The 57671-nt window shown below is 36.2% G+C and carries 48 protein-coding genes and 1 tRNA gene (1 of these 49 running past the window's edge); 26 read left to right on the top strand and 23 right to left on the bottom strand.

Translation table 11 applies throughout. The features are described from left to right. Positions 1 to 580 carry the 5' portion of a LysE family transporter gene (locus tag AC6CH7_RS25805; protein WP_498265440.1) on the bottom strand. 2 nt of this gene lie to the left of the window's left edge, so the window shows 580 of its 582 coding nt (coding positions 1-580); its start codon is at positions 578 to 580; only part of the stop codon is in view: it crosses the left edge, with 1 base visible at position 1. Between the two features lie 53 nt (positions 581 to 633). Further along, the gene (gene uvrA / locus AC6CH7_RS25800) at positions 634 to 3435 is read right to left on the bottom strand and encodes an excinuclease ABC subunit UvrA (protein ID WP_498265439.1); all 2802 of its coding nucleotides are present in this window, start codon (positions 3433 to 3435) and stop codon (positions 634 to 636) included. Between the two features lie 269 nt (positions 3436 to 3704). Between uvrA and AC6CH7_RS25795 the strand changes: the two genes are divergently transcribed. From AC6CH7_RS25795 to recA, 4 genes are all read left to right on the top strand, one after another. Beyond that, positions 3705 to 4280, top strand: coding sequence for an RNA polymerase sigma factor (locus AC6CH7_RS25795; RefSeq protein WP_048906404.1), 576 nt, complete (start codon positions 3705 to 3707; stop codon positions 4278 to 4280). A 98-nt stretch (positions 4281 to 4378) separates the two neighbouring features. After that, positions 4379 to 4570 (top strand): hypothetical protein, encoded by a 192-nt coding sequence (locus tag AC6CH7_RS25790; protein ID WP_152542359.1) that lies wholly within the window; start codon positions 4379 to 4381, stop codon positions 4568 to 4570. 209 nt (positions 4571 to 4779) lie between these two features. Beyond that, the gene (nth, locus tag AC6CH7_RS25785) at positions 4780 to 5460 is read left to right on the top strand and encodes an endonuclease III (RefSeq protein WP_498265438.1); all 681 of its coding nucleotides are present in this window, start codon (positions 4780 to 4782) and stop codon (positions 5458 to 5460) included. Between the two features lie 118 nt (positions 5461 to 5578). Beyond that, positions 5579 to 6592 (top strand): recombinase RecA, encoded by a 1014-nt coding sequence (gene recA / locus AC6CH7_RS25780; RefSeq protein WP_498265437.1) that lies wholly within the window; start codon positions 5579 to 5581, stop codon positions 6590 to 6592. Positions 6593 to 6661: 69 nt separating this feature from the next. Here recA and AC6CH7_RS25775 read toward each other — a convergent pair whose 3' ends face one another. Then, entirely contained in the window at positions 6662 to 6886 is a 225-nt protein-coding gene (locus AC6CH7_RS25775) for a hypothetical protein (protein WP_498265436.1), read from the bottom strand. Positions 6887 to 6904: 18 nt separating this feature from the next. After that, positions 6905 to 7906, bottom strand: coding sequence for a tRNA (adenosine(37)-N6)-threonylcarbamoyltransferase complex transferase subunit TsaD (gene tsaD, locus AC6CH7_RS25770; protein WP_498265435.1), 1002 nt, complete (start codon positions 7904 to 7906; stop codon positions 6905 to 6907). 239 nt (positions 7907 to 8145) lie between these two features. Here tsaD and AC6CH7_RS25765 point away from each other — a divergent pair, with 239 nt between their 5' ends. Beyond that, a complete protein-coding gene (locus AC6CH7_RS25765; protein WP_498265434.1) occupies positions 8146 to 12405 on the top strand; it encodes a translocation/assembly module TamB domain-containing protein in 4260 nt (1419 codons plus the stop codon). 23 nt (positions 12406 to 12428) lie between these two features. Here the strand turns inward: AC6CH7_RS25765 and AC6CH7_RS25760 are convergent, their stop codons facing one another. The 3 genes from AC6CH7_RS25760 to AC6CH7_RS25750 form a co-directional block, all read right to left on the bottom strand. Then, positions 12429 to 13640, bottom strand: coding sequence for a bifunctional 3,4-dihydroxy-2-butanone-4-phosphate synthase/GTP cyclohydrolase II (locus tag AC6CH7_RS25760; protein ID WP_498265433.1), 1212 nt, complete (start codon positions 13638 to 13640; stop codon positions 12429 to 12431). Between the two features lie 160 nt (positions 13641 to 13800). Beyond that, complete coding sequence (locus AC6CH7_RS25755) at positions 13801 to 15237, bottom strand: LptF/LptG family permease (RefSeq protein WP_498265432.1); 1437 nt, start codon at positions 15235 to 15237, stop codon at positions 13801 to 13803. A gap of 30 nt (positions 15238 to 15267) precedes the next feature. Next, a complete protein-coding gene (locus tag AC6CH7_RS25750) occupies positions 15268 to 15648 on the bottom strand; it encodes an START-like domain-containing protein (RefSeq protein ID WP_048906413.1) in 381 nt (126 codons plus the stop codon). A gap of 104 nt (positions 15649 to 15752) precedes the next feature. On the opposite strand from AC6CH7_RS25750, the gene AC6CH7_RS25745 reads away from it, so the two are divergent. The 3 genes from AC6CH7_RS25745 (at position 15753) to AC6CH7_RS25735 (ending at position 17502) form a co-directional block, all read left to right on the top strand. Next, positions 15753 to 15826, top strand: a tRNA-Met gene (locus AC6CH7_RS25745). Between the two features lie 346 nt (positions 15827 to 16172). Continuing rightward, complete coding sequence (locus AC6CH7_RS25740) at positions 16173 to 16526, top strand: ISAon1 family transposase N-terminal region protein (RefSeq protein WP_498265431.1); 354 nt, start codon at positions 16173 to 16175, stop codon at positions 16524 to 16526. Then, complete coding sequence (locus AC6CH7_RS25735; protein WP_498265430.1) at positions 16519 to 17502, top strand: ISAon1 family transposase; 984 nt, start codon at positions 16519 to 16521, stop codon at positions 17500 to 17502. Before AC6CH7_RS25740 ends, AC6CH7_RS25735 begins: the two co-directional genes overlap by 8 nt. On the opposite strand, the gene AC6CH7_RS25730 is transcribed toward AC6CH7_RS25735, so the two are convergent. Both AC6CH7_RS25730 and AC6CH7_RS25725 read right to left on the bottom strand, forming a co-directional pair. Further along, positions 17486 to 18796 carry a recombinase family protein gene (locus tag AC6CH7_RS25730; RefSeq protein ID WP_498265429.1) on the bottom strand — a complete coding sequence of 437 codons (1311 nt, stop codon included), beginning with the start codon at positions 18794 to 18796 and terminating at the stop codon, positions 17486 to 17488. The two genes, AC6CH7_RS25735 and AC6CH7_RS25730, sit on opposite strands and share 17 nt — an antisense overlap. A gap of 22 nt (positions 18797 to 18818) precedes the next feature. Continuing rightward, complete coding sequence (locus AC6CH7_RS25725; RefSeq protein ID WP_498265428.1) at positions 18819 to 18995, bottom strand: hypothetical protein; 177 nt, start codon at positions 18993 to 18995, stop codon at positions 18819 to 18821. A 133-nt stretch (positions 18996 to 19128) separates the two neighbouring features. Between AC6CH7_RS25725 and AC6CH7_RS25720 the strand changes: the two genes are divergently transcribed. Both AC6CH7_RS25720 and AC6CH7_RS25715 read left to right on the top strand, forming a co-directional pair. Next, the gene (locus tag AC6CH7_RS25720; RefSeq protein ID WP_498265427.1) at positions 19129 to 20154 is read left to right on the top strand and encodes an AlbA family DNA-binding domain-containing protein; all 1026 of its coding nucleotides are present in this window, start codon (positions 19129 to 19131) and stop codon (positions 20152 to 20154) included. A gap of 2 nt (positions 20155 to 20156) precedes the next feature. Continuing rightward, entirely contained in the window at positions 20157 to 20894 is a 738-nt protein-coding gene (locus AC6CH7_RS25715) for a hypothetical protein (RefSeq protein ID WP_498265426.1), read from the top strand. 42 nt (positions 20895 to 20936) lie between these two features. Here AC6CH7_RS25715 and AC6CH7_RS25710 read toward each other — a convergent pair whose 3' ends face one another. Beyond that, positions 20937 to 21716, bottom strand: a complete 780-nt coding sequence (locus AC6CH7_RS25710) for a phospholipase D-like domain-containing protein (protein WP_498265425.1) — start codon at positions 21714 to 21716, stop codon at positions 20937 to 20939. A 131-nt stretch (positions 21717 to 21847) separates the two neighbouring features. On the opposite strand from AC6CH7_RS25710, the gene AC6CH7_RS25705 reads away from it, so the two are divergent. The 4 genes from AC6CH7_RS25705 (at position 21848) to mobC (ending at position 26066) form a co-directional block, all read left to right on the top strand. Further along, positions 21848 to 22054: a hypothetical protein gene (locus AC6CH7_RS25705; RefSeq protein WP_498265424.1), complete on the top strand. Its 207-nt coding sequence runs from the start codon at positions 21848 to 21850 to the stop codon at positions 22052 to 22054. A gap of 207 nt (positions 22055 to 22261) precedes the next feature. After that, positions 22262 to 22699, top strand: a complete 438-nt coding sequence (locus AC6CH7_RS25700; protein ID WP_498265423.1) for a plasmid mobilization protein — start codon at positions 22262 to 22264, stop codon at positions 22697 to 22699. Then, entirely contained in the window at positions 22654 to 23946 is a 1293-nt protein-coding gene (locus AC6CH7_RS25695) for a relaxase/mobilization nuclease domain-containing protein (protein WP_498265422.1), read from the top strand. Before AC6CH7_RS25700 ends, AC6CH7_RS25695 begins: the two co-directional genes overlap by 46 nt. An 8-nt stretch (positions 23947 to 23954) precedes the next feature. Then, positions 23955 to 26066, top strand: a complete 2112-nt coding sequence (gene mobC / locus AC6CH7_RS25690; protein ID WP_498265421.1) for a conjugal transfer protein MobC — start codon at positions 23955 to 23957, stop codon at positions 26064 to 26066. Here mobC and AC6CH7_RS25685 read toward each other — a convergent pair. Continuing rightward, positions 26002 to 26553, bottom strand: coding sequence for a restriction endonuclease (locus tag AC6CH7_RS25685; protein ID WP_498265420.1), 552 nt, complete (start codon positions 26551 to 26553; stop codon positions 26002 to 26004). The genes mobC and AC6CH7_RS25685 overlap by 65 nt on opposite strands. 107 nt (positions 26554 to 26660) lie before the next feature. On the opposite strand from AC6CH7_RS25685, the gene AC6CH7_RS25680 reads away from it, so the two are divergent. From AC6CH7_RS25680 to AC6CH7_RS25670, 3 genes are all read left to right on the top strand, one after another. Beyond that, entirely contained in the window at positions 26661 to 26849 is a 189-nt protein-coding gene (locus AC6CH7_RS25680) for a hypothetical protein (RefSeq protein WP_498265419.1), read from the top strand. A gap of 397 nt (positions 26850 to 27246) precedes the next feature. Then, positions 27247 to 29487: a S41 family peptidase gene (locus tag AC6CH7_RS25675; RefSeq protein WP_498265418.1), complete on the top strand. Its 2241-nt coding sequence runs from the start codon at positions 27247 to 27249 to the stop codon at positions 29485 to 29487. Between the two features lie 316 nt (positions 29488 to 29803). Beyond that, positions 29804 to 30241 (top strand): adenylyltransferase/cytidyltransferase family protein, encoded by a 438-nt coding sequence (locus tag AC6CH7_RS25670; RefSeq protein WP_498265417.1) that lies wholly within the window; start codon positions 29804 to 29806, stop codon positions 30239 to 30241. A 37-nt stretch (positions 30242 to 30278) separates the two neighbouring features. Here AC6CH7_RS25670 and AC6CH7_RS25665 read toward each other — a convergent pair whose 3' ends face one another. Further along, positions 30279 to 30974 carry a LicD family protein gene (locus tag AC6CH7_RS25665; RefSeq protein ID WP_498265416.1) on the bottom strand — a complete coding sequence of 232 codons (696 nt, stop codon included), beginning with the start codon at positions 30972 to 30974 and terminating at the stop codon, positions 30279 to 30281. Between the two features lie 316 nt (positions 30975 to 31290). On the opposite strand from AC6CH7_RS25665, the gene AC6CH7_RS25660 reads away from it, so the two are divergent. Together AC6CH7_RS25660 and AC6CH7_RS25655 are read left to right on the top strand one after the other, a co-directional pair. Further along, a complete protein-coding gene (locus AC6CH7_RS25660) occupies positions 31291 to 33498 on the top strand; it encodes a peptidase domain-containing ABC transporter (protein ID WP_498265415.1) in 2208 nt (735 codons plus the stop codon). Next, positions 33499 to 34812 carry a beta-barrel domain-containing protein gene (locus AC6CH7_RS25655; protein WP_498265414.1) on the top strand — a complete coding sequence of 438 codons (1314 nt, stop codon included), beginning with the start codon at positions 33499 to 33501 and terminating at the stop codon, positions 34810 to 34812. It begins immediately after the preceding gene. A 228-nt stretch (positions 34813 to 35040) separates the two neighbouring features. Here AC6CH7_RS25655 and AC6CH7_RS25650 read toward each other — a convergent pair whose 3' ends face one another. Next, on the bottom strand, positions 35041 to 37350 hold the full coding sequence (locus tag AC6CH7_RS25650) for a S41 family peptidase (RefSeq protein ID WP_498265413.1): 2310 nt from the start codon (positions 37348 to 37350) through the stop codon (positions 35041 to 35043). A gap of 311 nt (positions 37351 to 37661) precedes the next feature. Between AC6CH7_RS25650 and AC6CH7_RS25645 the strand changes: the two genes are divergently transcribed. Further along, a complete protein-coding gene (locus AC6CH7_RS25645; RefSeq protein ID WP_498265412.1) occupies positions 37662 to 37952 on the top strand; it encodes a class I lanthipeptide in 291 nt (96 codons plus the stop codon). A 377-nt stretch (positions 37953 to 38329) separates the two neighbouring features. Continuing rightward, positions 38330 to 38608, top strand: coding sequence for a class I lanthipeptide (locus AC6CH7_RS25640; RefSeq protein ID WP_498265411.1), 279 nt, complete (start codon positions 38330 to 38332; stop codon positions 38606 to 38608). 119 nt (positions 38609 to 38727) lie between these two features. Here the strand turns inward: AC6CH7_RS25640 and AC6CH7_RS25635 are convergent, their stop codons facing one another. The 4 genes from AC6CH7_RS25635 to AC6CH7_RS25620 all read right to left on the bottom strand — a co-directional run bounded on the left by AC6CH7_RS25635 (position 38728) and on the right by AC6CH7_RS25620 (position 44385). Continuing rightward, positions 38728 to 39729: an MsnO8 family LLM class oxidoreductase gene (locus AC6CH7_RS25635; protein ID WP_498265410.1), complete on the bottom strand. Its 1002-nt coding sequence runs from the start codon at positions 39727 to 39729 to the stop codon at positions 38728 to 38730. 67 nt (positions 39730 to 39796) lie between these two features. Then, the gene (locus AC6CH7_RS25630) at positions 39797 to 42901 is read right to left on the bottom strand and encodes a lantibiotic dehydratase (protein ID WP_498265409.1); all 3105 of its coding nucleotides are present in this window, start codon (positions 42899 to 42901) and stop codon (positions 39797 to 39799) included. A 5-nt stretch (positions 42902 to 42906) separates the two neighbouring features. Continuing rightward, positions 42907 to 44076, bottom strand: a complete 1170-nt coding sequence (locus AC6CH7_RS25625; protein WP_498265408.1) for a lanthionine synthetase C family protein — start codon at positions 44074 to 44076, stop codon at positions 42907 to 42909. Positions 44077 to 44196: 120 nt separating this feature from the next. Further along, entirely contained in the window at positions 44197 to 44385 is a 189-nt protein-coding gene (locus AC6CH7_RS25620) for a hypothetical protein (RefSeq protein WP_498265407.1), read from the bottom strand. Positions 44386 to 44678: 293 nt separating this feature from the next. On the opposite strand from AC6CH7_RS25620, the gene AC6CH7_RS25615 reads away from it, so the two are divergent. Together AC6CH7_RS25615 and AC6CH7_RS25610 are read left to right on the top strand one after the other, a co-directional pair. Continuing rightward, the gene (locus AC6CH7_RS25615) at positions 44679 to 46034 is read left to right on the top strand and encodes a hypothetical protein (RefSeq protein ID WP_498265406.1); all 1356 of its coding nucleotides are present in this window, start codon (positions 44679 to 44681) and stop codon (positions 46032 to 46034) included. A 313-nt stretch (positions 46035 to 46347) separates the two neighbouring features. Then, positions 46348 to 47058: a YozE family protein gene (locus AC6CH7_RS25610; protein WP_498265405.1), complete on the top strand. Its 711-nt coding sequence runs from the start codon at positions 46348 to 46350 to the stop codon at positions 47056 to 47058. A 130-nt stretch (positions 47059 to 47188) separates the two neighbouring features. On the opposite strand, the gene AC6CH7_RS25605 is transcribed toward AC6CH7_RS25610, so the two are convergent. From AC6CH7_RS25605 to AC6CH7_RS25590, 4 genes are all read right to left on the bottom strand, one after another. Next, positions 47189 to 48313 carry a leucine-rich repeat domain-containing protein gene (locus AC6CH7_RS25605; protein ID WP_498265404.1) on the bottom strand — a complete coding sequence of 375 codons (1125 nt, stop codon included), beginning with the start codon at positions 48311 to 48313 and terminating at the stop codon, positions 47189 to 47191. A gap of 421 nt (positions 48314 to 48734) precedes the next feature. Further along, positions 48735 to 49298: a hypothetical protein gene (locus AC6CH7_RS25600; RefSeq protein ID WP_498265403.1), complete on the bottom strand. Its 564-nt coding sequence runs from the start codon at positions 49296 to 49298 to the stop codon at positions 48735 to 48737. A gap of 287 nt (positions 49299 to 49585) precedes the next feature. Beyond that, entirely contained in the window at positions 49586 to 50335 is a 750-nt protein-coding gene (locus tag AC6CH7_RS25595) for a hypothetical protein (RefSeq protein ID WP_498265402.1), read from the bottom strand. Next, on the bottom strand, positions 50335 to 50817 hold the full coding sequence (locus tag AC6CH7_RS25590) for a Panacea domain-containing protein (RefSeq protein ID WP_498265401.1): 483 nt from the start codon (positions 50815 to 50817) through the stop codon (positions 50335 to 50337). The genes AC6CH7_RS25595 and AC6CH7_RS25590 overlap by 1 nt, the downstream gene beginning before the upstream one ends. Before the next feature lie 525 nt (positions 50818 to 51342). Between AC6CH7_RS25590 and AC6CH7_RS25585 the strand changes: the two genes are divergently transcribed. Next, the gene (locus AC6CH7_RS25585) at positions 51343 to 52287 is read left to right on the top strand and encodes a hypothetical protein (protein WP_498265400.1); all 945 of its coding nucleotides are present in this window, start codon (positions 51343 to 51345) and stop codon (positions 52285 to 52287) included. Between the two features lie 358 nt (positions 52288 to 52645). Here AC6CH7_RS25585 and AC6CH7_RS25580 read toward each other — a convergent pair whose 3' ends face one another. After that, positions 52646 to 53680: a Fic family protein gene (locus AC6CH7_RS25580; protein WP_498265399.1), complete on the bottom strand. Its 1035-nt coding sequence runs from the start codon at positions 53678 to 53680 to the stop codon at positions 52646 to 52648. A 424-nt stretch (positions 53681 to 54104) separates the two neighbouring features. Between AC6CH7_RS25580 and AC6CH7_RS25575 the strand changes: the two genes are divergently transcribed. Both AC6CH7_RS25575 and AC6CH7_RS25570 read left to right on the top strand, forming a co-directional pair. Next, positions 54105 to 54947 (top strand): Fic family protein, encoded by an 843-nt coding sequence (locus AC6CH7_RS25575; protein ID WP_498265398.1) that lies wholly within the window; start codon positions 54105 to 54107, stop codon positions 54945 to 54947. Positions 54948 to 55194: 247 nt separating this feature from the next. Further along, the gene (locus AC6CH7_RS25570) at positions 55195 to 55815 is read left to right on the top strand and encodes a methylated-DNA--[protein]-cysteine S-methyltransferase (protein WP_498265397.1); all 621 of its coding nucleotides are present in this window, start codon (positions 55195 to 55197) and stop codon (positions 55813 to 55815) included. Here the strand turns inward: AC6CH7_RS25570 and AC6CH7_RS25565 are convergent. After that, complete coding sequence (locus AC6CH7_RS25565) at positions 55807 to 57570, bottom strand: S8 family peptidase (RefSeq protein WP_498265396.1); 1764 nt, start codon at positions 57568 to 57570, stop codon at positions 55807 to 55809. The two genes, AC6CH7_RS25570 and AC6CH7_RS25565, sit on opposite strands and share 9 nt — an antisense overlap. Positions 57571 to 57671: the final 101 nt, after the last annotated feature.

Here is a 57671-nt window from a genome sequence, read left to right as displayed (position 1 = left end):
ATTTTATAAAGTGTATGTATACTATTTTACATATATGATACGCTGACAATGCAAAGAAAAGCAGTGCAATTCCTTTGTTTACGATATAGCTACTCAACGCAAATTTCTCTTGAATATATTGAGCAAAACGGGCAAAGCCATACAATGCCAAGCCTGCACCAATACCCGACCCAATACTAAAAACAGATAAAGAAAGATAACCGATATCTATCCACTCATGTGATATTAAGTACGTACCCAAAAACAACCAATAGGGTATTTGCATTGGGTTAACAACACCCAAAAGCAAACCATATTTTATACTGTCCTTTTTTGAGTAATCGGCTTTAGGCATCTCCTTACGAGACTTCCAGGTAATTACACCTAATATCCCAAACATGAAAACCATAATTACGTCAATAATGTTATCCAACTGAATTTCGCTGGATAGCCATTGCACAAAACGCATCACCCCAAAAGTGAAAAGTATTTCGACAGTTGAAAACGCCATAATAAAGTACAATGCCTGGCGAAGTCCCCTTGTTATCGTTATCTGAACTACAGTAAGATTAATATTCCCCGGTGGTATGTATCCAACCATATTCAAAATTATCCCGAGAAAGAGTGTTAAAAAAAGCATGCGCGAAGATACAATTATTTCAAATGTGCTTTTAAATACTTAGCAGTGTAAGATGATTTTACTGGTAAAAGATCTTCAGGAGTACCTTCAAAAACAATGTTACCACCTTTATCTCCTCCCTCAGGACCAATGTCTATTACCCAGTCAGCAGATTTTATCATGTCCATATTATGTTCTATTACCAAAATTGTATTCCCCTGCTCTATTAAGGTATTAAGGGCAATTAAAAGTTTTTTAATATCATGAAAATGCAATCCTGTGGTCGGTTCATCAAAAATAAATAACGTTTTATTGGCATTATTCCCTTTGATTAAGAATGAAGCAAGCTTGATACGCTGTGCCTCTCCACCAGAAAGTGTATTAGAAGATTGGCCCAAATGCACATAACCTAAGCCTACATCTACCAGAGGCTGTAGTTTGTTTAAAATTTTGGGTTCGTTTTTAAAGAAATCCACTGCTTCTTCGATTGTTAAATCCAGAATGTCTGCAACGTTTTTATCCAGATAGGTTATATCAAGTACTTGTTGCTTAAATCTTCGGCCTCCGCAAGTTTCGCATGGCAGGTAAATATCAGCCATAAACTGCATCTCTATTTTCACCTCTCCCTCTCCCTGACAAACATCGCAACGACCACCCTCAACATTAAATGAGAAAGCTGCAGGCTTTAATCCGGAGGCTTTAGCTGCGGGCAATGCCGAAAATAAAGCCCTTACATCGTCCCAGGCTTTCACATAGGTTACCGGATTTGATCTTGATGATCGGCCAATTGGATTCTGGTCCACCATTTCAACCTGACTAACCAGCTCGTAATTCCCGTAGATACCGTCATAGGCTCCGGTTTGCTCTCCTGCATAATTCCCTATTGCTTTTTGCAGCGCAGGGTACAGTATTTTCTTGATCAGGCTTGTTTTTCCAGATCCGGAAACACCACTCACGACGGTGAATACCCCTAAAGGAAACTTTACATCTATATTTTTAAGGTTATTCTCTCTGGCTCCTTTAATTAGAATATGATCTTTCCAGCCTCTTCTTTTTTTAGGAACGGAGATTTGTTCTTCGCCGGAAAGGTATTTACCCGTTAAACTTTTTTTATCCTTTATGATCTGTTCGTAGGTACCACTAAAAACCAGGTTACCGCCATGCGTTCCGGCTTCCGGACCGATATCAATAATATGGTCGGCGGCTTTCATCATTTCTTCTTCGTGCTCTACTACAAGAACGGTATTCCCTACATTCCTAAGCGACACCAATACCTCTATAAGCTTATTCGTGTCTCTTGGATGTAATCCTATACTTGGTTCATCAAGCACATAAATAGAACCTACCAAACTACTCCCTAAAGAGGTAGCCAGGTTAATACGTTGAGATTCGCCACCAGAAAGGGTATTAGACAACCTGTTGAGCGTTAAATAGCCCAGGCCAACATTATTAAGGTATAGCACACGACTGCTAACCTCGGCCAGTAAACGCTTGGCTATTTTCTCGTCATTTGACGAAAGGTTTAAATTATCAAAGAAATCAAGTATGGTGGATAAAGGCATCAAAACAATGTCAATAATCGACTTGTCATTGATCTTTACATAAGACGCATCTTTGCGTAATCGAGAGCCTTTGCAATCAGGACATGATGTTTTCCCTCTGTAGCGAGATAACATTACGCGATATTGAATTTTAAAGGTCTGCTCTTCCAACTCTTTAAAAAAGGCATCTAGACCTTCAAAATACTTATTACCAGTCCACAATAATTTCTGTTCCTTTTCGGTTAATTCATTAAATGGTCTATGAATCGGGAAATCAAATTTGGAAGAGGTTTTAACAAGTTTGTTTAGCCATTCCTTCATTTTTTCGCCACGCCATGGTGCAATTGCATTATCAAAAACGCTTTTGCTTTTATCAGGAATAACTAAATCTTCATCTATTCCAATTACGTTTCCATACCCTTCACACCTTTTGCAGGCGCCGTATGGGTTATTGAAGCTAAAGAAATTTGGTGTAGGCTCATCAAAGCGAATACCATCAAGTTCAAAACGGTCGCAGAAGTTTGTTAATTTACCCTCATGCTCTACATAACAATCTCCCTTTCCTTCAAAGAAGGCTGTTTGTACGGAGTCAGCAATACGGCTTAATGTCTCCTCATCGGAGTTGACAACAATACGATCAATCAGGATCCTGATCGTATTTTCGTCTTTTAATTCGAAATCTTTAAAGGTCTCATCCTCAAGGATCGTTTCAATCTTATGAACTTTGTCCTGATATGAAATCCTAAGAAATCCCTTTTGTAAGAGTACGGCAAGTTCTTCTTTTACTGATCTGTTATTGTGCGGAAATAAGGGACAAAATATTGTGACTGTACTTTCATCCTCCAAACTAGATATAAAATCAACAACTGTGGTAACTGTATCTTTTTTTACCACCTTACCGGAAACCGGAGAATATGTTTTACCTATTCTGGAAAACAGAAGCTTAAGATAATCGTAAATTTCTGTTGAGGTCCCTACAGTTGACCTGGGATTTGAGGTGATTACTTTTTGTTCAATAGCAATAGCCGGAGCAATTCCTTTTATATAATCGACATCAGGCTTATTCATTCTTCCCATAAACTGACGAGCATAAGAAGATAAGCTTTCTACGTATCTCCTCTGACCTTCAGCATAGAGTGTATCGAATGCCAAAGATGACTTGCCCGACCCCGACATTCCGGTTATTACAACCAGCTTATTTTTGGGGATGGCTACATCTATATTCTTTAGGTTGTGAACTCTGGCACCTTTTATGATAATATTTTTGTGTGGATCTTTGTCGATTTCGTTGCTCATTGATTTCGTGATAGAATATTGCTAATATACCCCAAAAAACGAATATTTGGTTTTTTGGGAGAATGCAAAAATAAGGCTCTGAGACCACTTTTATTTTTTTTTAACACTTTTTCTATTGAATTCTAATAAAAAAATGCTTCTTTTGAAATATATTAACTGAACAAAACACACCACCATCTTAAAAAACAATAGGAGAAATTATATCGAAACAAACATCTACTAAGTATTTTTTAGCATTTAAAGCAAGGGAATTTAGTTAGGATACTCCTATGAAATTACAACAATATAGTGATCAAGATTTGGTGAAGTTGTACCTTACCGGTGATGAAGCCGTTTTGGAAGAACTTTTAAGAAGACACAAATCAAAAATTTATACCTCAATCTATTTATTGGTTAAAGACCAGTATTTGGCTGAAGACATATTTCAGGATGCCTTTATTAAGGTAATTAACACGTTACGATCTGGACGTTATAACGAAGAAGGTAAATTCTTACCATGGGTAATGCGTATTGCGCATAACCTGGTGATAGATTACTTTAGACGCGAAAAACGGGGGCCTGTAATTACAAGCGCTGATGGTACTGACGTATTTAACATGCTTCAGTTTCATGAAGAAAGCGCCGAAGACAGAATTTTGAGAGAACAAACTCATTTTGATCTAAGAGCCATGATTCATTTGTTGCCCGATGATCAGAAAGAAGTGTTGATCATGCGTCACTATGCCGATCTAAGTTTTAAGGAAATAGCCGATTTAACTGACGTAAGTATTAATACCGCTTTAGGGCGTATGAGGTATGCTTTGAGCAATCTTCGGAAGATGATGAAGGTCAAAGAAATATCCTGATATAGCCAAAAAAAGAAAATATAAAAAATTGTTGTTAGGGTTAAAATAAATTAATAATAATAGCGTTATTTAGTAAAACTAATATACGCTTATTGCTTATGATGGAAACCTCTACTTCAGTTAACAAATTAAATTACGGACAGAAAAAACAGGAAACAGTTCCTGCAGATGATGTTGAACCACAGGATTTATCGTTCTATGAGAACATTAAACCACAGCTGGACAGCTTAGCTAAAAACCCTTCTGAGACAACGATTTCGAAGATTTTAGCCTACTCAAGAGCCAAGTAATTTACGAACGAATTAAAGCTGCCAAAGATTTGGCAGCTTTTTTTTATGCCTCTAATCGAAATTCATTTCATTTAAGAAAATAAAAAAAAACCTTTTGCCCGTTTTAAAAGACAAGAATATCGTTAAAATGAAATTTAGGTTAAGTGCTTTGACAGGGATTCAATTTGTGCAAAATTGAAAATTAAAGGCAAAATTATATAAGTTTGCAAATGCTCAAAAAAGAAAGATATAAACTTTTTGTGTCTCATTTTTCTGCCAGGCAGCCAGATGCCGAAACAGAATTACACTACAACAATCCGTTCCAATTACTTGTGGCAGTAATATTATCTGCTCAATGCACTGACAAAAGAATAAATCAGGTAACTCCTGCATTATTTCAACGTTTTCCTGATGCTAAAGCATTGGCTGATGTTACACCCGACATCGTATTTGATTACATTAGAAGTGTTAGCTACCCAAATAATAAAGCGAAGCACTTAGTTGGTATGGCCCAGATGTTGCTTAACGATTTTAACAACGAGGTCCCATCTGATATAAATGATTTGCAAAAAATGCCTGGCGTTGGAAGAAAAACGGCGAACGTAATTGCGTCAGTTATCTATAATGCACCTGCCATGGCTGTAGATACGCATGTTTTTAGAGTTGCGAACCGAATTGGATTAACTATCGGAAAAACTCCTTTAGCTGTTGAAAAGGATTTAGTAAAGAATTTGCCGGAAGAAACAATACATGTTGCACATCATTGGCTGATATTACACGGCAGGTATGTTTGCTTAGCCAGATCTCCAAAATGCAGTATTTGCGAAATCACAAGTTTCTGTAAATATTATCAAAACAATAATAAAATAACTAAAATACTTAGTGATTCAGCAACGACGATAAAAAAATAATAATTTTATTTGTTATTTTAAATTAAATAATAGTTATATTTGCTAATATAATTAGTAAAAAGAAAATCATTTTACGTTAAGAAATGTAAGTAGTTACTTTCTTACAGAATTTAATAATATGAGCACAAACGCAGACAAATTAAAAGCATTACAACTTACTTTGGATAAGTTGGAAAAATCATATGGTAAAGGTACCGTTATGAAATTGGGTGACAATGCTGTAGAACCGATAGAATCTATTTCGACAGGATCTATTAGTTTAGATATTGCCTTAGGGATTGGCGGAGTACCTAAAGGAAGGGTTATTGAAATATATGGCCCTGAATCTTCAGGTAAAACAACTTTAGCGACTCATATTATTGCTGAAGCACAAAAAAAAGGTGGCTTAGCTGCTATTATTGATGCCGAACATGCTTTTGATAAAGGCTATGCAAAAAAATTAGGTGTAGACGTAGATAATTTATTGATATCACAACCAGATAATGGTGAACAAGCTTTAGAAATTGCTGATAATCTAATCCGATCAGGTGCAATTGATGTGATCGTTATTGACTCTGTTGCTGCTTTGGTTCCTAAAGCTGAAATTGAAGGAGAAATGGGTGACTCTAGAATGGGGCTTCAAGCTCGTTTAATGTCACAAGCGCTACGTAAATTAACAGGAACAATCTCTAAAACCGGATGTTGCTGTATATTCATTAACCAATTACGCGAAAAAATTGGTGTAATGTTTGGAAACCCGGAGACAACTACTGGTGGAAATGCATTAAAATTCTATGCATCTGTTCGTTTAGATATCAGAAGAACTTCTCAAATTAAAGACTCTGATGAAGTTGCAGGTAACAGGGTTAAAGTAAAAATTGTTAAAAATAAAGTTGCCCCACCTTTCCGCATTGCGGAGTTTGACATTATGTTTGGAGAAGGTATATCTAAGACCGGTGAAATTATCGACTTAGGTGTGGATTTTAATATCATCAAAAAAGCAGGTTCTTGGTTTTCTTACGGAGATACAAAACTTGGTCAAGGTAGAGATGCAGTTAAACAGTTATTACTTGACAATCCAGAACTATCTGAAGAGATTGAAGCTAAAATTAGAGCTGAAGTAACCGGCGATAAACTAGAAGATAAAGCTTAGATCATATTTAAAATATACAAGAAGGGGTATTTTCAATAAAGAAATACCCCTTCTTTATTCAAGACTTTTTTACTTATAGCTAGGGGCTTGACTATCTGGTGCCATACCCGGAGTGTTCTTCTCCATAAAATGCTCGTCAAACCTGACAATTGCAATAATCGCGATAATAGCCATTGCCACCAAAACCACAAGCCCTAAATAGTTTCTGTTTTTATCCTTTTTAATTAACCAGATTAAAAAGATGATTAATGGCAATAGCATTAACCCAAAGAAAACAAAACTCATTGTACCCATAATTATACTTTTTATATATTAAAATTCCATTCTGGACAAAGGTGCAACATCTTGTTCCACAAAATCCTTATTTAAATATTTATAATAACCTGCAATAGCAATCATAGCCGCATTATCGGTACAATATTCAAATGCCGGTATGTATACGTTCCAATTTAGCTCCTCTGCCAAAGTCGTTAAGCCTGCTCTTAACCCACTATTTGCAGATACTCCTCCTGCTATCGCGATCTCCTTAATTCCATACTGCTTAGCGGCTTTCTTTAGTTTATTAAGCAATATATGCACTATACTATGCTGAACCGAGGCACAAATATCGCTTAAATGCTCAGAAACAAAGTTAGGATTTTCCTTTTCCTGATTTCTGATAAAATACAAAATAGAGGTTTTAAATCCGCTAAAGCTGTAATTCAAATCTTTGATCTGAGGCTCCCCGAATTTATACGCCAATGGGTTTCCCTCTTTAGCATACTTATCTATAAGTGGCCCACCAGGATAAGGTAAATTTAGAATTTTCGCGGTTTTATCAAAAGCCTCACCTGCTGCGTCATCTAAAGTTTCACCCACTATCTCCATATCGAAATGACTTTTTATCACCACAATTTGAGTGTGTCCGCCAGATACGGTTAAGCAAATGAAGGGGAAATTAGGCTTTGGATCATCAATAAAATGCGCCAGAATATGAGCGTGCATATGATTTACCGAAATTAAAGGTAAATCTAAAGCAAGTGCAAATGATTTTGCAAAGGAAACACCTACTAACAATGAGCCTAATAATCCAGGCCCCTGTGTAAAAGCGACTGCATTTAGTTCCTTTTTATTAACTTTAGCATCACTTAATGCCTGTTGTATTACTGGCACGATATTTTGTTGATGTACCCTTGAAGCTAGCTCAGGAATTACACCTCCATAATTTTGATGAATTGTTTGGTTTGCAATAACATTGGCAGTAATTTTGCCGTTGTTACATATAGCAACGGAGGTTTCATCGCAGGAAGATTCTATAGCAAGTATTACAGACACGTTTATTATTATTAAGCTACAAAATTATTAAAAAACTATTAAAAATACTTCTTTGGGTCGTTGCATCAGTATTATTACTTGCTGGTGTCATTCTATTTGCAATCCAATTTAAGCCTATTCAGACTTTCGTAGCTAAAAAAGCGGCAGCATACCTATCCAAAGAGCTTAATACAACCATTTCTTTAACCGGTATATATATAAAACCTTTTAAGTATGTAGTAATAGAAAACCTGCTTGTATTGGATCGGCAGAAAGATACCATACTTAATACACCTAAATTTTTAGTGGACATCAATCAGATTTCGCTTAAAAAACGAATAGTTGATATTAACACTGTGCAAATTAATAACGGTTCTTTTTATTTAAAATCATATAAAGACAGATCTACGAACCTTGATTTTATTATCGATTACTTTGACTCCGGCACCCCCACAGTTAAAACTAAAAAGAAACCGTACGAAATATCATTTGACAGGATTATTCTGAACAACATCAGCTTTAAATACAAAAACCAAAGAGTGGATACTGTTATGAAGGGGGTGAACTTTGATGATATATACCTGACCAGCTTTAACGGAATTTTTGAAAAATTAAATACTACTGATCATATTCTCCAGGCTGACATTAAAAATTTGACATTTAAGGAAAAGAGTGGGTTTTATTTAAAAAACCTGACTGCTTTTACTACTGTGGACACCAATAGCATAGAATTGAAAAACTTGATGCTGGTTACCAATAAAAGCAGGTTGTCTGATTACTTTCAAATGCGGTTTGATAAATACCGCGACTTTAGAGATTATGTGAATAAAGTAAGAATGAAAGCCAATTTCAAGAACAGCTATTTAGCATCGCGCGATGTTGCCTATTTTGCTCCGGAATTGGATCAAATGAACCTTGAAATTGAAGTTGATGGAAGGGTTACGGGTTTGGTTAATAATCTTAAAGCAAAAAAGTTGTCAGTTAAAGCCGGAAAAGCAACTTATATAAAAGGAGACTTTATTGTAAAAGGACTGCCAAATCTCAAAGAGACTTTTATGGATCTTAAAATAGAGATGGCAGGAACAAATAAAGCGGATCTGGAGGAGATATTAACAAGCACAACCGGAAAAAAGACCAAAGTGATCCCTGTAGTTGTCGGCAAATTTGGCAACATCAATTTTAATGGCTCATTTACCGGATTCCAAAACGATTTTATTGCCTATGGAGAGTTTAAGACTAAACTAGGCAGATTGGTTTCTGATGTTAATATGAAAATAGATAAGAAGGGCGTTCCCTCTTATTCAGGTAATGTTAAAGCCTACGATTTTAATTTGGGAAATCTTTTAGATGAGAATGACCTTGGTCGAATATCTGCTTCCTTAAATGTGGAAGGCAGGGGCACAGAAATAAAAAATCTCTCCGAAAAGCTAAATGGAGATATAGATTACATCGACTTTAATCAGTATAGGTATAGAAACGTTAAAATTGACGGAACCTTTGATAAAAAATATTTCGACGGACGCCTGCAAATTAATGACAAAAATGTTCAGCTTGTTTTTGATGGCGGGGTAAATCTAAACCCTAAGTTGCCAGTATTTAATTTTAAAGCTCAAATAAACAATGCAAAGCTAAAGGCCTTAAAATTATATAAGGACTCTTTAAAAATTGATGCTACTTTTAGCACCAATTTTTCGGGCACTAACCTAAATAATATACAGGGTAAACTTCTAATTCAACAAATTAGGTTAGACAATGTGAAAGGTATTTACAATATTGATTCTGTAGAACTAAAGGCTGCAGGTATAGGAAAAGACAGGGACCTTACCATTCATTCAGATATTCTGGATGCCAGCTTAAAAGGGCAATACAACTTAAACACCATCCCATCGTACTATAAGGCATTGGCGAAGAAGTACATACCATCCCTAAAAACTACCATTCTTCCATATGGAGACCAGATCTTTCAGTTCAATCTAAAAATAAAAAGGTTTGAGCCCATTGCAGAACTTCTTGCTCCGGGTTTAGAAATCGATGATCAAGCGGTTTTTATTGGTAATTTTGATTCTCCAAACAACATAGCCACATTAAATGGTTTTGTAAAAAAACTAAAATACAAAGGCATTATAGCAAACAATATTATTATTGATGAGAATACTTCGGCAGATCAACTACAAGCCATTATAACATCTGATAGAGTTGACTTAAATGACAGTTTGTACATTAAGAATGTCAACATATCAAACGTATTGAGAAACGATAGTCTGTCTCTCAACTTAAAACTCGCCAACTCAGATGATGCAAACCAACTGGATTTAAATGGATTGGTGGAATTTTCAAACGACACAACCGCCAGAGTAAGCATACTCCCGTCTGAGCTTAAGGTAAATAATGAGGACTGGAAGATTCAGGAAAAAGTGAGAATTAATTTTCACGAAGGGAAAACGGAGATTACGAATTTTGACTTAAGCAATGGAAATCAGCTCCTAACTATTGATGGTATTCTGTCCGACGATCCAAAAGATTTACTTCTAGTCGGATTTAAAGAATTTAGCTTAAAAACAATAAATCCATTTGTTAAGGCATTCGGTGTACAGCTAGCAGGTAACGTTAATGGAGAAACCAAACTATATAATATTCTAAAATCTCCTAAGATATCCGATAATCTAAAAATAGATTCTTTAACCTTTAATAATACTCATATTGGTAATTTGACCGATACTTCCTCTTATGATCGTGAAAATAATGTGGCTAACATTTTCACTAACATTGTTTCTTCCGACAGAGAAACACTTCGGGCTTTGGGCGTCCTTGATCTGGAAAAGAAAGAAATGGATATAAGCGTAAAACTTGATAAAAGTGAATTGGCTGTTTTGGAACCGTTTGTTAATGAGCTTGTATCAGATCTTAAAGGTCATATTTCATCATCTTTGACGGTTACAGGTCCATTTGAAAAACCGGCAATTAACGGGCAGGTATCTTTTGACAAAGCGGAAGTGACTGTTAATTACCTCAAAACAAGATATACGCTAAACGACCAGGTAGATGTTGAGAACAGCATTATTAAAATCAATGACTTGAAGTTGCTTGATGTTGATGATAACCAGGCCATCGCAAATGGTACGGTTGACCTCAATAACATCAATATACCCACGCTAGATATTGATATTAATGCTAAAGATTTCATGGCTTTAAATACTACGGAAAAAGACAACCCGATATATTTTGGAAAAGCTTATGGAACAGGTACCTTCAGATTTAAAGGACCAACAAATAAATTATTTATAGACATTAATGCCAAGACAGAAAAAGGTACAATTTTTAACCTTCCACTAAACAGCTCTGAGACCGTATCAAATAAAGATTTTATAACATTTGTAAATAAGGACACCACTAAGGTTGTAAAAAAACAAACCAGTTTTGACGGACTTACAATGAACCTGAAACTTGAGGTTGATGCAAATAGCACTGCAAATATCTATACCACTCTAGGAAATCTGAGTGGTAAAGGCTACTCTAAAAATTTAGCGCTTAACATTAATAGTCTTGGTGATTTTGAGATGTCAGGTGATTATATCATTGAATCAGGAAGTTTTGATTTTACTGCTCAGGAAATTATAAATAAGAAATTCAACATCAGACAGGGTGGTACTATCCGGTGGACGGGGAACCCCACAACTGCACAAATAAATTTAAAGGCAATTTACTCTCTTCGTGCAGGGCTGAGCGACCTCTATACTGCCGCGAATAGAGATGGCGGCAATAATGCCAACGAGCGCGTACTTACTGAAGTAGAAATGGGTTTAACCGGTTCATTATTAAAGCCGGATATTAAACTTGATATATTCTTTCCGTCAAATCCTGCCATTAAAGAAGAGATGCAATCTTATTTTAATGACGACAACAACAGGAACCTTCAGGCGCTTAGTTTGATTATAAGACGTAGTTTTGCTCCTGGAACAGGAAAAGAGGCTCTCGGCAAGCAATTAACATCAGGAGTAGCAAGTACAGCTACAGAACTTTTGTTTAATCAGTTTAATAATGTCTTATCTTCACTCAACCTTGATTTTGTGGATATTAATATCCGCTCTTTGAGTGAAGCAAATGCTTCTTTTAGATTTTTTAATGATCGCGTAGTTTTAAATGCTGGAATTGTAGATAAACGTAGTACAAACGATTTGTCGCCAATTGGCTTTACAAGAAATAACGTAGGTGGAGAAGTTGAAGTTTTAGCCTTAATTAAAAAGGATGGAACTTTAGTAGGCAAGCTTGCCAATAAACCTCCTACACAACAAAACACTTTCTTTAACACAGGTATAAGCCAAAATAACAATGTAACATCTTTAGGCCTAATCTATACGCAGCAATTTGATAGCTTTAGAGAGTTTGTTCAAAGAATATCAGGCAAATACAACCGAAACTTGAAAAAGAAGGCTGAGGAGGAGAAAAAGACACCTCCTGTTAATAAACAGCCAGTCAACAAAGAAGCTGTTCCTCCAGAAAAAAAGAACAAAAAAAAGTAGGTTATTTTATAACCTACTTTTTTTTAGCCTTTCATTATTTGATGCCCCATCTTATCACGTTTTGTTTTAAGATATTGCTCATTATGAATATTACTTTCTATTTCAATTGGAATATTTTCTACAATCTCTAAACCATAGCCAATTAAACCGGCGCGTTTAGTAGGATTATTAGACATCAGTCTCATTTTAGTAATGCCTTGCGCTCTTAGTATCTGAGCTCCGACTCCGTAATCTCTTTCATCTCCTTTGAAACCCAATTTTATATTCGCTTCAACAGTATCCAGGCCGGCATCTTGTAGGTTATATGAACGTAATTTATTAACAAGTCCTATACCCCTGCCCTCTTGATTCATATAAACGATTACTCCTTTACCTTCTTTATCAATCATCTCCATTGCTTTGTGCAATTGAGGGCCACAATCGCATCTGCACGATCCAAAAATATCACCCGTAACACAAGAACTATGTACTCTTGTTAGCACAGGTTCATCTATAGTCCACTCACCTTTACTAATTGCCAGATGTGTGGCTCCTGTATCTATCTGGGTATATGCTGTCATCTTAAAATCGCCCCATTGAGTCGGTAGATTTACCGTAACTTCCTGCTCTATTAGACTCTCCTTGCTTAATCTATATGCAATAAGATCTTTTATACTAATTATTTTAAGTTGATGTTGTGCCGCAATTTTAATTAGGTCAGGCAATCTGGCCATCTCTCCATCATCCTTCATAATCTCAACCAATACACCAGCAGGTTCCATGCCTGCAAGTTTGGCTAAATCCACAGATGCTTCGGTATGTCCCGAACGTCTTAGTACCCCACCGTCTTTCGATCTTAATGGGAAAATGTGACCTGGCCTACCCAATTCTGTCGGATCGATATTTGGATCGATTAAAGCCTTAATGGTTTTTGATCTGTCGGATGCAGAAATACCGGTTGTACAACCATGACCTCTTAAATCAACAGAAACAGTAAAGTTAGTTTCATAGGCAGCGGTATTTTTCCCCACCATTAGATCTAAACCTAACTCGTCACATCTTTCTTCTGTTAAAGGGGCGCAGATTAAGCCTCGGCCATAGGTAGCCATAAAATTTATCATTTCAGGAGTAGCGTTGGCGGCGGCAGTAATAAAATCACCTTCATTCTCCCTATCTTCGTCATCTACAACAATAATAGCTTTACCCGCTTTTATTTCTGCAATAGCTTCTTCTATTGTATCTAGTTTGATTTCCATTTTTCTGAATATATCAATAATCAAGTAACTAATAAGTGGCCTGATTAATTAGTAAGATTTACGGTGCAAAGTTACAATCTTCAAAACCAATATTACGCTATAAACTATCATAAATAAGTAATGAATATTAGGCATTTACCCCCGTTAAAGGATATAAATATTATTGATTGTTAATATTTGGCTTTTTCTTTTTAAAGAGATTTGTAAATATTTGTTTAAAATATCCTACATCAAATAAAGCAGAATCCACTGTTGCCTTATAAGTTAAGAATGCGCCCAGGGGCGATAAAATAAATATTGCAAGCCACATTCCAAAGAAAGGCCTTAAAGATCCTGTTGTTGCAGATTTTTCAGAAACGGTAGCGATGATATGGTACAAAAGAAAAAACACAATAGCCATTACCACGGGCAAACCAAGTCCACCTTTCCTTATAATAGCCCCCAGTGGTGCTCCAATAAAGAACAATAAGAGACAGGACACGGCAAGTGTAAACTTTCTCTGATATTCCAATTGTACTTTTATTATACTTCTTGTTCTATCCTCATAGTCCGTAACCCGTCCAGAGGTTGTTTGTTTTACTGAAGTTGCCAGGTCCAAAGCACTCTGAATAATTGCCAATCTCTGTTTCTCAGGAAGCATTTTCAAAATGTCTCCCTTTATTACTTTTGCTGGGGTTTTAACAGCGGTATATCCCTTAGAGTAGTTATTTTGTCTGTAATAGCTATTTATAGTGGTTGAGGAGAACTTATTTACACTATCCAGCTCATTGGTTAAGGAGTCTCTTTTCCTTGTCAGGCCCTTTAAATTTAACATCTGAGTGTTATTTCTAAAATCCTGCTCATCAGTTCGACTCATTTTAAAACTCGAAATGTCAAACTTCTGATCAGTCTCAGTAAATCTCATCCGTGTTAACTCCTGTCTCGGATTATTATAGGTATTACGGCCACTCGATTCTTCATACCTAACGCCATTTTTTAGCTTTAGAAAAAGGAACTTATCATTGCTATACATTTTACCTTCTTTAGCAATGATGATCTTAGCCATTCCATTTGTATTTGTATGATCATAAATCATTACATCATACAATGAAACACCATCATTCCCTTTTTTATTAACCCTAATGGAATAGCCTGGAATACTATTATTAAAAACCCCTTCTTTAATTAAAAAGGATAACTTTTTGTTTGTTATATCCCATAAAAGCGATCCATACTTCAAATTGGCTTTAGGCAGCATATAATCTGAAAATATGAAGGAGCTTATTGCAATAAATATAATGAGCACAAAAAGAGGTCTCATTGCCTTTTGCAACGACAACCCTGCCGATTTAATAGCCACCAATTCGTAGTTCTCGCCCAGCGTTCCAAAAGTCATTATCGATGATAATAAAATGGACAATGGGAGCGCCATGGACACATTTGCCGCAGAGGCATAATACATTAGCTCAAGTATAATATACCATTCAAATCCTTTTCCTATTAAATCATCAACATATTTAAATAGAAAAAGCATTAGCAAAATAAACATCACAATAAAAAATGTGACGAAGAAGGGCCTTATAAATGCTTTGAGTAGAAGTAAATGAATCTTTTTCAATATACAAATGTAGACAAAGCTATTGAAAAACTAGGCACCAATTACACTGTGCAGGTAGTTAATCTGGTTATCCCAAATAAGTGTACGCTCGGCTAATGTCTCATCAGTGGCAAAATCGGTTATTGAAAGGGCTACATCATTTGTCAATTCATCCTGTACAATTTCCATTTCAAAATAACAGTGTGGCTCATCTTCCACCCATTTAAATTTTACAGATTTATTTTCTTTTATGCTAAGCAGCTTTGCTTTCTGTATTTCATCGTCCCATGTGAAAGTATATACTTGATCTCTGAAAATCACATCATCTGCAAACCATTGAGACAGTCCATTTGGCTCACTAATAAAACTAAATAAAATACGTGGAGACGACCTCAATTCATATTCTAACGTAAATTTTTTCTTTTCCGACATCGTTAAACACTTATATTCTGAATTATTAGACTATTTTTTTAATATTTGTTTCTAAAGAAAAGTAATTTATTCTATATTTGCAACTCTTTAGAAAAAAGACGCCCGGCGGGGTAGCTCAGATGGTTAGAGCGCAGGATTCATAACCCTGAGGTCGGCAGTTCGATCCTGCTCCCCGCTACTTGAGCAGGAAAGTGAAGAAAAACTTCATTTTCCTGCTTTTTTTTCAGACTTAACTCATTGTTTTTCAGATACATCCACTCCATAGCTTCGTTTAGCTGATCAGTTCGATAACTCTTTCCATTATAGTGTATTTTGCCCTTAAATATGGAATTAACGAGCCTTCTTTTGCCTTCAGAATCATAAGATTTCCATAAATACTCCAGTTTTTCGAGGTTATTCAGGGCATCCTTAACTATGCTTTCTATACCCTTTACAACGCCAGAATATAGGATCAAGCGGAATTCTTGGGGGAAAGGGAATAAATTCTTTCTTTTGCATTAGTAAATCAAAGCCCAATTTTCATTTTGAATCAAGCCGAACAAACCTTGATCAGTTTATTATTGCCAGAAGGCATTCTGGATTATTTTGAGTTAACCCAAGTAGATAAAGCAGAAAAGATGCTGAATATTTATCTTGAGGAGAAGAATATCGCCCCTGAAGGCTATGCTAAAAAGGATCTTGAATCTAAAGGATTCTTTCCGGAGGTTGGTATCCAGGATTTTCCGATTCGAGGTCAGAAAGTAGCTTTATGTATTAAGAGACGGCGCTGGACAGTCAAAAACACCGGAGAGATTATCAGCCGGGACTGGGATTTAGTAAGAAAAGGGGCACGAATGACAACGGAATTCGGGCTTTTTTTAAAAGGAATATTTGGATAACCATCCGATCAGCTGCTATCATTTAGGTCACTATTTTCAGGTAGATGGTAAACAATTGCAGGAACAATATAAAGAACACATCAGTGATTACAACTGCTGGGAGCAGAAAGATCATGCAGACCAGTGGATGCTGTTCACAAAGAATCTCAGCCCGCGTCTGAGTATCGACGAAACCGCTTTATCCAATGGGGAATTATATACTATTATAACCAATAAAGAGGCAAAGGGCCGTAAAGGTGCTATTGTAGCAATGATCAGGGGTACGGTTGCTGAAGACATCATCACTGTACTGAAGCGGATTCCCGAGCGTTTACGCAAAAGGGTACAGGAGGTAACCATGGATATGGCTGCCAATATGCAGCTTGCTATAAAGCGATGTTTTGTAAATGCTCATAGGGTAATTGATCGTTTTCATGTACAGAAACTCGCCAGTGATGCTGTCCAGGAGGTTAGGATAAAATATCGTTGGGAGGCAATCGATAAAGAGAATGAAGCAATTGTCAAGGCTAGGGAGAATAAAACGGCTTATCAGCCCGTAGTACTGCCCAATGGAGACACACTAAAACAACTGCTGGCAAGAAGCAGGTATCTTCTGTTTAAAAATCCTATTAAATGGACCAATAGCCAGAAGTTAAGGGCAGATTTATTGTTCGAACGATACCCTAAGCTTAAATTTGCTTACAACCTCTCCCAGAAACTGGGAGATATTTTCAGACTCTGCAAAAGCAAAGAACAGGCATTCAAGAAATTAGCATTGTGGTATAATCAGGTCGATGAATGTGAAATCGAATCCTTCAGAACTGTAGCCAGATCAATTCAATCACATTATCTGTATATCTTAAACTTCTTTATCAGCAGAGCCACCAATGCATCTGCAGAGTCCTTCAATGCTAAAGTCAAAGCATTCCGGGCAACTTCCAGAGGAGTCAGAGATGTTAAATTTTTCCTATTCAGGTTAGCTAAAATCTATGCTTAAATTTCCTGCCCCCAAGAATTCCGCTTGATCCAGAATATACTACCAACTGGGCCTCTAGTTTGCTGATTTCAGCCTCACATTCAGCCTTATAACTTCTATACTCTGAAACATCTGTTTCTTCAGAGTAATATTTTTTTCTTGCTACTCCAAGGCGTACATTGATAGTATTTATCTCTTGTAGTATATCCTTGCGTCCAACCTGCACTCTGTTCTTTTTCTTTTTATCAGCATCAGACTCGCAAATCAATTCGTTCTCAAATATCTCCCGTGCTTCTGGTGTAATTTTGAAGCCTTGGAGCACGAGAAGGAAATCATCATTAGTGATCTCGGCTTTAAATCTCGTCTTACATTTTGCCTGACAATGATAATAGTTATAATAAGCGCTATATCCTTTTGAAGCGCTTCCGGTCATCATACGGCCGCAGGCTGGACACACGATCAATCCACGCAAAGGCAATAAACCGATCGATACCATCTTTGGTCCATAGGCACCTTTTGCCCTACTATTCAAAATATCCTGTACCTTATAATATAAGGCTTCGGAAATAATCCCCTCGTGTTGACCATCTACTAGATAAGCTTCCTCATCTTTGTATTTAGGGACTTCAATCTTGCCTGCATAAACAGGATTTCTTACAATTTTCCAAAAATAGGCACTCCCGCATTTGAGGCCTCTTTTGTTTACCTGTTTCCTAATATGATCCGTCGCGTATTCTCCTTCGGCTAGCTGTTCAAATGCCCACCGGACTAAACTGGCCTCTGTTTCGACTATTGCTATGTATTTTTTGCCATCTTCGGTAGTTTTGTTGACATAGCCTAGTGGAGCCACCCCCATGTACCGGCCCTCTTTTTTCGCTCTTCTCATTCCCTGCGTTGTATTCAAGGCGCGCCGATCATTTTCTACCTCTGGTGCTGCAAGGTAAAAAGCAAGCATAATCTTATTTTCGGGAACTGTAAGATCTAATGGCTGTTCTATAGCCTGAGGCTCCACTCCCAATAAGCGAAGTTTGTTAATCATCATGTAGGCATCCCCTGCATTACGGCTAAACCGATCCCATTTGGTAAAATAGACGTAGTCTATCCTACCCTTTTTCTTTTTGAGATCTTTAAGCAAGTCAGTCCATGCCGGGCGCTTGAATGTCTTAGCAGAATGGTCTTCGTAAACTATTCCTCCTATCTGGACATTATTGATTTCACAGTACCTTTTTAATCTTTCGTGTTGGTCACGCTGCGAATACCCTTTGTCAGCCTGTTCATCGGTACTTACCCGGACATATAAATAAGCAATTTTCATGATGATTGATATTTAAACTAAATTATTTAGGTTTATAATTCTTAAAAACCTGATCCATAGTTAATTTAGCTAAATTCCTTAGGAAAAACAAGACCTTTTCAGCCTTTTCCAGGGTGATTTGCTTATTGTATTTCTTATATATACGAACAACATCATCGGGTGTAAATGGTCTTCTTTTTTCAGGATGATTTTCATTCATAGGCATCTTTTTTAAGCTCTAAAAATCATCAGTTATTGTTTTGAAATGCAGGGAGTTTTTAAGGAAGTACCTGAATTCTGTTTCATACAATTAACAGTATCTTTATACAAAACCTTCTAAACCAAATACTATTATGATTAATTTCTCTCATTCGACTTTCGGTAAAAATTTAACGGATTTAACATACCAGGATATTACAGATTATTTCGTGAATGAACACGGTGAAAGCAATAATATTGAATTCAAGGCATTTTCTGCTACTTACGGAAATTTCAATAATAACATAAAGGGCATCATCAGGGCAGTTTGTGGATTGTTAAATTCTGATGGCGGGATTGTCGTTTGGGGCGCTCCTCTGGGAGTAGAAGATCCGATAACAAAGGAAAAAAAATTTCAAGGCAGCTTAGCGCCAGTTCCCGACTATAAGGAAAAGGACTGGATGATAAATAAAATTTCTGATAGTATCTCTCCGCTACCCGTTGGAATAAGAGTTGAAGTACTTCAATCAACTCCACAGGAAAATCTATATATAATTGAAGTACAACCAAGTCCCTATAAACCACATCAATTTGAAAACATATATTTAGTAAGATTGGATGGACAAACTAAGCCTGCACCTCATTATTTTATTGAAGCTTTGTTCAGGAGAATATCCTACCCTAATATCGAAGGGTATTTAAAAATTGAACAAGCCGGCTTATTGCAAAATCCTTCGAGGTATTTTATAGATATATCTATTTGCTTATTTAATTTTTCGCAGCTACAAAATGAAGAAAACGTTATTTGCAGATTGATGACTGTGCCAGGTCATTTTCAAATTTTAGAAGGAGCAAATGATCCACACAACTATGTCCACAAAGTAGATTTGCTCCATTTTGCGTTAGCTAGTATACATACCGTCAGAATAATTCTTGATCCTAATGAATTAAATAATAACAGGTTCAATATGCATTTGCTTTTGACCTACGCAGGGAAATATTCTCCAGCAAAAGCATCGGATTACACCATAAATTTAAGAAATGTAAACCTCTCTAACCCTAAAGATGTCCAAAACTTAATAATTGACAAGAATGAAAATGAGCTTTTCGCTGATAAACAGGAAGTTCTAGGAACAACAAGGGAGTCAACCATTCAAAGTATCTTAGGAAGGGATCTATAACTATGGCTGGTAAAATCGGTATTTGTAAACTCTGCCTATTGGAGAAGAAGTTAATCAAATCACATGTAATTCCCGAATGTTTTCAAAATGCCTTAAAGGATGAGACTAATAAGATGGCAGTCATCCATCTTAATCAAAATAACCAAGTGCAGACCGTTGAGGACACAATGTTCGACAAAGGCATCTTATGTTTTGAGTGTGATAACTCCTTTTCAGCAAGCGAGAAATACACGTATAGATTTCTGGAGGAAGTTAGAACGGGGGTATTAAGCCCATCAAGGCAAACTACCACGGCCAGGGGTGATATAGATCTCTATTTTAAAGTAGATACGTTACAAATTAAAAACTGTCTATTGTCAATGTTGTGGCGAATGAGTATTGCTAGTCATAGTTTTTTTGATGCCGTAGACTTAGGCGTAAACGAAAATTTGCTTAAAGAGCACTTAAATACCAATAAATTATCAAATTTAACGCTTTTTCCTTTTGCTATATTTTCTTTAAAGCACCTAGACGATTGGAGAATAAGGGGGCTTTGTCCTATCGGACAGAAGTTTGATTATAAAGGTATAGACACTTATGTTTTGCATATACCTGGGTATTTGCTATTTTACTACGCAGGCCAAGATATACCCATAGATTATGGGCTTTCTGCCATTAAAAATGAAGAACTGCTTGTAGTTGGTATTGAGCATGGAACATATTTAAAAATGTATCTAGAAAAGTTATACTCCTCCTTGTGAAAGAACACCACAGTCTAAACTTATTTAATGATTGAGTTACATCTACGAAATAAGCCGTTTAAATTCTAATGAATATTTTGTTGCTGATTTGGGGTCATGTTGAACTGTAATATTTTCATCGTTCCTTGTCTCCGCATTTGTGGACCAATTATACGATCCTGTAACGACTACTTGGTTATCAACTACACAAAATTTGTTATGCATTAACCCTTTTCTGGTGCCCCTGATCTTAGAATGCGGCAATTTAGACACGTCAACCCCATGTTTCTTATTTATTCCGTCATCAAAAATGGCGACATGTACATCCACACCTGCTTTTAATTTTTCTATTAATTTATCATATAGTACCTCGTTCGTAAACCAAGCAATTGCTACAAGGATAGATACCTGCGCTGAGTCTAAAACTGTTAAAATTTCGTTTTGTATATTTTGAAAATGCGCGCTATTAATCACAGTAGATTGATTGACTATTACACCACCTTGAATAGAATGCACACCATCTACCTCGACTATCTGATAATTCTCTTTGTTTAATATTAAATTTATTTGAGAAATGACGTCTTTAGATTCTTTCAGGTCATTAATAACCTCATTAAGTAGAGCTCTTAATTCCGGTTTTCCAGACATCTCCTCTAATCGGTGTTCAATATACTGAGTTTTCGACGGACGATGCCCAGTTGCCTTTCCGATGTCTGGCAAACCCGTGCTATAGTCGTATTTGTCAAGAGCTCCGTAATTGTTAAATAGACTTACCAGTTCCTTACCTGTTCTTGGACGTAAAAATGGAGTTAATTTCTCTATTGAGTTTGCCGTTAATTTCATACATCAAATATATTGCAATTGTATCATTTAGAACAATGCCTTTCAAGTAAATAAATTAACAACTCCCCATTTCACTCCCCATAAACCCCTTTCTTCCCTTCCCACCTTTGGCGCAAATAAAACATTGAGCCATGAACACTAACACAACAGAATTAAAAGGCCGGGAGTTTAACGGCAAGCCTTATCCAAAGATCAAAAGGATCGTCACTGCCCCACGCAAAAAAATCCGCTCCAAACTCAGGGGATTTCTGCCTCTGAACCTGGAAAAATTCATTGAAACGCTACCCATCAACCAGCCCATTTCAAAGCGGAGTTCCGGCCTGAACCCAGGAATCTAATTCACTCATTGTATCACATTTTAAATCAGCAAGTCCTGATGTGGCCAGGGTATGCCGCCTGTTTTTTTGGCGGAGTGAAATGTACGTTTGTGATACAAACGGATTTCAACCCTTGCCTCGGAACTCGGCTAAGACATGGGAAAAATCCTCGGAACTCGGTTTTTCTGAACTGTAAAACATCGGATTTAGCGCAACAAATAGCAAAAGATGAGTGGCAAAAACACCAGGAAAAATGATTCCAGACGAACGGAGTGGATACACATCAGACTGACACCTGCGGAAGCAAGCAGGATCAATGAGCAGTTCAGGAAAACAGCGTATAAGGACCTGAGCAATTATGTCCGAAAGGTATTACTGGGTAAACCTGTTACTGTTGTCATCCGCAACCAGTCTTTTGATCAGTTCATACAGGAAATGATCCTGCTGAAAAATGAACTGAGTGCCATTGGCAGTAACCTGAACCAGATCGCCAAGAAGATCAACAGCTATGCGACAACACCAAGTCTGAAGCTAATGATGGAAGGCTACAGACTAGTAAAGGAAAGCGTGGATACAAAGACCAGAGACATCAAAATCAAGTTGAACCAGTTTTCAGACTCATGGTTGCAAGGATCATCAGCGGACGAAGTATCCGGGGAGCAATAAATTACAATGAACAAAAAGTGGCACAAGGAAAGGCTATTTTTCTTAATGCTGAAAATTACCTCAAAGAAAGTCTTCTGTTAAATCCTACAGAAAAACTCCAGGTGTTGCAGCATAGGGCCAGACTGAATGAGCGGGTAAAGACCAATTGCGTACACATCTCTCTGAATTTTGAAACCAACGAGAAGATCTCCGCCGAAAAAATGCAGGAAATTGCCAGGGATTACCTCGATGGGATCGGTTTTAAAAACCAGCCCTGCCTGATTTATAAACATGAGGATGCTGCTCATCCGCATTGTCATATTGTTACCACCAATATTGAAGCAGATGGAAACCGCATTAGTTTACATAACCTTGGCCGTGACCTGTCCGAAAAGGCCCGGCAGGAAATTGAATCGAAATACGGGCTGATCCAGGCAGCAGGCCGAGGCAAAGATGAGGACATACCGGTAATAGATACTGCGGTACTCCAAAAGGCGAACTATGGTAAGGATGAAACCAAAAAGGCCATTACCCAGATTGTAAATGCTGTAGTACAAAAATACAACTACAGCAGTCTGGCAGAACTGAATGCGGTATTGGGCAGGTTCAATATCCTTGCAGATCGTGGGCATGAAAAGTCGGCCATGTTTAACCAGCAGGGATTATTATACCGAATCATTGATGAAGATGGAAATAAACTGGGCGTACCCATTAAAGCAAGCCGGATTGCAGGCAAATATACCCTGGACAAGTTAGAACAACGTTTTGCCAGAAACAAGGGCAAGCGGAAGATTTTATCCGCTTCATTAAGACACCGCATAGATCGGGTGTTAAAGACCAATCCAACAAAGGAGGGTTTTGAAAACCAGCTGAAAGCTCAAAAGATCGAAGTATTGTATCGTACCAATAAAGACGGACAAACCTACGGGATCACTTTTATTGACCATGCAGGAAAAGCTGTTTTCAATGGCAGTGAATTGGGTAAAAACTATGGTGCAAAGACGTTATTGCAAAGTTTCGCTGAATCCCTCAAACTTAAAGGAACTGCATTATCAAAGACAAAGCTTGCTGGTTCTGGCACCGGACAGCACAAGCAGCGGCAAAGTCTAAAACAACAGCTGGAAACTTACCTGCAACCATCGGTACCAACCAATTATCTAGAAATCCTGCTTGGAAAAACAGATCAGGATCATGCGCCAACGATTCCGCGCAAACGCAACAAGCGTAAGAAACGCCAACAGCAAACCCTGCAAGAAATCACCCTATAAATTATAATATGATGAACACAGGAGAAAATACCGAGGGATTACGGAAGATCCTCGATTTTACCAGGCTGATCAGTCTGTTTATTTTAAGCATACATTTTTACATGGTATGTTATAAGGCTTTTGAGCTTTGGGGATGGACGGCAGTTCTCACAGACCGTATGGTCATCAACATCGCAGAAACCGGCCTGTTTACAGGCATACTCAAACCGAAACTGGCAGGGCTGCTATTTTTATGCATCTCCCTGTTGGGTACAAAAGGCAAAAAGGACGAAACAGTTCAAAAAAATAGCATAGTCGCCTACCTGTTAAATGGCCTACTGGTGTACCTACTCAGTCCTTTGGTGTTCTACCTGCAATGGAGCATACCCCTCATAGCTGGCTTGTATATCGGCTTATCTTGTATAGGCTATTTGTTGATCCTTACTGGCGGTACCCGCCTGACAAGGCTAATTAAGAATAACCTGTCTACTGATGTGTTCAATTCGGACAATGAGACCTTTCCGCAGGAAGAGCGATTACTGGAAAACGAATATTCCTTTAACCTGCCGACCAAATATAAGCTTAAGGGAAAGGTTCGGGACGGATGGATCAATGTTGTGAATCCCTTCAGGAGTGTGCTCGTAGCGGGCAGCGGAGGTGCAGGTAAGACGTATTTTGTCATCCGGCATATCCTGGATCAGCAACTCAAAAAGGGCTTTTGTTTATTCTTATACGACTTCAAGTACGACGATTTAACAAAAATGGCTTATAACAAACTGCTGAAGTACCAGCAGAGTTATCAGGTAAAGCCAAAATTTTACGTCATCAACTTTGAAGACCTGAACCGCACGCATCGCTGTAACCCCCTTGATCCTTCCGGTATGGAAGACATTACCGATGCGACAGAAGCCAGCCGTACCATTATGATGGGGCTGAATCGTGACTGGTTGAAAAAACAAGGTGACTTTTTTGTGGAATCTCCGATCAATTTCCTGACGGCGGTGATCTGGTTTTTAAGACGGTATGAAGATGGGAAGTATTGTACCCTGCCGCATGTCATAGAACTGATGCAGGCGGATTATGATCCTTTATTTGCGGTATTGCAAACGCAGGAAGAAATCAAGGTGTTAATCAATCCTTTTATTTCGGCCTTGCAGAACAATGCCCAGGCTCAGCTGGAGGGACAGATTGCATCGGCTAAGATTGGTCTGGCCAGATTGGCTTCACCGCAGCTGTATTTTGTACTGACAGGAAATGACTTTACTTTGGACATTAATAACCCTAATGCGCCCAAGGTTGTCTGTATGGGCAACAACCCACAGAAGATTGACACTTACGGAGCGGTGCTTTCCCTGTATGTGAACCGGATGTTAAAGCTGATTAACAAGAAGGGGAAACAGAAGTGCAGCCTCATTTTTGACGAGTACCCTACTTTAGTGGCCAATTTAATTACCACGATCAGCACAGGCAGAAGCAATTTGATTTCCTGTACCATTGGCATCCAGAGTATAGAACAGGTGAAGAAAGAATATGGTGCGGAACAGGCAGAAATTATTGCGGGAATTTGTGCGAACATCATCAGCGGGCAGGTTTCCGGGGATAGTGCGAAGAAGCTGTCTGAAACTTTTGGCAAGATCATGCAGGACAGGCAGAGCATGAGTATCAACAGCTCAGATACTTCCATTTCTAAATCCATGCAAATGGATTTTGCTGTTCCTGCATCAAAGATTGCGACCCTTTCATCCGGTGAATTTGTGGGTATTGTAGCAGATAGCCCGAATGAGAAAATCCCTCAGAAAATGTTTCATGGGGAGATTCAAAATGACCATGAGGCGATTGCTCGTGAGGAAGCTACATATAAGCCCCTACCGATTATTCAGGTGGTCACGAAAGGGGATGTGAAAGAAAACTACCTGAAGGTAAAAAAAGATATACAGCGTCTCATGGAGGTGGAATTGCAAAAGATCAAGGAGCGTCAGCCGAAGAAAAAGAAAAAACGCAAGAACCGGGATACGGTTGCCAAAGCTGGGAAGGATGAAATATGCACCGCAAAAAGGTCTGTCGATATGAGCTTAACTAAATCACCATCTCAATTTCCCGGAAATCCAGTTTTACTTTGTCCTGGGTATGGTTGTGGCTAAGGAAATATTCAAGCATGGGGTAAACTATTTTTTTTGTGGAAGTTAGGTTCAGATTGAAATTCTTAGGTATCCGTTTTGAAAAATTATCATTCAGATTATTAACCACGAGCATGAAAGTGATTTTCTGATCAAATTTTTTATGCTGGTCAAGTAAAAACTTAGAGGCCTTATTCAGTATCCATTCGATCTGGTCTTTGGTGATTTTTTTAAGCTGGTATTTGCATTGAATAAACAGTACATCGCCGTCTTTTTTGGCAATTAAGTCAACGCCCCGATCCGTAAACCCTAAGTCCAATCCCCGGTAACTGACTTTATATCCTTCAGCTTCGAGTACCTGTCCGACGTATTTTTCATATACCTGTCCCCAATCTGATCGGCCAACGTCCAGGTAGTGAATAAAGATGCCTTCCTTATGGTCTATTTCAATACGGTTCTCTATTGTATTGAGATGAAGTCTACCCTGTTTAAGCTGCCTGGCAATTCCCATAGTCAAATTGATTCCTCTAAAATTATCTCTTTTGATTGATCTGTGAAAATAAAAGGTTAATCCAATGATTTATTTTAGCTATCTTGCTGTGAGTTAAACAGAACCATATGTATGTTTTGCTAGAAGTTCTTTTTGCCCTTTTCCAGGGGCTGAAGATTTGGGCCGGACCTGAAAATGAGCAGCCGACGAATAACAAGTATGTTGGCGTAGCTGTAGTTGTTCTAGTGCTCATATTAGTAGCAATGCTCATTTACATTAACAATCCTGCACCGCCGCCTGCACAAGAGCTGGGATAATCTATCTCATCTTACCCGGTGAAAAACCAAAAGGGAATAACTGGAGACTGTCAAATAATTCAATTAGAAGAGCTGTCTGTGAAATGCGTAGACTGGTTAAAATCGTATGGGCATAGTGTATACCAACAAAAGTTTCAGTGGTCTGTGGTGAAGAAGTGAAAGCAAACATGAAGCAAAAAGCGGATCCTTAAAACTAAATATGGCTAACCAAACAGTTCTAATATTAATTTAAGCAAACCGCAAATCTTCGGTGTCACCTTGTATAAACATAGAAAGTGACACCAACAAATTAAGTGGCCCTAAGAGCCACATTATTTTTGTTCACCAATCAGTTAAAAACTCAGCCGTTTTAATATGGAATTAATTTTCTTATTTTTAGCTACCAAATATAACCTTTATGAAAAATTGCCTTATATTGTTATTTCTGTTTACATTGTCTGCTAAAGCGCAGATAAAATTAAACTTAGAGGCGGAAGTAATAAATCCAATAACAAAGATACCTGCAGGCTGGCAATTTGCGTTTAACAAAGAGCAAAATGAATCTTATTTATTTAAACTAGATTCTTTAACTAAAACAACAGGCGCACACTCTATTTGTATAGAGAATATAGGAGGAAAAGCAAAATTTGCAGCCATCAACTTTCCTATCAAGCGAAGCTACAAAGGAAATACAATAAAACTAAGTGGTTCAATCAAAATACAAAATGTAAATTCAGGATTTGCAGGGCTATGGCTTCGCTTAGATGGAGAAAATAAAACTTTAGGTTTTGAGAACATGGGCAATCAAGGTCTAAATGGGACTAAAGATTGGAAAGAATTTTTTATCCAACTACCTTATAATGGTGAAAAGGTAAAAAACATTTCAGTTGGTGGTATATTAGCTGGGGATGGGAAAGCATGGTTTGATAACTTACAACTTTATATTAACGATAAACCAGTTGAATCACTCCCATCAACTCCTATAATCTATAGTAAAAATTATACGGATACAGAATTTAATAACGGCTCCAATATCAATAATCTAATTGTCACAAAACAGACTTTAACGAGTATTAACTTATTTGGGCAATTTTGGTGTTTTCTTAAGTACCATCATTCTTCAGTGATAAAGGGTGATTATAACTGGGACGCTGAATTATTTAGAATGTTACCTGATGTGTTAAAAGCAAAAAATAATGTTGAACTCAGTAAAGCACTAGAATCTTTCTTGGATAAACTTCCTACCCCAACTGGAGTAGCTAAGGATAAAACAATCAATAATGATTCAGAAGTCATTATTAAACCTGACTATGGCCAACTATTCAATAAAAGAAAATTATCAAGTTCTCTCATATCTAAGTTAAAGCAAATACTAGAAACCCTCAATAAAGAGGATCAATATTATGTTTCTTTCGATCTAGAAAATGGTAATCCGATATTCGAAAATGAAAAAAAATATCAGAATATGCCTTATCCCGATCTCGGCTATAGATTATTGTGTTTGTATAGGTACTGGGGAATAGTAAATTATTTCTATCCTTATAAAGATCTTATTGGAGAAGACTGGAATAAGATAATAACAAAGTATTGCTCAGAATTTATTAATGCTAAAAATGAGAAGGAATATACTATAGCAGTTTTAAAACTTATTGCAAATGTACACGATACACATGCAAATATATGGGGAGACAACAAATCCTTAGACGAAATTAAAGGTAAATACACCGTCCCCTTTAATGCTAAATTTATAGAAAATAAGCTTGTAATTTGTGATTACTTTCTAGACACCTTGAATATTAAGAATAAATTTAAAAAAGGTGATATAATTCAATCTATAAACGGGTACTCAGTTCGTTATTTGACGAAAAAATTCCTAAAAATCACCCCAGCATCTAACTTTGAAACGCAACTAAGGGATTTACCTTGGAATTATTTATTAAGATCAAATGATAATTCGTTTGTATTTAAAATTAAAAGGAATAACAAACTTATATACCAATCCATCCCCAGCGTCGGCATTGAAACTCTCCATAATTATGAGCCATTCAAAGACAAAAAGTCATTTAGTCTTTTAAATGAAGAAATAGGATATGTCTATGCTGGAAAATTTAAAAATAGTGACTTATCTGAAATAAAAAAAAAATTTATTGGAACCAAAGGAATGATAATAGATATGAGATGTTATCCAAATGAATTTATGCCATACACATTTGGTAATTATATTAAATCCGGCTCAAAAGCATTCGTAAGATTTAGTCTGCCTGTAAAAAATCAACCGGGTACCTTTTTTCTTTCTCAGCCTAAAAATAATGGAAGTGCAAATAATGAAGATTATAAAGGAAGGGTAATTGTCCTCGTTAATTCAGAAACCCAGAGTCAAGCTGAATTTACGACCATGGCTTTTCAGGGGTATTCTAACGTAAAAGTTATTGGCAGTACCACTGCAGGAGCAGATGGAGATGTCTCTTATATTAGTCTTCCAGGTGGAATTTCTACAATGATCTCAGGATTAGGGGTTTTCTATCCAGATAAAACACGTACTCAAAGAATTGGGATTCGAATCGATAAAAGAATAAAACCGACAATTAACGGTATTATTAACGGTGAAGATGAATTATTAGAAAAGGCAAAACAAATGATAAATTCTAAAGTCTTCTAAGATAAACGAAGAAAGGCTATCTTTTTGGGCTTCCGTTAAATACCATAATAAATGTCACACTAATTCAAACTATAAGTTAATCTATTGGTTTATAGAAATCTCTTGGTAGAACTCAAGTCCTTCAGCTGATTTCCAAATTTGAAGCAGGAGTTTAGCGTAGGTATTTTCTAATCAGCATCTCATCCCAGTAAATGATCTGTCTGAAAGAAATTATTAAAACATATATATTAAGATTTTAATGAGGCGTATGTATAAAAAAGTTTATCTTCCATCAAAATAACCGGATGTTATTTTCGATATCTGGGAGCACATAAGTATGATTATATTAAAACAAATAAATGTATATGTAGATGGGGTATTTGATTTGTTCCACGAAGGACACATTAATTTCCTGAAAGAAGCCTCATCATATGGCCCCTTAATTGTTGGCATACATGATGATGAATTTGTTATGAGTTACAAAAGACGTCCAATAATGCCAGAAAAAAGCCGCTATGCAGTGGTTAAATCTTGTAAGTATGTTAATAAAACCATAGAAGCTGTCGGAATTCTGACTGAAAATATTCTTGATACATACAACATCGGTCTTGTCGTTCACGGAGATGATTTTGATATAGAACAATTGGAAAAATACTATAAAGTAGCTATTGACAAGAACATCTTTAAGCAAGTTAAATATACCGAAGGAATATCATCTACACAGATAATAGAAAACATTAAAGAAAGAATATATAGCCAAGAACACATAATATGAATATCATCAGTTCTACCTCCGATATTCTGAACCCGATCTAAGATATAGGCTTCCAATTTAATATTTCTTTGTGCACGCACGGAGTAAAAACTTCAACATATTCAGGTATTTGATTAATTTCATTGGGCAATTGCCAGTAATCGCCGTAGTTTCTGCGTAAATATTTGTCATAGCCAATAGGGACCGGGCAAACCATATCCTCGAAGTCGTGATCAATAGTATACTCAATCTCCTCCTTATTTAAATATACCTTGCTCCCTGACAATAGTCTCTCAAAAGAGTTCGTTATACAGTTCTCCAATTTACTGTCCAAGTCATAAACAAAAATGTCAATTTGAATGCCATTATGCCATTTTATTGTTGGGTTCTCATTCGAGAACTTTTGGTAGTTACTATATTTGTCTCTCAATTTCCCTTCAACTACAGGAGAGTAGTAGAAAACATCAGTGTCTTTAGTCTGCAAGAAGATATCATTCGGCAAGCTCTGTTCTGCAATTTTTATAAATCGCTCGAAATCAGATCTCATCATACCAACATCAACCTCATTGTCCCAAGGAATAAACCCTTTATGACGAATAGCACCCAAAAGGGTACCGTATTCCAGCCAATAGTCAATTTTATGAATAGAACAAATTACATCGAGTACCTTCAACATTCGAAGCAATACTGAATGCACATTACCGATATTGTCTTTTGCAAGATCTCTATTATCGATGGGGAAATTATAGGTCATATTTTGTTTAGGTTATTAAAATTTACTTAAGATAAAACACTTTATTTCTCTTAAACGTTATATGAAATCATTCCATAATTGGATTTAGTAATTTATGAAAAAAATAAATACCATTATAATAAAAATATTTGTCATTTATAAATCTTTGAATTGATTTTTTAATGCTATTATTACCTGACTCCATTCATATTGGAGACCTTATGAACTCTGATCATTTATAAGGGATTCTATTCCTTATAATTATTTAAATTTGGTATTTTGCATAATGAAACAAAATTTTCCACAAGGGATAGAACTGTCAAGAAAGTAAAATTAAGTGAATAAAAAATTCCCTCACTACGAACAACTGGATCAGATGGACTGCGGTCCTACCTGTCTACGGATTATCTCTAAATACTATGGTAGGAACTACAGTTTACAACGTCTCCGCGAAGTGTCTGGAATTAACCGCCAAGGAGTCTCCTTATTGGGTATTAGCGAAGCAGCTGAAAAAATAGGCTTTCGCACCACTGGAGTAAGATTAAGTCTTGAGAGATTGGTTGAATTAGAACTCCCTTGCATCTTGCATTGGCAACAAAAACATTTTGTGGTTTTATATAAAATAACGACAAAATTTTCTTCACATAAAAGAGTTTATCACATTTCAGACCCCGCGAAAGGTCTGATTCAATACGCCGAATCTGAATTTTTAAAGTATTGGATCAGCACTCAAAATAATGGTTCGTTAGAAGGGATTGCACTAGCAATTTCACCCTCTCCAGAATTCTACGCTCAAGGTGGGGACTCCTCCAAAGGGCTAGATCTGAGCTATATGCTCAGCTATTTACTTCAATATAAAAAACTGATTGGGCAACTCTTTGTCGGTCTCGGTGTCAGTAGTTTATTACAACTCATTCTTCCATTCCTAACTCAGTCCGTTGTTGATGTTGGAATAAACACTCGTAATCTAAGCTTTGTTTACGTTGTACTAATCGCCCAAGTTATGCTATTTATTGGGCGCATAAGTGTAGACTTTATTCGTTCATGGATTTTACTCCATATTACCACCAGAATCAACATTTCTATACTTACCGACTTTCTTATTAAGCTTATGAAGTTACCGATGAGCTTTTATGAGACAAAGATGACTGGCGATATTATGCAACGCATGAGCGACCAGGGTCGGATCCAAAATTTTCTCACTGGCCCATCATTAAATACTATTTTCTCTTTGTTTAACCTTGTGGTGTTTGCCTTTATTTTAGCTTACTATGATATCAATATTTTCATCATATTTCTAGCAAGTAGCATCCTATATAGTCTTTGGGTCATTTTCTTTCTAAGAAAGCGTCGTGAGTTAGATTTCAAACGATTTGATATTTCATCAGAAAACCAAAGCAACATTGTGCAGCTGATTAGTGGTATGCAGGAAATCAAACTCAATAATTGTGAGCAACAGAAGCGTTGGGAATGGGAAAGGATTCAGGCCGGTTTGTTTAAATTTAATATGAAAAGTCTTGCGTTAGGGCAATACCAACAGTTTGGAACTTTTTTTATCAATGAAGGAAAGAATATACTGATTACCTTTATGGTAGCTAAATCAGTGATCGACGGGCAACTAACATTGGGAAGCATGATGGCAATCCAGTATATTGTAGGACAACTGAATAGTCCGATAGAACAACTCCTAGGATTCCTTCAATCTTTTCAGGATGCTAAAATAAGTTTAGAACGACTAAATGAAATTCATGAGATGAAAGACGAAGAGCCCGCAGAAAGCACATTTTTGACTTCACTTCCACTAAACAAAAGTATATGTTTGCAAAACATTAGTTTTACCTATCCAGGCGCGGGTAACGAACCGATACTGGACAACATAAACATAATCATTCCTGAAGGCAAGACTACAGCCATAGTGGGAATGAGCGGCAGTGGCAAAACCACAATCTTAAAGCTTTTGTTGCGTTTTTACGAGCCACAAAGGGGTGACATTAAAGTGGGAAATGCGTATCTATCACAGATTGGCTATCGATATTGGAGGGGCAAATGTGGCATTGTAATGCAGGATGGCTTTATCTTTTCAGACACAATTGCTCGAAACATAGCTGTAGGGGATGAATATCCTGATATGTCGAAACTCCTCCATGCAATTAAGGTGGCGAATATTAGCGATTTTATTGAAGAACTACCCTTAGGTCTAAATACAAAGATCGGTGCAACTGGAAATGGAATTAGTCAAGGGCAACGGCAGCGAATGTTGATTGCCAGAGCTGTATATAAAGATCCCGATTACATTTTATTTGATGAAGCGACTAATGCACTAGATGCTAATAATGAAAAAGTAATTATGGAAAATCTTGAAACTTTTTTTAAAGGTCGCACAGTTGTGGTGGTTGCTCATCGCTTAAGCACAGTAAAAAATGCTGACAATATCATTGTTCTAGACAAGGGGATTATCATCGAGCAAGGAACACATCAACAGCTAGTGAACTCCAGTGGAAAATATTATCAACTTGTGAAAAATCAACTTGAACTGGGGGTATAGATGGAATTGAATACTGAGTCCAAAAAAAGAGCTGACATCCGAGTAAATGGACTGGAAGTAAACAGCGAAGAAGTACAGGAGATCATTACTGCGGTTCCGTCCTGGATATTGAGGAGGGGGATTTTACTAATTTTCGGAATCCTGTTAGCTATCATACTTGCCTCAGCATTTATACAGTATCCTGATGTAGTCAAAACCAGTCTGAAGGTAAATTCCTTAAATGCACCCAAAGCTGTATTAGTAAAACAGACAGGCAAGATCGTAGCCCTTTTGGCAAAGGAGGGGGCCATTGTCCAGCAAAATCAGCCGCTGGCTTTTATGGAAAGTACCGCGAATCACAGCGATGTGCTGAAACTACATGAAGAACTGGTATTGAAGAGCGGGGGATTAGACAGTAACGGGACACTTGGAAATCTGAAACTGAAACATCTGAATCTTGGCGAGCTTCAGAGTGCTTATCAGAACTTTTACCAACAATATTTGCAATATATTTCAGCTCAGAACGGCGGCTATTATTTAACCAGAAAACAATACCTACAACAAGATTTGAAGGAAATCGAAAAATTAAAGGATCAGATCATTAGCCAGCAGAAGATTCAAGAACAGGAATATGCCAATGTAGAACATGAGTTTGAAGCCTATAAAAAACTCTATCAGAAGGGGGTTGTCTCTACAAGTGAGTACAAGCAGCAGGAAAACAAATTTCTTGCTGGCAAATATCCTATGCAGCAAAGCATTACTGCGCTGCTGAACAATAACACCAGCTATGCTGCCAAACAAAAAGAAATCCTGGAATTGGAGCATACTATACAGGAAGAGCGGTCTAAGTTTGTACAATCTTTAAGCAATATGATCACCGAAACCAACAGTTGGATCAGTCAATATGTTTTAAGAGCACCTGTAGCCGGAAAGGTGAGCTATGCTGGAATTGTTCAGGAAAATCAAACAGTGAACGGGGGCCAGGAACTCTTCATGATCAATCCCGCAAATACCGACTTTTTTGGGGAGGTATACATACCACAATATAATATGGGTAAGGTAAGGATCGGCCAAAGAACTTTAGTCAAAATGCGAAGCTTTCCTTTTGAGCAATATGGTGTAATTAGAGGTAAAGTAAAGTATATATCAGAAGTGGCTTTTAGAGACAGTGTATTTATAGCAAAGATTGGCTTCGATTATTTTGAGAATAAAGACTCTGAACACAAAGTTATACTAAAGAATGGGATGCAAGCCGATGCCGAAATTGTCACAGAAGAAAGCTCCTTACTCCAAAGGTTTTTAAGAAATGTTACAAAGATGATGAACAGCAATTAGTCTTTAAGATTACTAAATCCTTTTCGACAACTAGATAGTTGCATCATCATCACCTAACAAGCAGTTAACATAGAAGAACACACATGGATCGCGGAGGTTAAAGATTGACTTCAACTGCGAGAATCCCCTAGAGATGCAAAATATACCGTAGTCACTAATATCGAATCTGAAGATTTCTCATGATCCATACAATAAAAACTACGAGACAACTCAAAACGATTTAACGCGTTAGTTGTTTATTATTCTTTTTGCCTCGTCCAATAATTCATCTCTATTTTGCTTCATTCCAAGGATGGTCGGCTTTTTTACTAGGTTAATTTTAACTCCCCTTCTTTGTGTCTCAGTTGAATCGGGGTAATAGATTCCTCTGCTCGTAATTCTTGTATTTATCGACCCTGGCAATGCGATATTTGAGACTTCTCCGTCAGCCCCAGCAGTTTGACTTCCTAAGACAATAACTCCTTGTTTGGAACTAAATGCCATTGTTGTGAATTCTGCTTGGCTTTGTGTTATCGAGTTTACAATTATAACAACTTTACCATTATAATTTCTGTCCTCCCCTGTTTTTCTCAAGAACGTACCATTTGAAAGCACTTCTTTACTAAACATTATTGCCCCCGGAAGAGCTAAATTTGACAGAGTAAATTTTGCGAATTCTGATTTATATTCCTTTATCCAATCGCCATAGATATAAGGCATAAAAACAGAGGGATAACACCTCATATCGATAATCAAACCTTTAGTTTTTTTAAACAAACTCTTAATAAGATAAAGATCATTATCTTTCAATCTAGCTGGATAAATATATCCTATATTTTCTCCAATCAATTTAAATCCAGGAGCTATCTTAGTTTGACCGTCATTGATGCTCTTATTCACCACAGACAAAGGTAGAGTTTCGATATTTAATAATCTAGATTCATTATTTCTCTCAATCTGTAGATTATAAGTTATCTTATTTGTTCGCAATAAGAAGCCAGATGTTGTAGGCAAATCTCTTAATTGTGTTTCATAATTTGAAGCAGGAGTTACCGAAAGATATTTTTCAACCAAATCTTTAACAAGTACCCCATCAATTTTCTCAATGATATCACCTGGCATAATCTTCTGACCTTTAAAAGAATCTAGATAACTTTTTGTGACAAACAACTTTCCTTCAATAAATGTCGCCTCGTAGGGCACCATCCTCATTCCCTTTATTGAATCTATAATATTATTATTAAATATATTGGCATGTGTGTCATTAATTGAGGCTATCAATTTTAAGCAAACAAGTGCATATTGTTCCTTATTTTTTGCTGAAATAAACTCTGGGATGAACTTTTCTAGTATGGTGTTCCAGTCTGTTCCAATTAAATGTCTATAAGGATAGAAGTATTGAACTTTACTCCAATAGCCAAATAGAGATAGCAACCTTAATCCAGCATCAGGATATATTGAACTTTTATATTTAAGCTCGTGAGTAAAAATGGGAGTTTCTGTATCATTTTTAAATTTCACATAGTAATGATCTCCTGGTTCAACATAATTATCTTTTATACATGAGAGAATCTTAATTAATGAATTCGGCAAGTTATTTTTCAAGAAAATATAGCCATAGTCAGGATGAAGTTTGATACGGTCTTTTTCCAACTTCTTATGGCCATCTTGAAGTTGAGGAACCATTCCAAAGGATTTTACCCAGCTTTCCAAAATAGAATAAAATTCCTCGTCTTTAGGTGTTGAAATTAATTTAGGGAGAATCCGAAATAATTCAGCATCTAATTGATAATTTCCCTTAGCAATTTCAGGATGGTAGTATTTTAAGAATCCCCAAATCATTCCAAGATTCGTCATTCTCTTAATCGAATTGCTATCTACGCTGATTCTGTTTATGTATGATCCGTTATGGTAGGTAGTATCTAAATCCGCTTTATATTTTACAAGTTTTTCCTTTATCGGTTTTCCGTCGATCGACAATTTTATATTATCGAGCCAAATTCTACCCTTTCCATAGAGATACGCGCCAAGATAAACTTTATCAGCAAGTGCATTATAAGGTATTTCAATACTGTATTCACTCCAATTTTTTTTACCTTTGATAGGCTTTTGATATATGATATCCAAGACTTTCCCCTCTTCATCTTCTGTGAAAATATAAAGCCCTGCTCCATTAATAACATCCTCAGATTTAAGGTAGCCTGTAAGTTTTAGTTTACTTCCGCTTAAAGGATTTGTAACTCTTAGCTTACAGCCGCCCCCGAAGGTTACTTTTTCATTGGAATAGTCAATTCTCAGTGCATATTTACCTTGTTGCTTGATATTTGAGTCTAAAGTAACCTGATACAGATCACTATTTATATCCAAGTTTAAATCCCAATCTCTAATTCCATCTTTGATCCTTTTTTGCTCAAAATCTAAATTATAATAGTTTTGCTTCTTACAGGAAGATATTGAAATTAAAATCACAATAATTACTGAGTAAAATTTCGAATAATTAATGAACTGTCTTATTTTTCTGTTCTCTTCATCTATTCTTCTTTTTTTGTTCCTTTGCATATCAAGGGATTATCCAATTACTTTTATTTAAATGTAAAATTACATGCCGTATTTAATGTTCATCCTTTGATTGACACCCACTTACTAACTATACAGACACGCTTAAAGCTTTATTTTCCTACATTCACCTTATCTCATCTGGGATAATTCGAATGTAACAAAGTTTTCAGGATTTCCCTTAAATATACTTAATATTCAGTTAAATCGATATATTTCGATCTGATTATAATAATTTCTTTCATACTGATTAATTATTTTTCATAAAAATAATGACGGGAATATTATTATATCAGATATAAATTAATATTCTTATGAAAAAGATTATATTAAACACTTCCTCCCTTAAATTAAAGAAGGAAGAAGTTACCAATCTTTCTGGCGAACAGATGAAGCAAGTTAACGGAGGTGACACTGGACCATGTACAAGTGGTCCGTGTGGTGGATCTCCGATACCCTCTTATGCTCCTGGATGCGATTTCACCACATTACACAAACTTGCCCTCCTGGCAGCCCAAGTCCGACAGAACCATGGGCAATGTGTTTATACTCGTAGCCAATGTGTGACACAGGCAAGTAATACGGCAGGATTTTGGCAAATTTAGGAATGCAGAGTAATAGGGCAAAGAAAATGGCAACAACTGCAGAGCTCTATGGGTAAGTAACATTCTTTTCTAAGACCCCAAAAATTTTATTTGAATGTAAAATTACACGCTGTATTTAATGTTTTACTCCTTGATTGACATCGACTTAGTGTCGAGGCGGACTGCTTAAAAGCCCTATTCACTTAACCTCATTCGGGATAATTCGAATGTAACAAAGATTTTAGGATTACTTTAAACATACTTAATATTCAGTTAAATCGATATAATTCGATTTGTTTCTAATAAATCTTTTTTGGCTTGATTAAATATTTTTTCAAAAAAAAATAATGACGGAAATATTATTATATTAGATATCAATTAAATAAATTAATAATCTTATGAAAAAAATTAAATTAAACACTTCCTCCCTTAAATTAAAGAAGGAAGAAATTGCCAATCTTTCTGACGAACAGATGAAGCAAGTTTACGGTGGTGACACTGGACCATGTACAAGTGGTCCGTGTGGTGGATCTCCGACGCCCTCTTATGCTCCTGCATGCGATTTCACACACATTACACAAACTTGCCCTCCCGGCAGCCCAGCAGGTCCTTCAGATCCATGGGCAATGTGTTTATACTCGTTTCCAATATGCTGTGGAATTACATCTGGCAACTAACATATAGAGGACAATTTATTAAATTAAAGAGGGTCATTGTAAAATGACCCTCTTTAATAATAGCTTATTTTTGTATTTCTAAACATTTATAAATTAATAGAATACCCTATAGCTGTTATTCAAAAGAGTGTTTTTGCCAAGAGGTCATACGCTCTTAACCGTTTGTTATGATCATAAATAAAATCTTGGAACATAATTTCATCGATTTTTAAGCCCTCTGTTTTATGGTCAATCAATTCTTTTAACTGAATTGCGGTTCCCACAGTTATTACCGGACTATTATTTTCAAATGAAAATTCCGTTTCGAGTTTGGGTAGAAACCCCAATTCCGCAATCGCATCTTCGGGTGACGAGATCCTTAAGAAAGTCCCATTACGTAGTTTTTGCTTCATTAACTCAAGTGGCGCAATCAATTGGCGTACTTCTCTCTCCGTTTCAGCAGTTACGATTCTAAGACTAAGTATAGAATATGGAGTTGAGGCATAGTCAATGTGGTTTATTTTGAAATTATTATGATACTCTTTCATTGCTTGAACCATAATTTTAGGAGAAAAGAAATCTGCAAAAACATATGGCAAACCATACTTGGCGGCTAAAGTTGCGCTATTTGAGCTCGAGCCCAGCAAAAAGAGATTTGGTCTAGAAATAAATTTGGGGAAGGTGACTGTTGAATATTTATGGCCGTTAGGGAAACTATTAAATACCCAAGACAATAGCTCCTGCAATTTCTCCTCATAGTCAAATCTGTCTTCAAATGAAGAATATCTAAGAGCCTCATCTATTAAAGGACCACTATTAGACCGACCTATTCCTAAATCAATCCTTCCAGGAAACAGTTCACTTAGTAAAGTGAAATTTTCTGCAACTTTGAATGGACTATGATAATTAAGTAAGATTCCGCCTGATCCAATATTAATCTTTGCCGTTTTTGAGGCAATTAAAGGAATTAAACACTCTGGCGAACAACTTATCATAGCTGGATTAAAATGATGTTCGGCATACCATAACTTGCTGTACCCCAAATTTTCTGCATGTATCGCGAAATCTATACAGTTTTTAAGCGCCAGCTCTCTCGAACCAGAGGGGGGGACTAAAACGAGATCATTAATTGACCATTTCATAAATGTTATGTAATTCTTTAGGTTTATTTATCTTCGAAAAGATAGTTTTCATTTTTTTGAATAGATGTTATACTTTCAACAGTTTTTTTTTTGTTCTTATGGCCATTTGCGATGAATAAAATCTCTCAAGAAAAGCATAAACTATAAGCTCGTATTTTCTTTGATGAGACATAAAAAGACGATTGTTAAACATATGGATGTGGTCAGATAAAAATTGATCTGGGATTCCTTCTTTACCGTCGATGGCTAGTAGAGATTGAATGCTGTTAATTATATTTACATTCATCTCACTTCTAAGCTGAAAGATCATTATTGCTTCTTGAATTTCATTATCGCCGTCTTGAAGTTGATCCATATGCGAAAAAATATCTTTTTGCATCTTTCTATATTTCTCATTCATGGATTGTCGCAAATTAGGAGATCCCCCAAACTCAATAAAATACGAATCGGACATTTTCTTCATAAGTTGGGATTTTCGTTCAAGATTCCAGCTAAAATCGTCCAATAGAATGTCTATTCCACGCAGTGCAAACAATAACCTATATTTATCAGATTCTTCAACCTCATTTAGCAAGCTATTTAATTTTAGCACAGCCAAACTATCATTAAAGAATAATGATTCTGAATCATTTATTAAATCTTCAGAATACCTTTCAACTTCTCGTATATAAGTATCGATAGTAACCATTTCAAGCTGATCTAAATCCAAATGCACATTTAGAACTTGCATAAAACTATCTTGTAATTCCCCCTGCTTTTCGGTATTAGGATTGTAGAATCGCACCCGAAGGTGTTCTCCCTTATCTTTGTATCTCACAAAAAAAAATTTTTCAAAAGATGATCTTTCATATGCAGCAATTATAAAAGGATATATGATCTCTGTCAATATTTTTTCCAAAGTTTTTTTACCACCATAAATCTTGAAATACAGCCACTCGCTATTAGGCGCAAATTTCCTTTTAATCACACTTGGTCTTCTCTCGCTTTCTAAAATAATCGGCTCAGAAAAAACTCTGTTAAGAGGAAGTATCAGCTCATTTGTATAGGGTTCATTTCTGACATCTTTTACGATGCAGTTATTTGCAGTAAATAGAAACTCTTCAATTGTAACCGATTTGTATTTGCGAATATATCCCGAGAGCAGTGATAGGGACCTGGTATTTTCTAGGTCAATTAATAAGTCATTATCTCCTTGAATTAATACTACAAATTGCGGCAGGTTTCTTTTTTTTCTAAGTTCTTCAAAAGCGCTTATCAACTCTTCAAAATTTATAAATGCATTTACAATCTCCTTCTCTTCAATAACCCAAGTCGCTTTTTTTAATATTAAATTTTTATACATAACTCTTGGGAGATATTTTGAACTGATTAATACACCCCAGTCCCATACATTTGGATAAGCAAATCCTTGTGTTTGAAGATCACATAATAGTTTATAAACTGGTAAACTATTATGATTGAAATTATGCGCCGTAGAAAGTCGCGGGAATATTCTTTTGTTATGTTGAATGCTTCTAAGAACAATTTCATTATTTCTAACAGAAACCATAATATCATTGACCGGGATCTGATTTTCTTGTCCAAGACCAGACTCCCCAAGGTATGGTATTTCATAATTTCTCAGATGACTACGTAGCAATATATTTCCGATCCTGGCTTGAGAATTATGGATAATTTCAGCGAAAATAGCATTAGGGTATTCAGCCTCTTCATTTTTCAAAGCCTCTTTAGTTAACTGACTCAATTCCGGGTCACCTAACGTAAACCTGCCGAGTAAATTTGCTGCTGAAGGCCCTCCTATGCCGTTGACATCAAAGATAAAATCTTGTGAGCTAATAGTATCATCATTTTTAAGTAAAGAACCAAAAAGATACATACTCAAAGGAAACTTATAATTCTTAACAATAGGCTTAAAGTTATCTAGTTCGTTCTTTGTGATTTCAATATGTTCTTTCTTGTTGATAATGAAATCCTGATATTTCGAGAATGTAAAATCTGTTATGTAATCCTGATCAAGGCTACGTTTTGAATTCGCAGTCCGAATTGGAAGGTCATTGATCCATTCACTACCTCCAATTTTGTCAGAATTTCCGCTACCATAGCCAATGCCTAAATCATTATCTAAAGCAATATTCAGTGGGACTTCGGCTCTATCGTATCTAGCAAGAAACTTTTGCTTAAACTCTTCTATATTTGGATTTTGAGCTAAACGCGCCAATAAAAATAAATCCTCGCATTGCTTAACAACTTCCTCTACCTGTCCTTTATTAATTACATTATTCTGAGTTGACAATGCTAAATCAACCTGAAATATGTCTTTAGGTACATCCTCAATATCAAAAATTGTTCTTATCTCTTTTCCAATTTCATAATATTGCATATTCTTATTTGCATTCTGTAATAAAGCATAAATACGTTTCAGTTTATCCAGTTCAAAACCTATATCATTAAATCTGCTAAGTTTTTCGATTAACTCTTGTAATGGATCTTGGCCAGTTAGATTCAACTCAAGTTCACTTGTTAGTAGTTGTGAAGTCCAGATTTCCAAAATAAAATTGAATGCCTCAACTTCGTTAACACCCGATAATTTCATAAGCGCATTCCCTAGTTCAGTTATTGTCCTTGGTTCTTTTGCATAATTAAGTATAAAAACAATGTACTCGCTTTTATCTATAGACGAAAGCTTATAATGTCTCATATTGTTTTTTAAGACATATTCAACATAATGAAATTCAGAAGGTGTATCGTACAAACTGTTGTTGACAGTAAATTTTAACTGACTCTGAATTTTAGGGGTCTCTTCTAACTTCTTTTTTATTAAATGCAAGAAGTTCATGTCCAGTCGAGATTTCAAAACATGATCTTTGTTCTCGGTCAACTTAACAGAGGTCGGCCCATCATTTATATTTATGATGGTGCTACCTGCAAAAATTCCATATGGAGTACATCTAACGCAGCTTCTTAACCAGTATTTATGAAATGACTCAAGGATTTTTTTTTTCTCCTTGTCATCAACAAGGTTGACTTTTTGCAACTCTTTATAAAAATCAGGAGCTGCTAGTCGAAGCCCTTCAATAAACATAGGGTCTAATTCTACGGGCGGCTGGCTTTTTAAACCTAAATTAAAACTTTGTAAAGGGCTACGGAGCAATAGAAAATTTAATGCGTGCATGATATTTAATTTAACATTAAGCAGTAATCCCAGCTAAAATCCTTAGTTAAATAGCTAAGTAATACGAGTCCAATCCCCGCAGAGCCATCAAGCAAACCTGATGAAGGCTCGTATTGGTTGTTAATTTGACTAAACTTTTTAAACCCAGAAACTGTATCACTATAATGTGCATAGTTTATAGTCCTTTCGATCCAGTATTCACATGATTCTTTAAACATTGGATCTTTCGTATAATGCCACATTTTATGATAAATATGGGCCACGCCTGCACTTCCGTGACAGATTCCCGCATCCCTTACAAAAGTTTCATTTTCATTTTTCCTTTTAATTGAATGTGCAAAAACTTCTAGAGAAAATTCTACGGCGATTTGTTTTTCAAATATAATCCCAAATTGATATAGAACATAGGCTATCGTTAGATCGCCATAACACCACGCAAGACGGCTAATAGTACTGATTTCTTCATTTAAATCAATCATTGATGAATAACAACTTTCTTTTTTATCAGTATTTGAATGAGATAAAAGGTAATTACCCACTATGTTTGCCAATTTTAGAGCTTGGTCCTTGCAAATACCTAAAGAAAAGCACTGTATACAAAATTTTAAAATACTAGATAAACCATGAGCTAATCCCAGATTTATTTTACTTTTATCAAATTGATTTTTTTGAAAATCAAAGTGAGGAACAGTGCCATTGTTCTCGACCATGAGTAGATCTAGTTCTTCGAAAAAACGAGTAAAAAAAACTGTATTGTTTTTTTGTACCTCCAAAATATAATATGCAATTCCTAAAGCTCCATGAAGAAAATCATAGTTTCCTATTTCGAGAATAGATAAAGCATACTCTGCTAACTTGGTGTTGTCCGAGCATATTATTTCCCAATCTTCATTATCAATATACTCAGCCTTGTGTAAATATGTAAAAAACCAATTTAATCCAGCCTGGCCATTGCAAAGAGTAAAAGAGGGAATGCTAGTTGATTCATCTATGATATTCTGTATATTATTTATTACTCGGTCAGTTATTCTATCATTATCTAAATGCTTTGAATATAAAATATTAAAAAGTGACTGACCAGAGTTCCCGCTAAGTAAAGACATATCTGATACTTGACAGGCTACTTCTTCATTAATATTTTTTAAAATTAACCTAATAGTCTCATTGTTTGGCATGCTATATAATATAAAATCAAAATTCTATGCAATAGTATTCATTTCCCATCCATTGATTGAGATCTGAGAAAATACCGCCTTGATTTTCACCAAGGCGGTTTCTAATAAATTTATGTTATTTTAGCAACCAGCTGCAGTCAAAACACATTCTGGGGTATGGGAAGGTTCTTGACATGTTGCTCCAAGAGTTGGGCTGCCTGGAGAGCCAATAAGTCCACCATAAAGTTGACCCATATCTTCGAGAGACAAGTTGGAAATTTCTTTCTTTTTTAATTTAAGCTTTTCGGTTTTTAGTTCAATTTTTTTCATAATAAAGAAGATTTTTTAATTTGCTTTAATCTAAGATAGTATAATTCTTCAGAATAATAAATTACTGAATCATCCACTTTTCATGGAAGTGAAATTCAACTTTTTATTTAAACATATGGACTAAAGTTATAATTTTAATTGCAAGCTAAGCTGATTGTCAACAGAGGTGCTCAGGATTATTAATTTTAACGATTAGAAAAACATTCTTAAATGAGAATAATGTGTATATTGAATTTAATGAAATACTGAATAATTGGCAAGTAATAACACAAATTCTCAAAATTATAAAATAAATGCATACATCTCCCGAACCCAGAATTCCAACTTATATAATAAATTTAAAACATCGCCACGATAGACGAGATTATATTATTGACGAGTTCTCTAGATATAAAGAATTTAGCACAAAAATAATCGATGCATGTGAAAACAAGATAGGAACAATTGGGCTATGGAACAGTATAAAAGGTATTATTGAAAAGGCAAAAGATGACGATGAGGAGTATGTTCTTATCTGTGAAGATGACCACTATTTTACAGACGACTATACAACCGGATTTTTTTTAAAGTCAATTGAAGATGCACGCAATAATAATGCAGATATTTTGTCAGGGGGAAATAGTTGGATTACCACAGCTCTCAAAGTTAGTGAAAATCTCTATTGGGCAGAACAGTTTACCGGCACCCAATTTATTGTTGTTTTTAAGAAATTCTATACGACAATTTTAAATGCAGATTTCACTCAAAATGATTCTGCTGATTTCAAATTTTCATCACTCTCAAACAATATCCTATTCATTTATCCCTTCATATCCGTCCAAAAGGAATTTGGGTATTCAGACATAACTCAATCCAACAATCAAAAAGGCACTATCGAAGGGTTGTTTAACAGGAGTTCAGCGAAAGTTAAAATAGTTGAGAGCATCACTAAATTTTATAGCAAGCCCAAAGATCATTTATCTATACAAAAAGATCTCGATAGTTACAAAGATACTTCTATCTCAACCTTTATAATTAATCTTCCAGAAAGAACCGAACGCAGGAAACACATAATTCAGCAGTTTGATGGCAAGAATGAATTTGACATCACTATTGTTGATGCGTGCAAACATGAGATTGGTGCAGTAGGTTTATGGGAAAGCATTCGTAAAATCATTCGAATTGCTTTGGATAATGACGAAGATGTTATTGTTATAAGTGAAGATGATCATGCCTTCTCTGACGGTTATACTAAAGAAATTTTATTCAGTAATATTCACGAGGCTTTTGCAGAGGGGGTTGATTATCTTTCCGGCGGAACAGGGAATTTTGACCTCGCTATTCCGGTCTCTCAAAATAGATACTGGGTTCATCCTTGTTTCTCGTCTCAATTTATAATTGTCTTTAAAAAGTTCTTTAATACCATTTTAGAATACCCATATGATGACAACGTTATTGCCGATATGGTTTTATCAAAATTAACTACAAATAAAATGGTATTTTATCCATTTATCTCCACCCAAAGAGATTTTGGCTATTCAGATGTGACACCAGTACACAATGAACATCAAGGTCTAGTTACCTCTCTCTTTAATACATCAAGCATACGTCTTGAAAAAATTGCCGAAATAAAAGACTATTTTGATTCATTAAATAGGAACATAGAATAGTTTTAGATTTCTCTTCCCAACGACATCAACAGATATTCATCCAAAGACTTGTTTACACATCCAGTCCTTTTTTTGGGAACCGATAACCACTTAATACGAATTCCAGATATCAAATAGATTTAAACTAATTTCTAATTGATATTTCTACAATTAATCTTTATATTAGTTCTCGGTATTCCTACAGAGCCTGCCGTTCACCAATAGCAAAGCTGATAAGCACTGTAATCTAAATAAATTGAAAAACTTTTGTTCATACACAAGAGTGATGGTTGGTGGATGACATTTATTATTGTGGAAGAAAAAAAGAATTTCAATGGAAGCTCAACAACATTCGATTAATTTTTATAAACTTAAAGCAAAAAAGTTAAAAAAACTCCTCGGCATTAAACACGTAGAGGCCCTAAACCAGGTTGCAAAAGAACATGGCTTTTCAAATTGGATTCACTGCCAAAGATCAATTGATAACAGGCCGACAACCTCTGACAGCGACACTATCCTAATCACTTTTACGGATTGGCTTCACAAGCAGAAGAATAGAGATTCACCACTAGGTGACTTGGCCAGAGATATGAGTAAAGATACTGCATGGCCTTCGTATGACGATTTTGAAGACTATGAAAACTATTTATATTCGAAGAGAGCTGGTTGGCAAGGAATTGAAACCTTAAAGAAAGCCTGGAAAAGCTACAGGGCATATAAAAAACAGAAATTATTACCCAACCCAAAAAAGTCATACAGCAAAAAAACTGCTATCAAAACAGCTCCAAGGAAAATTGTTATCGTAAAGAATGTAACGCCTATTCATTATAACAAAAGGACAGTAGAAAAATTTGAAGTTGGTGATAAAGCTTGGATATCATGGGATGGACGGAAAGCGATACCTGTTACTATTACTGAAGTAGATGAGCGATACTATACATTTGTCGTTGAACGTCCGATAAATAAAGCAGGTAATGAGTATTATCTCCGGCTCGATGAAGTACGTAGTACTCCAGAGCTTGCCTGTATTAATCGTGTAACTTAATAATTAATCGGAATCACCACGAATGGAAAATGCTCGTTCAATTTTGACCGAGCATTTTATTAGGGATTATATTACGCCGTTCGGCTCCGGCTTTAGTCCCTTATTGATTCTGTAATTCACTGCCAACTAATTAACTGAGGTAAAATTTAACGTCTTCAGCTAACTTGGTATATATTACATCCTGCTGGTGTTCATTTAAACTCTTTAATGGGTCATTAGGATCATTAACGCATTGAAATTGAGCAACAACGAGGCTACCAAACAAACTTTTACCTGCAATTAGGTTCATTATGATGGTCCCTTTTTTTTCAGCATTACTTAATATTACAGGAACCTCTTTCTTCATAATGAACTCTGAACCTATAAAATCTCTGGAAATAATAAGAATCGCAATTACGGCTTTATCTAAAGCGTCTTCAATTTCCTTAAGCCATTTCTGCCCAGTACGAATCCGATCATCAGACCAGACATCAAACTCTAGGTCCGGAAATACGTTTTGCAAACCCTTTAATGTTTTTAACACCTCGTTTTTGTACAGTTCATCATTGTGGCTATAACTAATAAATATCGTTTTAGACGATTTTCGCGAAGAACGAATTGCAATCGGCTTATTATCTTCAGAGGGTGTTTTGTAAGTCATAAGTTCTAAATCTTTAAGTGCATTTCCTTTCTGCTTGCCTAATAAAGCAGTATGACGATCAACTTCGTAATTATTGAGGATAGGGTTAAATGAATACAATGCTTTTAGCTTGGTCAAGTTTTCTGACAATAACCCTATTGGAATAGAATGAAATTCATTCTTTCCTATCCATAACTTCGCCAGTTCAGTAAGTTTTAAGAGTTGCCCAGGGAATATTTTAAACTTATTGTTTGAAATGTTAACCACCCTAAGACCCTTTATTTCTGTAATTTCTTCGGGCAGCGCTTCCAGTTCATTTCCACTTAGGAGTAAACTTTTGAGCTTCTTTAGATTTCCAATTTGTTTAGGAAGGCTCCTAATGTCATTATTATTCAAATTGAGCACTTCCAGATTAGCTAGGGCAAATGTTTTTGAAAGCACCTGTTTAATGGAATTATTTGACAAGTCGAGCTTTTTTAGAGTTTTCAAACGCGATAACTCAACAGGAATCTCCTTAAGTTCGTTATTACTCAGATTTAATGATTTTAAATTCTTGCATGAAAAAATATATTGCGGCACCTCTGTCATTCCCCTATTTGACAGATTTAGGCTGCTTGAATTTGTAATTTTCCCCATTGTTGTGAAAGCTGCTATATGGCTAATATAGGGGATATTTTATTATCTTTATAACCTCTATGGAGGTTAGAGCGGAATGTTACTTCGGCCGCCGGTTCGTCCACGCTAGATTTGACAGGAAAATATACCGAGGATACTGATGATAAAATCATCTGATTTGTACTGAAACAAGGGACGTGGATGTACTCATCGCTAGGATGGGGTTAGACTTCTTATAGACTCAGGTCTGCTAAGGCGCCCTCACTATAATTAAAAAGCTTCCTCCGAGCCGGTTCATCCACTCGGAGGTTATTTATCCTACTTTTTTACTAGACTGATAAGAGAAAAAAAAATAAAAAGCAGATAGATTGTGCTATCAACATTAAGAAAAACAGGCATAGCATCCTCATTGCATTTGATTTCTCAAAAGCGCCAATTAATTTTAAATGAAAATCTGTTGAACATTGTTAAACACATCAACCATCTGATTACGTTTTTCTATTTTTGTTACTGCCTTTTGGTATTCTTCAGAAACGCGATCTTTAAAGTCCCCGTTTAATAGATTGACTAGGGGATTATAATAATTCTCCCTTTCAAGTTTGCTATACCCAACTTTCCCGGTCATTAGGGGGTATAAAAAATATTGCTCATAACTATCTTCTTCAGCACGCGATAATAGATCCGAGTAGTAACGGTTAATTTCAAATCTTATGCTCCCTAATTCTGAAGCCAATAATTCATGATGAAGAGAGCAAAACAAATTACTCTCTAATGAATTTACACTAGTCTTTGACTTGAACTTTGAAATATCAAATTTTCTTAATCCGGCTGGCGTGTTAAAAATCACGAACTCATTTTTTTGCAGAACCTTTCCCTTTATATCGTATAACAAATCGAATTCAGCATTAAACGGCTTCTCTTCATAAAACTGTCTGAACAAAGAGGCAGTCAATCGTCTACCATTTACACGCATTATATCTATTGTAACATTAGGTTCGTTTGTCATACTTATATCTGAGGACTAAATCTCCAAAAAACAAATAACAAAAACAATTCACTATGTCCAGCAAGCTCCCACAATACCATTAAATACATATTTAGCATCCACAATCGACTATTCTTCCGTTGAATTGTTGCAATAGATTGCGAGATCTAAGCTCTCGAATTCATCAATTCCTTCCTCAAGGTGGAGTTATCCGCAAAAACTAAGGCATTAATTGTTTGTTTTTGGCGAGTGACTTGGGCTCAATGCTTTATGGTTTGCCCATTTTAACACTTAAAATAGTATAAAACCTATTCATTTATTGATGCTAAACCTAATTCTATTACGTCTGTTAATGACAATTTGCTATCATTTAATTTTTGTAAATAGTCATCTCCTAAGCATATATTTAAGAGGTTTGTTTCATTAGATCCTGTTGGCAACGAATGTAAAGCTGAACAAATCTCACAACTATGTTCTCCAGGTATTTTTTTCTTAAGATTAACAAGATCAGCAATTAATGAACCATATACGGTGTTCATAAAATAGGTGTCACGAATCTTATAGTCGTTATAGTTGCTTGGCTGAATATTATGTTCGGGATCCAAAAGTACAATTTGAAAAACGTGATATCCATCCCAAAAACCAACAACCCTTCCCAAAGCTTTAGAAACATGAAATTGAAACATCGGATAGTCTTCCTCATTTTCGAGATAATGTTTATCAATCCAGTTCAAGTCTTTTCTCTGTATTGGAATATTCTTCGAACCCCAATCAATTGCGTGATACCGAAAAGCATTTTTTTCAATGTAATCTTTTTCAAACGATGCCCATTCTTTTCTACAAAGCTCACTAAGTCTCTCTATTAAAGATACAAACCAGTTATTAGGAACTTGACCTACCTCAAAGAGAGGTATCTGTTTGTAATATTTGAAACTAAAAGAAAAATTTGGATCAGAAAACTTTTTTGATGTGACCGGTAGTCTTGCAGCTACCATATTACTTACCGGAAATTTTCTATTATTTTCCGGAAGGTTATTGAGAACGGGCCTTTTCTTCATTAGTTAGCATCTTTCAACCTTGCGGAATAATAGCTAGCCATTGTTTTTTCAGATATAACCTCCTCACACCTCTCATAAGGCTGTAAATCTCCACGAGCTTCCTGCCATGGTGCCTCATCGTGGGTCATTTTCTCTAATTGTGTGTCACTGAATTGAGCATACACTTCCAAAACTCCATCAATAAAAGTTTTATTATCATCAGAAATTTCTGTGAATTTGAAGTCTACACCACCCAAATCATCTAATGTAATATTTGAATACATATATTTAGAGTCTTTGAATCGATTATATACTGATCGGTTTACAGGCCCATGAATCCAAGCTTGAAAATCGCCTTGAAACAATCCTTTACCATCATAGGCGAGGCTCCACGCCTGAATGTAATAAAGCAATTTTTGTAGTTTCAAATGACTAATCGATGCTCCGCCCTCTCCAGTCAATCTGAAAACAACATAATTACAAACATCTTTTAAATTTTCCATTGCCAATTTTACTAAATATATTAGTACACCTTTAAGCGTGCAAAAGTAGGGAAAATTTTAATATAAAAAGTTTTCGTTAGAAAAATGTCTTCGCGATATATCATCAATTAAGCGCTTTTATCTTATTCCCTACTAATTTATTAATTTGCATTTTATCAATCAATATGAGAAACCATAATTTTACAATAGTTCATTCTTTCAATGAAACGGCATATTCTTATGAATAAGAATAAACATTGAAATTTAGATTTCAATTAAGATTTCAGCGAAAATCACACCAAAAATATACACCACACTTAATGTAACAATTACATTACATTAAGCTGTTTACACTAAATAAAGCGAGAAGGCTAATCTGCCCCCATAAGCCTACAACGAAAGCCTAGAGAAATCAAGGCTTTTTTTACTAGGGTCTTAACGAGACAACACGCAACGACCTGAATGAGTGTTTAGTAGGTATATGGAAAGTAATAATGAATCTTTGCGTACTTTAACTCAATCAAAAATAAACCAGACACCTCACCAATGAGCGCTACTCACAACTTTTTCTACATACCTGATAAAAAACAAGATCTTGAAACCATTTCTGACCTGATTAATATCACCAACATTGGCATAGAGGCAATAACGCACATTTATGAGGATCACCGCCCTGACAAGAATACTTCACAGAAAATGGTGCTTTCGCAAGAAAATTTGATCTACAGGATTTTTGCAGCATTTCACCAATATGAACTTCTGATCGAAGGTTTAAACAACAAATCGTTTGTCGATTTAAACTTAGACCCTTTCGATGGGGATATACAGGCACATCCAACAATTTATAGGTATAGTTGTCAATTGAACTCAATAGTCGACAGTATTTTCTATCATCTGTGTTCAGTATTTGATTACCTGGGGCACTTTATCTCCTTTATGTTTGAGAAAAACAAAGATAAAACGTTGGACTGGAGCTCACTGGCCAAAAAAGCAAGAGATGCCTATAAAGAGACGTTAAAATCAGCTCCTAAAATACAGGATGTAGATGCTAACATACGCGCAAAATTGGACAAGTACCGATCCGAGTTGATACATAAAAATAGGGACTTACGCCGTGTTGGCATCACTATAAATCAGGAATCCAACCAACTTCGCCTAATATTTTCCGCGTCGAATGAAGCAATGAAGCAATTTAAGAGTATAGTCCCGGGGTATAATAAGGAATCACAATATACTTTGGAATTCCTGCCATCGTTAGTTTTCTATCAATCATTGCAGTCAATAAGTTATCTTCTCGATTACCTAAAGATTGACCTGGTTTCCAATTCTGCGTTTTATGAAAATGTCAAGAGTAATGACCTTCAGCATATGACACATCCAGTTACCCAAAAACCTTATCCTAAATCCGAAGTAATCTGGGATGATTATAAAGGAAAGCTGGATAAATTTTACCATGATTTTGAACGACGTAAAAATGCACATCAGACATGATGCACCCTTATGACTATCCTCTTTTCAAACAGTTCGATGCATTTTACAGGTATTTTCATCTGCCTAGAAAAGTTGCTGAGGGATTTTTTCTACGCAGTTCGATCTCCCTAATCCATAAGCGAAAGAAACGCGAATTAATCCTTAAGCTTGTCTATTCTAGCAAGACGGCGCAAATCTTCTATAAAATCATTTGTGAATCTATTCCCTAAGGCTACTGAACAAAGCTCACTGAAAAGTGAGCTTTACTTGTTTTAAGGGGCTTTTAGAAGCTCTACTACTCTCAAATAGGGGATCAATGCCAAATGTTGTGGAGTGCAAAAGATTTTTTCGTTGTTAAGCATATAATTGAGTTAGTCTATCAGATGTTCAAAATATAGCTAGTGCTGCGTCCTCCGCCTTTTTCTTTCAGCATTACGCCCCGTTCCACTAGGTTCTGTATATCACGGGTAGCCGTGTCCTGTGAGCATTTGGCAATTTTCGCCCATTTGGAGGAGCTCAGCTTGCCCTCAAATCCTTCAATTAATTTATTCAACGTGAGGTGTTGCCGCTCATTGATGGATAGTAGTTGGGGACTTTCCCAAAACTTTGCCTTGCGCAGTACTTTTCCTATCGTCTGGTCTGTGTTTGACAAGGCACGTTCATAACAGTCGAGGAACCAGTTCAGCCATTCGGTGATATCCAACGTCCCTTTCTGGGTCTGTTCCAAAACATCATAGTACCTCTTGCGCTCCAAGCGTATTTGAGCGGACATGCTGTAAAACCGTTGAGCTGTATGGTCGGCTAAGGTTAATTGCATATCTGCAATTGCACGGGCAATACGACCGTTACCGTCATCGAATGGATGAAGGGTCACAAACCATAAATGTGCGATTCCGGCTTTTAATACAGGGTCAATATTATTGCTTGAATTAAACCATTCAATAAAGCCTGCCATCTCTTGCGCTATTATTTCAGAATCCGGTGCTTGAAAATGGACGATTTCCCGTCCCATTGCCCCAGAGACAACCTGCATAGGGTCAGCCTTACTATTGTTGCGCCAATTATCGACAACAATTTTATGCATACCACTTCGTCCTGTCGGGAAAAGAGAACTATGCCACCCAAATAAGCGATCATCGCTTAACGGCGCGTTACATCGTTGGGTAGCATCAAGCATCATTTCGACAACACCATCCACATGCCTATCCGAGGCAATCAGTCCCACAATCTCCATACCCAATCTACGTGCGATGGAAGACCGTACCTGGTCTACATCAAGTACCTTTCCTTCGATCTCACTTGTTTTGACTACATCCTGAGTCAGTGTTTGCAGACTGGCTTCTTCGCGAAGGCCAAAACCAAGAGCTTCCATCTTGCCAAGCATACGCCCCTGATTATGACGTGCATTGGTCAATAATGGTGTTATTTACTGTCATCCCATGTGAACTGAGGCCAGCCCAGTCTTTGATAGATATACATATTTTATATTCTCCGCAAAATATGCGGATATAAAGACTGCTATTCTCCGCATTTCCGTATTTAATTTCTATTGTTTCTTCTTTCTATACTGTCCATCACCTTTACTATTTATCGTCCTTTCAAAATTGACCACAGCTTCGCAATGTTCATAAAAGTTCGACATATTGCAGCTCGACTCTACTGAAAAAAGCTCACATGTCTGTGAGCTTTTTTACGTTTAAAGTTATCAAAGCTTATTGGTTCAAACAAAACAATCATCCTTTACTGGTTAAAAACAAACAGCTTGCTTATATTCGTAGTCTGCACTAAGAAATCCTTAATTCATAAAACAGTGCCCTCCTAAAATCAAAGCAAAAGTTATGGAAGAATTATTCAGGAAATATGATTCAATGGTACTCGAATACAATAAAACAATTGTAAACAGTTTCAGCATAAAAGACTTTAGGGAATATAATGAGATCTTATTCTCGGCCCATAGCTGCGCAGTGGAAGGCAATACCTTTACAGTTGATGAAACACGCGAATTAAAAGAACAAGGAATCAATCTAAAACTACAAAATAGGTCGCTTTATGAGGCTTACGAAATTTTAGATCATTTTAAAGCTTACGAGTTTCTGTTTGATAACCTGGAACAGCCGCTTACTGAGGAATTGATTAAACAAACTCAAAAAATCCTCACCGAAAATACCATCAAATTTTCAAAAGGATATGAGCCAGGAGTATATACAGATACCCAAATGGCAACTGGCGACACCATATTTGGAGACTATAAAACGAATATAGCTCGTATGCCTTCGCTTACTAAGTCAACTCAGGATGCTATTGAGAAAGCAGAACTTCACCCACTTGATATCAGCGCGAGATTTCATCAGTTTTTTATTTATCTCCACCCTTTTCCGGATGGAAACGGAAGGACAGGGCGGTTGATATCTAATTTTATTCTGGCAAAATTCAAACAGCCCCATATTATTATTGGGGCTTCTGAAAAAACTGATTATATAGAAGCCTTAAAACAATCAGCCAAACATCGCGACACAAGTACACTTGCATATTTTTTTGCCGAAACAACTATTAACCGCATGCAAAAAGAAATCAATCAAAAGAAAAATCTGACTAGAAACTTCTCGATGAATTTTAAATCAAAAAAAAGGGAAAGAGTTTATAATCGATCTATTGCTTTATTGACTCTTACCATTCTTTGAGAGCTATTTCTTTCATTTTAATTTGACACCAATAGTACCGCTAGGATTATATTTATCGGATCGTTTCGATTTATTCGTAATATAATGATTGAATGCAACTGGCGTTAGGGATACTAGAAATAAGCAAGAATCGGGTATCATCCTATGGATTCATTCCCTATTTTTAGGAAATATTAAATTATGCAAATGCTGCTATATTTATTAGAATAAAAAACTGGTTTGTTAAGAATTAAATTCGATAATAAAAATGAATAATACATCTCTCACTGACATTACAGGTTTTGCTGATCGGTATCCGTGGATATTTGAAAAATCTTCTATATCCTCTGATATGGCTGCCACAATAAATATGACAGAGATTTCTACCCCTTTAGGTCCTATGCTGGCAGGTGCCACATCAAAAGGTGTCTGTCTGCTCGAATTTACCAACAGAATCAGATTAGAAAAAGAATTCATCGAGTTACAAAAGCTACTTAATGCAGTGATGGTAGCAGGAAGGAATTCGTATCTAGATCAATTGGAAAATGAGTTAACAGAATATTTCGAAGGAAAACGGAAAACCTTTTCAGTTCCATTACACACTCCTGGCAATGATTTTTCGCAAGCAGTCTGGAAAACACTTCAGGAAATCCCTTATGGAAAAACATGCTCTTACAAGGAACAGGCAGAAATGATGAACAATCCGAAAGCAATTCGTGCAATTGCATCAACAAACGGCCGAAACCGCTTAGCAATTATAGTACCCTGCCACCGCGTAATAGGCAGCGATGGAAATATGACCGGCTATGCTGCCGGAATAGATAAGAAAAAGTGGCTACTTAAGTTTGAAAGAAATAATTCAGAAATAGAAGACGGCTATTTATTTTGATTGATAACGCTCTGCAAGCTTTAAGGCCTCGTAAGCATTTACTATTCCCCCGCTAACACAAAGATCGGAAAAGGGCACGCGGACAGTCTCACCTCTTTCATTTTTGTATTTAACTTTCTGTAAAACCTTAGAAACAGACTTCATTATGATCTCTCTGACCTGATTAGGCTTAAGATCTGGATAATAGCTCAAAATCAGAGCAGAAAGACCAGATACAACAGGAGCTGCCATACTAGTTCCGTCAAACTCTTCATATTTTGAGCCCGGAACTGTTGAATTAATCATAAAGCCAGGTGCAAATACATCTACATTATATTTACCGTAATTTGAAAAAGAGGCTTTTAAATTTGCATCATTCGCATATGCACTTGCCCCAACCTCTATCCAGTTACTCGCATGTGGCAGTTTAAATTTAGCTGTATCTATTACTGCCTTTTTAATAACAACAGAATTAGGCCCTCTTCTCATACCCTGATTTTGCATCTGGTTTTGATCGATCTTAAGAGGTATTGTTGAAAGTGCGTCCTTTTTAATTGACTTCTTATAAGCAGCAGCCTCTGGTCCATCAAAGTATTTATTTGGATAATTTTCTTTAACGTCTACATCTTCGTTATCATTTCCAGCCGCATGAACTAGTAATACGCCCTTCTGTTCAGCATATTTTACCGCTTCATCAACAACTTCCTTATTCCATTTATAACCTTTGCCAAAGCTCATATTAATAACCTTAGCGCCGTTATCTACAGCATATCTAATTCCATTAGCAACATCTTTATCTCTTTCATCCCCTTCTGGTACAACTCTAATCGCCATTATACTAACACTATTGGCTATTCCATTAATCCCAATTGAATTAGACCTATTTGCTCCTATTATACCCGAAACATGTGAACCATGTTCTGCATTAGGCCCGGCAACATCATTATTTCCGTATAGACGTTCTTTTGGGTTTGTATAATCGTCGCCAACTAGCTCCTGCCGCTGATCATACTTCACATTCAGGTTATATTTAAGCATTACATCATATTGCTTATAGGCATCCTTCATCTCCTTGTAGAATTTATCAATTCCTCCACTGTCCTTAGATCCGCCTCTTATAATCTTTTTTACCTGCTCCTCATCTTCATTATCGGCCACATATTTATCGATATCTTCCAATGATGGAATCTTCTTATTGTTAATAGCTGCAACTGAATCCAGAACCTTATTAATGATACTTACAATTCCAAACGTATAGTGAGCATCATTATACTTCTTCCCAAATTCCGCATTAGCTTTAAGATACAAGGCGTATTCTTCCTTTTGAGCACTATCTAATACTGTAGACCGAATGGTTGACACATACTTAGGGCCATACACTCTAAGTATCCGCACCAACTCCAGATTATCATATGCCAGATTACCTTTTTTCGATCCTATAAAATTCCAACCGTGTATGTCATCTACATATCCATTACCATCATCATCTATTCCGTTATCTGGAATCTCTTTTTTATTAGTCCACAATACATCCTTTAAATCCTCATGATTAATATCAACTCCCCCATCAATTACGGCGACAATCACATTTTGTTTAGGCTTTTTATTGCTGAGTAATTCTTTATATGCTTTTTCGGTACTTATACCAAAATACCCATCGGCAACTAAATCCAGATTATACCAATTAGAAGGAAGCTTCACATTTTTATTTTGCGAAAATGCAGAGTTGCTCAAGATAAAGCTAAATGCAAAAAGCAATATATATCTTAATTTCATCAAAAGTGCTTTTTATAAGATTAACGTAAAATACAATTATACGGTTTTATTGTATCTCTGATGAAGATTTAGCATTTTTTAACATTGTATTTTCATCGAGA

Source organism: Pedobacter sp. GQ55 (assembly GCF_059758925.1).
Note: the sequence above shows the minus strand (reverse complement) of the source record. Positions and strands in the feature narration are given on the sequence as shown.

Bases quoted from the DNA above. Each gene is read 5' to 3' on its own strand.
- AC6CH7_RS25600 (WP_498265403.1), bottom strand. From the start codon at position 49,298: ATGACAAACGAACCTAATGTTACAATAGATATAATGCGTGTAAATGGT.
- AC6CH7_RS25595 (WP_498265402.1), bottom strand. From the start codon at position 50,335: ATGAAGAAAAGGCCCGTTCTCAATAACCTTCCGGAAAATAATAGAAAA.
- AC6CH7_RS25665 (WP_498265416.1), bottom strand. From the start codon at position 30,974: ATGACCTATAATTTCCCCATCGATAATAGAGATCTTGCAAAAGACAAT.
- uvrA (WP_498265439.1), bottom strand. From the start codon at position 3,435: ATGAGCAACGAAATCGACAAAGATCCACACAAAAATATTATCATAAAA.
- mobC (WP_498265421.1), top strand. From the start codon at position 23,955: ATGATGAACACAGGAGAAAATACCGAGGGATTACGGAAGATCCTCGAT.
- AC6CH7_RS25585 (WP_498265400.1), top strand. From the start codon at position 51,343: ATGAGCGCTACTCACAACTTTTTCTACATACCTGATAAAAAACAAGAT.
- AC6CH7_RS25715 (WP_498265426.1), top strand. From the start codon at position 20,157: ATGGCTGGTAAAATCGGTATTTGTAAACTCTGCCTATTGGAGAAGAAG.
- AC6CH7_RS25575 (WP_498265398.1), top strand. From the start codon at position 54,105: ATGGAAGAATTATTCAGGAAATATGATTCAATGGTACTCGAATACAAT.
- recA (WP_498265437.1), top strand. From the start codon at position 5,579: ATGAGCACAAACGCAGACAAATTAAAAGCATTACAACTTACTTTGGAT.
- AC6CH7_RS25645 (WP_498265412.1), top strand. From the start codon at position 37,662: ATGAAAAAGATTATATTAAACACTTCCTCCCTTAAATTAAAGAAGGAA.
- AC6CH7_RS25635 (WP_498265410.1), bottom strand. From the start codon at position 39,729: ATGAAATGGTCAATTAATGATCTCGTTTTAGTCCCCCCCTCTGGTTCG.
- AC6CH7_RS25710 (WP_498265425.1), bottom strand. From the start codon at position 21,716: ATGAAATTAACGGCAAACTCAATAGAGAAATTAACTCCATTTTTACGT.
- AC6CH7_RS25725 (WP_498265428.1), bottom strand. From the start codon at position 18,995: ATGAATGAAAATCATCCTGAAAAAAGAAGACCATTTACACCCGATGAT.
- AC6CH7_RS25610 (WP_498265405.1), top strand. From the start codon at position 46,348: ATGGAAGCTCAACAACATTCGATTAATTTTTATAAACTTAAAGCAAAA.
- AC6CH7_RS25720 (WP_498265427.1), top strand. From the start codon at position 19,129: ATGATTAATTTCTCTCATTCGACTTTCGGTAAAAATTTAACGGATTTA.
- AC6CH7_RS25615 (WP_498265406.1), top strand. From the start codon at position 44,679: ATGCATACATCTCCCGAACCCAGAATTCCAACTTATATAATAAATTTA.
- nth (WP_498265438.1), top strand. From the start codon at position 4,780: ATGCTCAAAAAAGAAAGATATAAACTTTTTGTGTCTCATTTTTCTGCC.
- AC6CH7_RS25775 (WP_498265436.1), bottom strand. From the start codon at position 6,886: ATGGGTACAATGAGTTTTGTTTTCTTTGGGTTAATGCTATTGCCATTA.
- AC6CH7_RS25750 (WP_048906413.1), bottom strand. From the start codon at position 15,648: ATGTCGGAAAAGAAAAAATTTACGTTAGAATATGAATTGAGGTCGTCT.
- AC6CH7_RS25670 (WP_498265417.1), top strand. From the start codon at position 29,804: ATGATTATATTAAAACAAATAAATGTATATGTAGATGGGGTATTTGAT.
- AC6CH7_RS25705 (WP_498265424.1), top strand. From the start codon at position 21,848: ATGAACACTAACACAACAGAATTAAAAGGCCGGGAGTTTAACGGCAAG.
- AC6CH7_RS25590 (WP_498265401.1), bottom strand. From the start codon at position 50,817: ATGGAAAATTTAAAAGATGTTTGTAATTATGTTGTTTTCAGATTGACT.
- AC6CH7_RS25620 (WP_498265407.1), bottom strand. From the start codon at position 44,385: ATGAAAAAAATTGAACTAAAAACCGAAAAGCTTAAATTAAAAAAGAAA.
- AC6CH7_RS25630 (WP_498265409.1), bottom strand. From the start codon at position 42,901: ATGCACGCATTAAATTTTCTATTGCTCCGTAGCCCTTTACAAAGTTTT.
- AC6CH7_RS25760 (WP_498265433.1), bottom strand. From the start codon at position 13,640: ATGGAAATCAAACTAGATACAATAGAAGAAGCTATTGCAGAAATAAAA.
- AC6CH7_RS25730 (WP_498265429.1), bottom strand. From the start codon at position 18,796: ATGAAAATTGCTTATTTATATGTCCGGGTAAGTACCGATGAACAGGCT.
- AC6CH7_RS25675 (WP_498265418.1), top strand. From the start codon at position 27,247: ATGAAAAATTGCCTTATATTGTTATTTCTGTTTACATTGTCTGCTAAA.
- AC6CH7_RS25605 (WP_498265404.1), bottom strand. From the start codon at position 48,313: ATGGGGAAAATTACAAATTCAAGCAGCCTAAATCTGTCAAATAGGGGA.
- AC6CH7_RS25795 (WP_048906404.1), top strand. From the start codon at position 3,705: ATGAAATTACAACAATATAGTGATCAAGATTTGGTGAAGTTGTACCTT.
- AC6CH7_RS25570 (WP_498265397.1), top strand. From the start codon at position 55,195: ATGAATAATACATCTCTCACTGACATTACAGGTTTTGCTGATCGGTAT.
- AC6CH7_RS25680 (WP_498265419.1), top strand. From the start codon at position 26,661: ATGTATGTTTTGCTAGAAGTTCTTTTTGCCCTTTTCCAGGGGCTGAAG.
- AC6CH7_RS25655 (WP_498265414.1), top strand. From the start codon at position 33,499: ATGGAATTGAATACTGAGTCCAAAAAAAGAGCTGACATCCGAGTAAAT.
- AC6CH7_RS25625 (WP_498265408.1), bottom strand. From the start codon at position 44,076: ATGCCAAACAATGAGACTATTAGGTTAATTTTAAAAAATATTAATGAA.
- AC6CH7_RS25640 (WP_498265411.1), top strand. From the start codon at position 38,330: ATGAAAAAAATTAAATTAAACACTTCCTCCCTTAAATTAAAGAAGGAA.
- AC6CH7_RS25695 (WP_498265422.1), top strand. From the start codon at position 22,654: ATGGTTGCAAGGATCATCAGCGGACGAAGTATCCGGGGAGCAATAAAT.
- AC6CH7_RS25700 (WP_498265423.1), top strand. From the start codon at position 22,262: ATGAGTGGCAAAAACACCAGGAAAAATGATTCCAGACGAACGGAGTGG.
- AC6CH7_RS25790 (WP_152542359.1), top strand. From the start codon at position 4,379: ATGATGGAAACCTCTACTTCAGTTAACAAATTAAATTACGGACAGAAA.
- AC6CH7_RS25565 (WP_498265396.1), bottom strand. From the start codon at position 57,570: ATGAAATTAAGATATATATTGCTTTTTGCATTTAGCTTTATCTTGAGC.
- AC6CH7_RS25650 (WP_498265413.1), bottom strand. From the start codon at position 37,350: ATGCAAAGGAACAAAAAAAGAAGAATAGATGAAGAGAACAGAAAAATA.
- AC6CH7_RS25685 (WP_498265420.1), bottom strand. From the start codon at position 26,553: ATGGGAATTGCCAGGCAGCTTAAACAGGGTAGACTTCATCTCAATACA.